The organism is Pseudomonas sp. B33.4, assembly GCF_034555375.1.
Taxonomy (GTDB): domain Bacteria; phylum Pseudomonadota; class Gammaproteobacteria; order Pseudomonadales; family Pseudomonadaceae; genus Aquipseudomonas.
Genome location: NZ_CP140706.1, coordinates 6242093 through 6297939, shown reverse-complemented (window position 1 = coordinate 6297939; position 55847 = coordinate 6242093). Strand labels below are relative to the sequence as shown.

The 55847-nt window shown below is 59.6% G+C and carries 54 protein-coding genes and 1 other RNA gene (2 of these 55 running past the window's edge); 39 read left to right on the top strand and 16 right to left on the bottom strand.

The genetic code is table 11. From position 1 onward, the window contains the following. A protein-coding gene (locus U6037_RS27985; protein ID WP_322845208.1) for an amino acid ABC transporter permease crosses the window boundary here: on the bottom strand, positions 1-630 show its 5' portion. Its footprint begins 39 nt before the window's first position; the window shows 630 of its 669 coding nt (coding positions 1-630); the start codon lies at positions 628-630; its stop codon lies beyond the left edge, outside the window. A 21-nt stretch (positions 631-651) separates the two neighbouring features. Next, positions 652-1437, bottom strand: a complete 786-nt coding sequence (locus tag U6037_RS27980; protein WP_322845207.1) for a transporter substrate-binding domain-containing protein — start codon at positions 1435-1437, stop codon at positions 652-654. A gap of 256 nt (positions 1438-1693) precedes the next feature. On the opposite strand from U6037_RS27980, the gene U6037_RS27975 reads away from it, so the two are divergent. From U6037_RS27975 to U6037_RS27945, 7 genes are all read left to right on the top strand, one after another. Further along, a complete protein-coding gene (locus tag U6037_RS27975) occupies positions 1694-2401 on the top strand; it encodes a FadR/GntR family transcriptional regulator (RefSeq protein WP_064116362.1) in 708 nt (235 codons plus the stop codon). Between the two features lie 120 nt (positions 2402-2521). Further along, the gene (gene trxA, locus U6037_RS27970; protein ID WP_003206727.1) at positions 2522-2851 is read left to right on the top strand and encodes a thioredoxin TrxA; all 330 of its coding nucleotides are present in this window, start codon (positions 2522-2524) and stop codon (positions 2849-2851) included. Between the two features lie 251 nt (positions 2852-3102). Then, a complete protein-coding gene (rho, locus tag U6037_RS27965) occupies positions 3103-4362 on the top strand; it encodes a transcription termination factor Rho (RefSeq protein ID WP_003229334.1) in 1260 nt (419 codons plus the stop codon). 126 nt (positions 4363-4488) lie between these two features. Further along, complete coding sequence (locus U6037_RS27960) at positions 4489-6450, top strand: acyltransferase family protein (protein WP_322845206.1); 1962 nt, start codon at positions 4489-4491, stop codon at positions 6448-6450. 80 nt (positions 6451-6530) lie between these two features. After that, entirely contained in the window at positions 6531-7997 is a 1467-nt protein-coding gene (gene ubiD, locus U6037_RS27955; protein ID WP_322845205.1) for a 4-hydroxy-3-polyprenylbenzoate decarboxylase, read from the top strand. Continuing rightward, on the top strand, positions 7997-8965 hold the full coding sequence (locus U6037_RS27950; protein ID WP_016985911.1) for a CDP-6-deoxy-delta-3,4-glucoseen reductase: 969 nt from the start codon (positions 7997-7999) through the stop codon (positions 8963-8965). The genes ubiD and U6037_RS27950 overlap by 1 nt, the downstream gene beginning before the upstream one ends. A gap of 197 nt (positions 8966-9162) precedes the next feature. Continuing rightward, positions 9163-9831, top strand: a complete 669-nt coding sequence (locus tag U6037_RS27945; protein ID WP_008081415.1) for a gamma-glutamylcyclotransferase — start codon at positions 9163-9165, stop codon at positions 9829-9831. Here U6037_RS27945 and glpT read toward each other — a convergent pair. After that, on the bottom strand, positions 9807-11156 hold the full coding sequence (glpT, locus tag U6037_RS27940; RefSeq protein WP_016985912.1) for a glycerol-3-phosphate transporter: 1350 nt from the start codon (positions 11154-11156) through the stop codon (positions 9807-9809). The two genes, U6037_RS27945 and glpT, sit on opposite strands and share 25 nt — an antisense overlap. 224 nt (positions 11157-11380) lie before the next feature. Here glpT and U6037_RS27935 point away from each other — a divergent pair, with 224 nt between their 5' ends. Further along, the gene (locus tag U6037_RS27935; RefSeq protein WP_322845204.1) at positions 11381-12010 is read left to right on the top strand and encodes a flagellar basal body-associated protein FliL; all 630 of its coding nucleotides are present in this window, start codon (positions 11381-11383) and stop codon (positions 12008-12010) included. A 6-nt stretch (positions 12011-12016) separates the two neighbouring features. Here U6037_RS27935 and U6037_RS27930 read toward each other — a convergent pair whose 3' ends face one another. Then, complete coding sequence (locus U6037_RS27930) at positions 12017-12994, bottom strand: NADPH:quinone oxidoreductase family protein (RefSeq protein ID WP_322845203.1); 978 nt, start codon at positions 12992-12994, stop codon at positions 12017-12019. Between the two features lie 150 nt (positions 12995-13144). On the opposite strand from U6037_RS27930, the gene U6037_RS27925 reads away from it, so the two are divergent. Further along, positions 13145-13552, top strand: coding sequence for a flagellar basal body-associated protein FliL (locus U6037_RS27925; RefSeq protein WP_034151993.1), 408 nt, complete (start codon positions 13145-13147; stop codon positions 13550-13552). A 140-nt stretch (positions 13553-13692) separates the two neighbouring features. Here the strand turns inward: U6037_RS27925 and U6037_RS27920 are convergent, their stop codons facing one another. Then, positions 13693-14145 (bottom strand): EVE domain-containing protein, encoded by a 453-nt coding sequence (locus U6037_RS27920; protein ID WP_322845202.1) that lies wholly within the window; start codon positions 14143-14145, stop codon positions 13693-13695. Between the two features lie 198 nt (positions 14146-14343). Between U6037_RS27920 and U6037_RS27915 the strand changes: the two genes are divergently transcribed. Continuing rightward, entirely contained in the window at positions 14344-14499 is a 156-nt protein-coding gene (locus U6037_RS27915) for a hypothetical protein (protein WP_095186895.1), read from the top strand. Between the two features lie 36 nt (positions 14500-14535). Here the strand turns inward: U6037_RS27915 and U6037_RS27910 are convergent, their stop codons facing one another. The 4 genes from U6037_RS27910 to U6037_RS27895 form a co-directional block, all read right to left on the bottom strand. After that, positions 14536-15141 carry a 5-formyltetrahydrofolate cyclo-ligase gene (locus U6037_RS27910; RefSeq protein WP_322845201.1) on the bottom strand — a complete coding sequence of 202 codons (606 nt, stop codon included), beginning with the start codon at positions 15139-15141 and terminating at the stop codon, positions 14536-14538. Positions 15142-15222: 81 nt separating this feature from the next. Continuing rightward, a non-coding RNA gene (ssrS, locus tag U6037_RS27905) (6S RNA) lies at positions 15223-15401 on the bottom strand. 30 nt (positions 15402-15431) lie between these two features. Beyond that, a complete protein-coding gene (locus U6037_RS27900; RefSeq protein WP_034151990.1) occupies positions 15432-15749 on the bottom strand; it encodes a cell division protein ZapA in 318 nt (105 codons plus the stop codon). Then, entirely contained in the window at positions 15746-15955 is a 210-nt protein-coding gene (locus U6037_RS27895; RefSeq protein WP_007911197.1) for a TIGR02449 family protein, read from the bottom strand. The genes U6037_RS27900 and U6037_RS27895 overlap by 4 nt, the downstream gene beginning before the upstream one ends. Positions 15956-16080: 125 nt before the next feature. On the opposite strand from U6037_RS27895, the gene U6037_RS27890 reads away from it, so the two are divergent. The 10 genes from U6037_RS27890 (at position 16081) to gcvP (ending at position 28711) form a co-directional block, all read left to right on the top strand. After that, complete coding sequence (locus tag U6037_RS27890) at positions 16081-16641, top strand: YecA family protein (protein ID WP_322845200.1); 561 nt, start codon at positions 16081-16083, stop codon at positions 16639-16641. 27 nt (positions 16642-16668) lie between these two features. Then, positions 16669-18003 (top strand): Xaa-Pro aminopeptidase, encoded by a 1335-nt coding sequence (gene pepP, locus U6037_RS27885; protein WP_053124882.1) that lies wholly within the window; start codon positions 16669-16671, stop codon positions 18001-18003. Beyond that, positions 18000-19187: a 2-octaprenyl-6-methoxyphenyl hydroxylase gene (gene ubiH / locus U6037_RS27880; protein WP_322845199.1), complete on the top strand. Its 1188-nt coding sequence runs from the start codon at positions 18000-18002 to the stop codon at positions 19185-19187. Before pepP ends, ubiH begins: the two co-directional genes overlap by 4 nt. After that, entirely contained in the window at positions 19180-19665 is a 486-nt protein-coding gene (locus tag U6037_RS27875; protein ID WP_322845198.1) for a DUF4442 domain-containing protein, read from the top strand. Before ubiH ends, U6037_RS27875 begins: the two co-directional genes overlap by 8 nt. Before the next feature lie 9 nt (positions 19666-19674). Beyond that, on the top strand, positions 19675-20892 hold the full coding sequence (locus U6037_RS27870) for a 2-octaprenyl-3-methyl-6-methoxy-1,4-benzoquinol hydroxylase (RefSeq protein WP_322847370.1): 1218 nt from the start codon (positions 19675-19677) through the stop codon (positions 20890-20892). A gap of 259 nt (positions 20893-21151) precedes the next feature. Next, entirely contained in the window at positions 21152-22156 is a 1005-nt protein-coding gene (locus U6037_RS27865; protein ID WP_322845197.1) for an extracellular solute-binding protein, read from the top strand. Positions 22157-22299: 143 nt separating this feature from the next. Then, positions 22300-23916, top strand: coding sequence for an iron ABC transporter permease (locus U6037_RS27860; RefSeq protein WP_322845196.1), 1617 nt, complete (start codon positions 22300-22302; stop codon positions 23914-23916). Positions 23917-24071: 155 nt separating this feature from the next. Then, positions 24072-25154, top strand: a complete 1083-nt coding sequence (gene gcvT / locus U6037_RS27855) for a glycine cleavage system aminomethyltransferase GcvT (protein ID WP_322845195.1) — start codon at positions 24072-24074, stop codon at positions 25152-25154. A 49-nt stretch (positions 25155-25203) separates the two neighbouring features. Next, complete coding sequence (gene gcvH / locus U6037_RS27850; protein ID WP_322845194.1) at positions 25204-25587, top strand: glycine cleavage system protein GcvH; 384 nt, start codon at positions 25204-25206, stop codon at positions 25585-25587. A 250-nt stretch (positions 25588-25837) separates the two neighbouring features. Next, positions 25838-28711, top strand: a complete 2874-nt coding sequence (gene gcvP, locus U6037_RS27845) for an aminomethyl-transferring glycine dehydrogenase (protein WP_322845193.1) — start codon at positions 25838-25840, stop codon at positions 28709-28711. Between the two features lie 189 nt (positions 28712-28900). On the opposite strand, the gene U6037_RS27840 is transcribed toward gcvP, so the two are convergent. The 3 genes from U6037_RS27840 to U6037_RS27830 form a co-directional block, all read right to left on the bottom strand. Then, complete coding sequence (locus U6037_RS27840) at positions 28901-29221, bottom strand: DUF2388 domain-containing protein (protein WP_174245147.1); 321 nt, start codon at positions 29219-29221, stop codon at positions 28901-28903. Between the two features lie 66 nt (positions 29222-29287). Beyond that, positions 29288-31072 carry a GspE/PulE family protein gene (locus U6037_RS27835; RefSeq protein ID WP_322845192.1) on the bottom strand — a complete coding sequence of 595 codons (1785 nt, stop codon included), beginning with the start codon at positions 31070-31072 and terminating at the stop codon, positions 29288-29290. Between the two features lie 92 nt (positions 31073-31164). Next, complete coding sequence (locus U6037_RS27830) at positions 31165-31503, bottom strand: hypothetical protein (protein ID WP_322845191.1); 339 nt, start codon at positions 31501-31503, stop codon at positions 31165-31167. A 126-nt stretch (positions 31504-31629) separates the two neighbouring features. Between U6037_RS27830 and U6037_RS27825 the strand changes: the two genes are divergently transcribed. Further along, positions 31630-32094 carry an Lrp/AsnC family transcriptional regulator gene (locus U6037_RS27825; protein ID WP_016983809.1) on the top strand — a complete coding sequence of 155 codons (465 nt, stop codon included), beginning with the start codon at positions 31630-31632 and terminating at the stop codon, positions 32092-32094. Between the two features lie 89 nt (positions 32095-32183). On the opposite strand, the gene U6037_RS27820 is transcribed toward U6037_RS27825, so the two are convergent. Beyond that, positions 32184-33554 carry an inorganic triphosphatase gene (locus tag U6037_RS27820; protein ID WP_322845190.1) on the bottom strand — a complete coding sequence of 457 codons (1371 nt, stop codon included), beginning with the start codon at positions 33552-33554 and terminating at the stop codon, positions 32184-32186. Between the two features lie 155 nt (positions 33555-33709). On the opposite strand from U6037_RS27820, the gene argE reads away from it, so the two are divergent. Then, positions 33710-34855 carry an acetylornithine deacetylase gene (argE, locus tag U6037_RS27815; RefSeq protein WP_160059822.1) on the top strand — a complete coding sequence of 382 codons (1146 nt, stop codon included), beginning with the start codon at positions 33710-33712 and terminating at the stop codon, positions 34853-34855. 243 nt (positions 34856-35098) lie between these two features. Then, positions 35099-36400, top strand: a complete 1302-nt coding sequence (gene argA / locus U6037_RS27810) for an amino-acid N-acetyltransferase (protein WP_169843002.1) — start codon at positions 35099-35101, stop codon at positions 36398-36400. A 131-nt stretch (positions 36401-36531) separates the two neighbouring features. Here the strand turns inward: argA and tauA are convergent, their stop codons facing one another. Beyond that, on the bottom strand, positions 36532-37518 hold the full coding sequence (gene tauA, locus U6037_RS27805; protein ID WP_416221694.1) for a taurine ABC transporter substrate-binding protein: 987 nt from the start codon (positions 37516-37518) through the stop codon (positions 36532-36534). 364 nt (positions 37519-37882) lie between these two features. Here tauA and U6037_RS27800 point away from each other — a divergent pair, with 364 nt between their 5' ends. The 8 genes from U6037_RS27800 to U6037_RS27765 all read left to right on the top strand — a co-directional run bounded on the left by U6037_RS27800 (position 37883) and on the right by U6037_RS27765 (position 45227). After that, positions 37883-39238, top strand: coding sequence for an OprD family porin (locus U6037_RS27800; RefSeq protein WP_150693692.1), 1356 nt, complete (start codon positions 37883-37885; stop codon positions 39236-39238). A 296-nt stretch (positions 39239-39534) separates the two neighbouring features. Then, positions 39535-40173, top strand: coding sequence for a peroxiredoxin (locus U6037_RS27795; RefSeq protein WP_007913831.1), 639 nt, complete (start codon positions 39535-39537; stop codon positions 40171-40173). A gap of 315 nt (positions 40174-40488) precedes the next feature. Further along, a complete protein-coding gene (ssuE, locus tag U6037_RS27790) occupies positions 40489-41082 on the top strand; it encodes an NADPH-dependent FMN reductase (protein ID WP_007913832.1) in 594 nt (197 codons plus the stop codon). Between the two features lie 89 nt (positions 41083-41171). Then, positions 41172-42137 (top strand): sulfonate ABC transporter substrate-binding protein, encoded by a 966-nt coding sequence (locus tag U6037_RS27785; protein ID WP_038358995.1) that lies wholly within the window; start codon positions 41172-41174, stop codon positions 42135-42137. Positions 42138-42162: 25 nt separating this feature from the next. Then, on the top strand, positions 42163-43311 hold the full coding sequence (ssuD, locus tag U6037_RS27780) for an FMNH2-dependent alkanesulfonate monooxygenase (protein WP_018928626.1): 1149 nt from the start codon (positions 42163-42165) through the stop codon (positions 43309-43311). 8 nt (positions 43312-43319) lie between these two features. Then, complete coding sequence (gene ssuC / locus U6037_RS27775; protein WP_003229260.1) at positions 43320-44102, top strand: aliphatic sulfonate ABC transporter permease SsuC; 783 nt, start codon at positions 43320-43322, stop codon at positions 44100-44102. After that, positions 44099-44905: an aliphatic sulfonates ABC transporter ATP-binding protein gene (gene ssuB, locus U6037_RS27770; protein WP_322845189.1), complete on the top strand. Its 807-nt coding sequence runs from the start codon at positions 44099-44101 to the stop codon at positions 44903-44905. Before ssuC ends, ssuB begins: the two co-directional genes overlap by 4 nt. A gap of 106 nt (positions 44906-45011) precedes the next feature. Continuing rightward, positions 45012-45227, top strand: a complete 216-nt coding sequence (locus U6037_RS27765) for a TOBE domain-containing protein (RefSeq protein WP_003229256.1) — start codon at positions 45012-45014, stop codon at positions 45225-45227. 162 nt (positions 45228-45389) lie between these two features. Here the strand turns inward: U6037_RS27765 and U6037_RS27760 are convergent, their stop codons facing one another. Further along, positions 45390-46028, bottom strand: a complete 639-nt coding sequence (locus U6037_RS27760) for a TetR/AcrR family transcriptional regulator (RefSeq protein ID WP_322845188.1) — start codon at positions 46026-46028, stop codon at positions 45390-45392. 228 nt (positions 46029-46256) lie between these two features. Further along, positions 46257-47633, bottom strand: coding sequence for a glutamine synthetase family protein (locus tag U6037_RS27755; protein ID WP_007913842.1), 1377 nt, complete (start codon positions 47631-47633; stop codon positions 46257-46259). 278 nt (positions 47634-47911) lie between these two features. Between U6037_RS27755 and U6037_RS27750 the strand changes: the two genes are divergently transcribed. From U6037_RS27750 to U6037_RS27715, 8 genes are all read left to right on the top strand, one after another. Further along, on the top strand, positions 47912-48268 hold the full coding sequence (locus U6037_RS27750; protein WP_316917292.1) for a glutamine amidotransferase: 357 nt from the start codon (positions 47912-47914) through the stop codon (positions 48266-48268). A 94-nt stretch (positions 48269-48362) separates the two neighbouring features. Then, on the top strand, positions 48363-49721 hold the full coding sequence (locus U6037_RS27745; protein ID WP_126367462.1) for a glutamine synthetase family protein: 1359 nt from the start codon (positions 48363-48365) through the stop codon (positions 49719-49721). 56 nt (positions 49722-49777) lie between these two features. Continuing rightward, positions 49778-51142 carry an aspartate aminotransferase family protein gene (locus tag U6037_RS27740; RefSeq protein ID WP_034151967.1) on the top strand — a complete coding sequence of 455 codons (1365 nt, stop codon included), beginning with the start codon at positions 49778-49780 and terminating at the stop codon, positions 51140-51142. A gap of 172 nt (positions 51143-51314) precedes the next feature. After that, positions 51315-52427, top strand: coding sequence for a polyamine ABC transporter substrate-binding protein (locus U6037_RS27735; RefSeq protein ID WP_007913851.1), 1113 nt, complete (start codon positions 51315-51317; stop codon positions 52425-52427). 188 nt (positions 52428-52615) lie between these two features. Further along, on the top strand, positions 52616-53713 hold the full coding sequence (locus U6037_RS27730) for a polyamine ABC transporter substrate-binding protein (RefSeq protein ID WP_322845187.1): 1098 nt from the start codon (positions 52616-52618) through the stop codon (positions 53711-53713). A 66-nt stretch (positions 53714-53779) separates the two neighbouring features. Continuing rightward, positions 53780-54922: an ABC transporter ATP-binding protein gene (locus U6037_RS27725; RefSeq protein ID WP_007913856.1), complete on the top strand. Its 1143-nt coding sequence runs from the start codon at positions 53780-53782 to the stop codon at positions 54920-54922. Between the two features lie 35 nt (positions 54923-54957). Further along, on the top strand, positions 54958-55839 hold the full coding sequence (locus U6037_RS27720) for an ABC transporter permease subunit (RefSeq protein ID WP_176091783.1): 882 nt from the start codon (positions 54958-54960) through the stop codon (positions 55837-55839). Then, positions 55836-55847, top strand: the beginning of a protein-coding gene (locus U6037_RS27715) for an ABC transporter permease subunit (protein WP_007913861.1). Its footprint extends 879 nt past the window's final position; 12 of the gene's 891 nt are visible here — the first part of the coding sequence; the start codon lies at positions 55836-55838; the stop codon falls past the right edge of the window. The genes U6037_RS27720 and U6037_RS27715 overlap by 4 nt, the downstream gene beginning before the upstream one ends.

Below are 55847 nucleotides of genomic sequence, written 5' to 3'. Positions count from 1 at the left end.
GTTCAGCAGTTGGCGAATCAGCAGCGCCATGCACAGGTAGATCAGCGTGGTCAGCGCGTAGGTTTCAAAAGCGCGGAAGTTGCGCGACTGAATGAAGTTGGCAGCGAAGCTCAATTCTTCGGTGGCGATTTGCGAACACACCGCCGATCCGAGCATGACGATGATGATCTGGCTGCTCAGCGCCGGCCAGACCTTGCCCAGCGCCGGCAGCAGCACCACATTGCGGAACGCCTCGAAGCGCGTCATCGCCAATGCCGCTGCGGCTTCCAGTTGCCCGCGCGGAATCGCCTGAATGCCGGCGCGGATGATCTCGGTCGAATAGGCACCGAGGTTGATTACCATCGCCAGCACCGCCGCCTGCCACTCGGAAATCTGCACGCCCAGCGACGGCAGGCCGAAGAAGATGAAGAACAACTGCACCAGAAACGGCGTATTGCGGATCAACTCGACGTAGACGCCGAAGATCGCCGAGAACGGGCGGATGTTCCACGCCCGCACCAACGCCCCGACAATCCCGACGCCGACCCCGAGCAACGCACCGATGGCTGTCAGCTCAAGGGTGAACAGCGCCCCGCGCAGCAGCAGGTCGGTGTTTTCCACCACCGGCATGAAATCGAACTGATAAGCCATGAAGGTCTCCCGCGCAGTCGATCAGAGATCGGCCGGCAGCGGCTCTTTCAGCCAGGTCTGCGAATTCTTTTCCAGTGCGCCGTCAGCCTTGGCGGTGGTCAGGATGTCGTTGACCTTGGCCAGCAGCGCCGCTTCGTTCTTGTTCACGCCGACGTAGACCGGTGAATCCTTGAGCTTCACTTTCAGCGCCGGTACGCGTTTCGGGTTCTTTTCGCTGATCGCGACCATCACCACGTTGCCGCTGGCGATGAGGTCGACCTGACCGGCGAGGTAGGCGGCGATGGTCGAGTTGTTGTCTTCGAAGCGCTTGATGGTCACGCCTTCAGGGGCGACTTTGGTCAGTTCGATGTCTTCGATGGCGCCACGGGTGACGCTGATGGTTTTGCCCTTGAGGTCGTCGAGGCTGACGATCGCAGCGTCTGGCGGGCCGAACACGGCGAGGTAGAACGGTGCGTAGGCGCGGGAGAAATCGATGACTTTCTCGCGCTCGGGGTTCTTGCCGAGGCTGGAGATCACCAGGTCGACTTTGCCGGTAGTGAGGAACGGGATGCGGTTGGTGCTGTTGACCGGGGTCAGTTCGAGTTTGACCTTGAGTTGATCGGCCAGCAGTTTCGCGGTGTCGATGTCCAGACCGCGAGGTTTCATGTCCGGGCCGACCGAGCCGAACGGTGGGAAGTCCTGCGGCACTGCGACTTTCAGCGTGCCGCGTTTGACCACGTCGTCGAGTCCATCGGCGTGAGCGGGGATCTGGCTGAGCAGCAGACTGGAAAACAGGGCGGCGAGGAGGGCGCTGTAACGCTTGGTCATGAACAATCTCCGGATCGGCGGGAAGTGATTTCTGCGTTCGGACAGAGCATGGGCCGTGCCAATACGTGGCTTTCGTCGTGGCAGGCCACGGTTTCAGCGGGTTTGTTCGGTCTTACTGGTCTGAACAGTCAGGTTGTTTTTCGCACCGCTATCGCGCATCGCTCCGCAGCACCGAACCCCGCTGGGGCATGACTTGCCGGACTCGACGAATAGCTTTACAACTAGCCGCACATTGGCCTGGCGCGTCTGAAAAACCATGAACTCGATTTCCCGTGCGGTACCCGAAGTGGCGCTGCAAGCAATCCGCAAACTGATCACCGAACAGGGTTTCGGTGCGGGCGACGCCTTGCCGTCGCAACGGGATCTGGCGCTGCAACTGGGCGTCAGCCGGGCGTCGTTGCGTGAGGCGTTGTCGTCGTTGAGCGCGCTGGGAGTGGTCAGTATTCAGCCGGGCAAAGGCGTGTTCGTGCAGTCGCCAGTGGAGCTGTCGCGCGGCGACAGCGCGCCGGGTTGGTCGTTTGCGGCGCAGGCGTCGCCGCTGGATATCTTTCAATTGCGCTATGCGCTCGAAGGGTTTGCCGCCGGGCTGGCGGCGGTGACGTTGAGCACGTTCGATCTGGATGCGCTGGAAGACAATGTCGCGGCCATGCGCGAGCAATTGAAGGTCGGCGACTTTGAAGCGGCGGCGAAACTCGACTTCGAATTCCACCGACGAATCCTGTTGGCCAGCGGCAATCAGGCGATGCTGAGCATCCTCACCGCCAGCGCCGAGATGTTCCTTGAGAGCCAGAAACTACCGTTCATCCGCGCCGAACGTGCGATGGAAACCTGGCAGGAACACCGCAAGATCCTCCGGGCCCTCGCGCGCCGAGCGTCGGGTGCGGCGCAAAAAGCCATGCAGGAACACGTGCGCAACGCCGCCCTGCGTACCGGAATTTCCTTCATTGCCCCCGCCACGGCGTGACTTGAGCTATACCCAAACTCATCGAGTGCCATAGCAAGACTCAATCAACTGCGGCTTCCTGAACAGGGGAAGGGCGGCTATGATGGGCCACGTTTTTTTGCTTACAACCTGGAGAATTCCATGAGCAGCGATCTTATCAAACACGTTAGCGACGCTAGCTTCGAAGCCGACGTACTCAAGGCCGAAGGCGCTGTCCTGGTCGATTACTGGGCTGAATGGTGCGGTCCTTGCAAAATGATCGCTCCGGTTCTGGACGAGATTGCCGAGACTTACAAAGGCAAGCTGACCGTTGCCAAACTGAACATCGACGAAAACCAGGAAACCCCGGCCAAGCACGGCGTGCGTGGTATCCCGACCCTGATGCTGTTCAAGAACGGCAACGTTGAAGCGACCAAGGTCGGCGCTCTGTCGAAGTCGCAATTGGCTGCTTTCCTCGACGCCAACATCTAAGCGTCGCTGTAAAGTGCCTGAAAAAAAGCCCCGCAAAATAGCGGGGCTTTTTGCGTATTCAGGGCTAGACGCTCCGAAACTCAGGTGGTACATTCGGCCCCGCACTGGTTTCTCCATTGCCCCCTGCTAGCCGTCGCCGACGCACTCCTTTTCGAATTAGTTCGCGATCCTGTCGCCTTCTCCGCGGCGCGGCCTCATTAAGCCAAAAGCTTAATTTCCCCCCCCTCCATAAATGATTACGTCATTCCTATATGAATCTGACTGAACTCAAGCAAAAGCCGATTACCGAACTGCTCGAATTGGCCGAACAGATGGGCATAGAAAATATGGCCCGTTCGCGCAAGCAGGACGTGATTTTCTCCCTGCTGAAAAAGCACGCGAAAAGCGGCGAGGAAATCTCCGGTGATGGCGTGCTGGAGATTCTCCAGGACGGCTTCGGCTTCCTGCGCTCCGCTGACGCTTCCTACCTGGCCGGCCCGGACGATATCTACGTCTCGCCAAGCCAGATCCGCCGCTTCAACTTGCGCACCGGTGACACCATCGTTGGCAAGATCCGCCCTCCGAAGGAAGGCGAGCGGTATTTCGCTCTGCTCAAGGTCGACACGATCAACTTCGATCGTCCCGAGAACGCGAAAAACAAGATTCTCTTCGAGAACCTGACCCCGCTGTTCCCGACCGTGCGCATGAAGATGGAAGCCGGTAATGGTTCCACCGAAGACTTGACCGGTCGTGTGATCGACCTGTGCGCTCCGATCGGCAAAGGCCAGCGTGGTCTGATCGTCGCACCGCCGAAAGCCGGTAAAACGATCATGCTGCAGAACATCGCAGCGAACATCGCCCGTAACAATCCTGAAGTTCACCTGATCGTGCTGCTGATCGATGAGCGTCCGGAAGAAGTGACCGAAATGCAGCGCACCGTGCGCGGCGAAGTGGTTGCCTCGACCTTCGACGAGCCGCCGACCCGTCACGTGCAGGTTGCCGAAATGGTGATCGAGAAGGCCAAGCGCCTGGTCGAGCACAAGAAAGACGTGGTGATCCTGCTCGACTCCATCACCCGTCTGGCCCGTGCCTACAACACCGTGATCCCGAGCTCCGGCAAGGTATTGACCGGTGGTGTCGATGCTCACGCCCTGGAGAAGCCAAAGCGTTTCTTCGGTGCTGCGCGTAACATCGAAGAAGGCGGCTCGCTGACCATTATCGCCACCGCGCTGGTTGAAACCGGCTCGAAGATGGACGAAGTGATCTACGAAGAGTTCAAGGGTACCGGCAACATGGAACTGCCTCTGGATCGCAAGATCGCCGAGAAGCGCGTGTTCCCTGCGATCAACATCAACCGCTCCGGCACTCGCCGCGAAGAGTTGCTGACCGCCGACGACGAACTGCAGCGCATGTGGATTCTGCGCAAGCTGCTGCACCCGATGGATGAAGTAGCTGCCATCGAGTTCCTGGTCGACAAACTGAAGACGACCAAGACCAACGACGAGTTCTTCTTGTCGATGAAGCGCAAGTAATACACACGCTGTAAAAAAGAACGCTCCCGAAAGGGGGCGTTTTTTTTGCGTACGCGCTGCATAACTTTCGTAACGCGCTACTGTCCTTGTCTGGAGCGGTTTGTACCTACAAGGATAAGAAAGGTTATGCACACGTTTGGCAATCGCCGTGATATCGACGGATTAAGGGCGCTGGCGGTCATTCCCGTCGTGCTGTTTCATTTCGGCTTCAATACATTCAGCGGCGGCTTTGTCGGCGTCGATGTTTTTTTTGTCATTTCCGGCTTCCTGATCACTTCGATCTTGTTTCGCGAAATCAGCGCACAGCGCTTCAGTTTCCTCGACTTCTGGGGGCGTCGCGCCCGGCGCATCCTGCCGGCGTTGACCGTGGTTGTGGTAGTGACGCTGGCATTGGGCTGGCTGTTGCTGACCGCCAAAGATCTGGCTGAGCTGGGACGGACGATTCGTTACCAGTCGCTGTTCATTTCCAACATCCTGTTCATGCGCGAAGACGGTTACTTCGAGCCCGCCTCGGAGCTCAAGCCGTTGCTGCATACCTGGTCGCTGGCGGTGGAGGAGCAGTACTACATCTTCTTCCCGCTGATGATGGTGCTGATGATGCGCTACGTCCGTCATTGGCGCTGGATGTTGTTTGCCGTGCTGCTGGTGTCGTTCGGCTTGAACATCATCTACATCGAGCGCAGACCTGAATTTGCCTTTTTCGCGCTACCGACCCGTGCCTGGGAGTTGCTCTGCGGGGCGATGCTGGCGGTAATCCCTGTACCCAAGCATGTCGCGCGGCCATGGCTGCGTCAGTCCGTTGGCCTGGCCGGGCTGGCGGCAGTGCTGGTGGCGGTGTTCACTTTCGACAGGACCACGGTGTTCCCGGGCTGGGCGGCGCTGTTGCCGGTATTGGGCACGACGGCGCTGGTCTGGTCGGGCGCACAGGGCCCAACGTGGGCGGGCCGGCTGTTGAGTGTCCGCGTTCTGGTGTGGGTCGGCTTGCTCTCCTATTCGCTGTACCTGTGGCATTGGCCGGTTTACGTGTATGCCAACGCTATCTCCATCGACGGCATCCAGCCGCTGGAGGCGGTCGCGTGGATGGCTCTGGCATTGGCGCTGGCCTGGCTGAGCCTTCGATACATCGAACTGCCGTTTCGTGAGAAGCGTGTGTTTGCCAGCCGTAATTCGGTATTGGTCGGCGGTCTGGTGTCGATCACGGTTCTGGCGATCACCGGCTCGGTGATTCGCTCGGCAGACGGCGTTCCACAGCGTCTGACCGGCAAAGCGCTGGAATATGCGCAATCGCGCGAGTGGAACGCCGGGCAGTCGAAGTGCATGCATTTGAGCACGGACAAGGCGCTGACCAAATCCTGCCTTGTGGGTGGCGATCAGAATATTGCGGCGACAAAAATGTTCTGGGGCGACAGTCACGCCGCTGCATTGTTGCCTGCCATCGAAGGCAATGCCGGGCGCAACGTGCAGCCGGTGTGGTTGTACAGCTTGACCGGGTGCCCGCCGATCATCGATGACCACTTGCGCCCTCAGTGCAAAGACTTCAACCAGCGCAACATGGACCGCGTCACGAGTCTGGGGATCAAGGACGTGGTGTTGGCGGCGAACTGGAGCCTTTACGTTTATGGTCGTGAAGACGGCGATGGCGATCTACAGTTCCTGCTTGATCGCAAGGACAACCCACGCCAGGCAGAGCAGCGCATGGCTGCCGCCCTCAAGGCGCAAGTGGCCGAACTGCGTGAAGCGGGTGTGCAAGTCTGGCTGTTCAAGGAAGTGCCGCTGCAACACAAGAGCTTCATCGACCGTCTGACCAGTCTGGCACGCATCGGTCGTTCGGCAGAAGGTCTCGGTCGCCCGCTCAACGAACACTTGGCTCGCCAGCAGTTTTTCACTTCGTTGTTTGGCTCGATGAGCGCCGCTGATTCCGGCATTCATGTCATCGATCCGACGCCGCTGATGTGCAAGGACGGCTTGTGCGCCATCGATGTCGACGGCCATTCGCAGTACAAGGATGCCGATCATCTTTCGGACGTTGGCAGCGCCAGACTGAGCCCGTTGTTTGCGCCATTGATGCTGGGCACCAGCGACAATTGATTGATGCCAGGCTCTGACGGGCTGCTGTTTGCCCGTCAGAGCAGGTAGGATGTACGCCTATTTTGAGGGTGCCATCGTCAATGAAATTCAAGGATCTTCGGGATTTCGTGCAGCAGCTTGAGCAGCGCGGAGAGTTGAAACGCATCCAGATTCCCGTCTCGCCGGTGCTGGAGATGACCGAGGTGTGCGACCGCACGCTGCGGGCCAAGGGCCCGGCGCTGCTGTTCGAGAAACCCACCGGCTACGACATCCCGGTGCTCGGCAACCTGTTCGGCACCCCTGAGCGGGTGGCGATGGGCATGGGCGCCGAGTCGGTCAGCGAGCTGCGCGAAATCGGTAAGCTGCTGGCGTTCCTCAAGGAACCCGAGCCGCCGAAGGGCTTGAAAGACGCGTGGTCGAAACTGCCGATCTTCCGCAAGATCATCTCGATGGCGCCGAAAGTCGTCAAAGACGCGGTGTGCCAGGAAGTGGTCATCGAAGGCGACGACGTCGACCTCGCGATGCTGCCGGTGCAGACCTGCTGGCCCGGCGACGTCGGCCCGCTGATCACCTGGGGCCTGACCGTCACCAAAGGCCCGAACAAGGAACGCCAGAACCTCGGCATCTACCGTCAGCAAGTGATCGGCCGCAACAAGGTGATCATGCGCTGGCTCAGCCACCGTGGTGGCGCCCTCGACTACCGCGAATGGTGCGAGAAGCATCCGGGGCAGCCGTTCCCGGTGTCAGTGGCCCTTGGCGCGGATCCGGCGACCATCCTTGGTGCGGTGACGCCGGTGCCGGACAGCCTCTCCGAATACGCCTTTGCCGGTCTGCTGCGCGGTAACCGCACCGAACTGGTCAAGTGCCGTGGCAACGACCTGCAAGTGCCGGCCACCGCCGAAATCATCCTCGAAGGCGTGATCCATCCCGGCGAAATGGCTGACGAAGGCCCGTACGGCGACCACACCGGTTATTACAACGAAGTCGACAGCTTCCCGGTGTTCACCGTCGAACGCATCACCCACCGCGTCAAACCGATCTATCACAGCACCTACACCGGCCGTCCGCCAGATGAACCGGCGATCCTCGGTGTGGCGCTGAACGAAGTGTTCGTGCCGATCCTGCAGAAGCAGTTCCCGGAAATCACCGATTTTTACCTGCCGCCGGAAGGCTGCTCGTATCGCATGGCCATCGTGACCATGAAGAAGTCGTATCCGGGGCATGCCAAGCGCGTGATGCTCGGTGTCTGGTCGTTTTTGCGACAGTTCATGTACACCAAGTTCGTTATCGTCACTGACGACGATATCAACGCCCGCGACTGGAACGACGTGATCTGGGCCATCACCACGCGCATGGACCCCAAGCGCGACACGGTGATGATCGATAACACGCCGATCGACTACCTCGACTTCGCCTCGCCGATCTCAGGGTTAGGTTCGAAAATGGGCCTCGATGCCACCCACAAGTGGCCAGGCGAAACCACTCGCGAGTGGGGCCGCGTGATCGTCAAGGACGACGCCGTCACCCAACGGATCGATGCCATCTGGAATCAGTTAGGAATAGATTGATGCGTGTAACCCTGCAGCCCTCCGGAGCAGTGCTTGAGATACAGCCCGGTGAGCGGATTCTCGACGGCGCGCGGCGTCTGGGCTACGAATGCCCGCAAAGCTGCCGCAACGGTAATTGTCATGTGTGTGCGGCGTTGCTGGTTGAAGGCCGCGTCGCGCAGGATGGCAAAGTGCACGACCATGGCGAGTTCTACACTTGCATAGCCGAGCCGCTGGAAGACTGCATCCTGCTGTGGGATGGCGTGCTCGCGCTGGGAGAACTGCCGGTGCGCAGCCTGTCGTGTCAGGTCATCGAATGCCGCGACGTGGGTGGTGATACCTGGCGTGTGCGCCTGCGTGCGCCGGCCGGCAAGCCACCGCGCTATCACGCCGGGCAGTATTTGATGATCGAGCGCGAGAACGGTGAGAAATCAGCGTTCTCCATGGCCTCGGCGCCGCACGGCGGGCGCGATCTGGAAATCCATGTGCTGGCGCGCGAAGCCAGTGCACTGAGCCTGATCGAACAGCTGCAACGCAATGCGATGGTGCGGGTCGAGCTGCCATTCGGTGATACGCATCTGGCCGAGCTGCCGGATGGGCCGTTGGTATTGGTCGCTGCGGGTACTGGCATGGGCCAGATTCACGCCCTGATCGAGCATTGCCGTGCCAACGGCTTCAAACATCCCGTGCATCTGTACTGGGGCGTGCGCCGTCCGGAAGATTTCTATGAGATCGAGCACTGGGACGAATGGCTGAAATTGCCCAACCTGTTCCTGCACAAAGTCGTCAGCGATCAATGCGGTTGGGAAGGGCGCTGCGGCATGCTGCACGAAGCAGTCTGTGAGGACTTCCCTGACCTGAAACCGCTGCACGTTTACGCCAGCGGTTCGCCGGCCATGGTCTACGGCACGCTCGACGCATTGGTCGAAGCCGGGATGGACGCCCATCAAATGCGTGCGGACGTGTTCGCTTACGCTCCCCGCTCCTGATTCCGTTATAACTCTCTATATAGCCGATCGGTATTTATGTAATTGCATAAATACCGCTAGGTTATATATCAATCAGGCAATCAATTAAGAACTGTGCCATGGCACTCAAATTGCCTTAAAACATATGTGCCTTATTGTTACAGCGGTGCGTTCTATTAAGTAATTCTTCACCCGCGGGGAGCTGAACGCTATTCGCCATGAGCGCCATTGAAAACGCTTTTCTGAATTTGAATTACCCTCCGCGGCTCGATCTTGGGCCGCAGCTGACGCACGAACAACTTCTCGCTTCCATGCAATCGACCATGGCGCGCCACAAGGGCGGGCCGGTGTGGCTGTTCGCCTACGGTTCGCTGATCTGGCGGCCGGAGTGTTCAGCGGTGGAACGAGTACGCGGACGCGTGCATGGCTACCATCGCGGTTTGTACCTGTGGTCGCACGAGCACCGTGGTACGCCGGAAATGCCGGGGCTGGTGTTTGGTCTGGATCGTGGCGGTTCTTGCAGCGGCTTTGCTTATCGCTTGCCGGAGGACAATCTTGACGCAGCGCTCTATGCGCTGTGGAAACGCGAGATGCCGGTGCCGTCTTATCGGCCACACTGGCTCAATTGCCGTCTCGCCGACGGTAGCCAGGTGCAGGCCTTGGGATTCGTGTTGGAGCGACACCTGCCCAGCTACGCCGGCAACTTGCCGGATCATGTGCTGAGCCAGGTGTTCGAGAGCGCCAGCGGGCGTTACGGCACCACTCGCGATTATGTCGAGCAGACCGCACACGCCCTGCGCAGCCACGCCATGCCAGACCGAAATCTGGAGGCGCGGCTCAAGCGCTGTCAATCACAGGCCGATCAAGCGACCGCTTCACGGCTCTGACTGGCGACTTGCTTGTGCCACAGCGTTGGGGCCAGGAAGGCCATCGCCAGCAGGCAAGCGCCCACCAGCAGGACAAAACCACCGTCCCAGCCGAAATGGTCAACGGTGTAGCCCATCGCCGCACTGGCCGCGACCGAACCACCGAGATAACCGAACAGGCCAGTGAAACCTGCGGCAGTGCCAGCGGCTTTCTTGGGAGCCAGTTCCAGCGCCTGCAAGCCGATCAGCATTACCGGGCCGTAGATCAGGAAGCCGATCGAGAACAGCGCGATCATGTCGACGGTCGGGTTGCCGGCCGGGTTCAGCCAGTAAACCAGGGTCGCGACGGTCACCAAGGCCATGAACACCATGCCGGTCAGGCCACGGTTGCCTCGGAAGATCTTGTCCGACATCCAGCCGCACAGCAGCGTGCCCGGGATACCCGCCCATTCGTAGAAGAAATAGGCCCACGAGGTTTTATCCACAGTGAAACCCTTGGCTTCTTTCAGGTAGGTCGGTGCCCAGTCCAGCACGCCGTAGCGCAGCAGGTAGACGAAGACGTTGGCCATGGCGATGTACCAGAGCATTTTGTTGCGCAGCACGTATTTGACGAAAATCTCTTTCGCGCTGAATTCGTCTTCGTGGCTGGCGTCGTAGCCTTCCGGGTAATCGTTCTTGTACTTCTCGATCGGCGGCAGGCCAACCGATTGTGGGGTGTCGCGCATGGTGATGAACGCGAACACCGCCACGCCCAGCGCCACGGCTGCCGGTACATAGAAGGCTGCGTGCCAGTCGTTGAACAGGCCCATGCCGAGCAGGAACAGCGGGCCGATCAGACCACCGCCGACGTTATGCGCCACGTTCCACACGGACACCACGCCGCCGCGTTCCTTCTGCGACCACCAGTGCACCATGGTCCGGCCACTTGGCGGCCAACCCATGCCCTGGGCCCAGCCATTGATGAACAGCAGAATGAACATCATGGTCACGCTGGACGTTGCCCAAGGTGCGAAACCGAAAATGAACATCACCCCGGCCGAGACCAGCAGGCCGAACGGCAGGAAGTAGCGCGGGTTGGAACGGTCCGACACCAGGCCCATGAGGAATTTCGACAAGCCGTAGGCAATGGCGATCGCTGACATCGCCAGGCCCAGATCGCCGCGGCTATAGCCTTCGTCGATCAGGTACGGCATGGCCAGGGAGAAATTTTTGCGCAGCAGGTAGTAACCCGCATAGCCAAAGAAAATACCGGCGAAGATCTGCCAGCGCAGACGTCGGTACGTGCTGTCTATTTTTTCTTCAGGCAATGGAGCCTGATGTGCGGCAGGACGAAAGAAAGCAAACATTCAAGAGCTCCAGATTTCTTGTTTTGACTGCGGATGCGAATGTTACAGTTTCGTTACCGAAAATAGCACCGGTTCGCATCGACCAAACAGCGGAAAATGTTGGAAGTCGCGCGTTCCTTTACGAACCTGTCGCTCAGCTGTAAGAACAGGGCGTTTTTGTCGCGCTTGGAATGTTGTGTCTTAGACTCGCGATCTATGGATCGACTGATTTCGCGAGATAAACGATGACCCACAAAGTTCGCAGGTTATTGCCCAGACTGTTGATGGTCGCAGTGGTGACTGTTTCAGTGTTGGCACTGAGCTTCGCCCAAGGTTCTGCGGCGCCAGGCCTGCGCAATGTCACCGTGTTGATCGTTCGTCATGCGGAAAAGCCCGATGTAGGCCGTGAACTCAATGCCCGGGGCGAACAACGCGCCGCAGCCTACGCGAACTATTTCACCTCGTTGCAGCTGGACGACCAGACACTCACACCCCAACGTCTGATCGCTACCGCCGACAGCCCGGAAAGCATCCGACCGCGTCAGACGCTGATCCCACTGTCCCAACGCCTGCAACTGCCCATCGAACAGCCATACGCCAATAACGACGTCGACAAACTGGTCAGCCTGCTGCGCAAGAACAATCAGGCGAAAACCGTGCTGATCGCTTGGCATCACGGCCACATCAATAAACTGATTGCCGCTTTCGGCGGCGATGGACCGGCACTGATCGGTCAGCCGAAATGGCCGGTGGATGTCTACGACTGGCTGATCGTTCTGCGCTTCGATGTCAAGGGAAAGCTTGTTGGGTCACAGAGCGAAAAGGTTCAGGAACATCTGATGCCGGGCGACATTGCGGCGTCGCCCGGTCGTTGAAGAGTCTCAGCGAACCTGCACCACAACCTTGCCGACAGCCTTGCGCTGGCCAAGATCATTGATCGCCTGCGCCGCATTGCTCAGCGGATACACCTGCGATACCAGCGGTTTCAACTTGCCCTCGGCAAACCAGCCAAACAACTGCTGGAAGTTCGCTGCGTTGTCCTGCGGTTGCCGCTGGGCGAAGGAGCCCCAGAACACGCCGAGTACCGCCGCGCCTTTGAGCAGGGCGAGATTGACTGGCAACTCCGGAATGCGCCCGCTGGCGAAGCCGACCACCAGCAGGCGGCCGTTCCACGCGATGGCGCGGATGGCTTGATCGAACAGATCGCCGCCGACCGGATCGTAAATTACGTCGGCGCCCTGGCCATCGGTGAGGCGTTTGATTTCGTCCTTGAGGCTGGTTTCGCTGTAGTTGATCAGCTCATCGGCGCCGGCAGCTTTGGCCACCGCGAGTTTCTCGGCACTGCTGGCGGCAGCAATCACCCGGGCGCCCATGGCTTTGCCGATCTCCACGGCGGCCAGGCCGACACCACCGGATGCGCCAAGCACCAACAGGGTTTCGCCCGGTTGCAGGTTGGCGCGTTGCTTGAGGGCGTGCATTGAGGTGCCGTAGGTCATGCTGAAGGCGGCGGCGGTGTTGAAATCCATCGACGGCGGGATCGGCAGCACGTTGTAGCCCGGCACCGCGACTTGTTCGGCGAAGCTGCCCCAGCCGGTCAGGGCCATGACCCGGTCACCGACCTTGAGATGGCTGACCTTTTCCCCGACTTCGCGAACCACTCCGGCCGCTTCGCCGCCTGGCGAAAACGGGAAGGGCGGTTTGAATTGATACTTGCCCTCGATGATCAGCGTGTCCGGAAAATTGACCCCGGCGGCGTGCACGTCCAGGAGGATTTCGTTCTTCTTCGCGACAGGACTGGCGACGTCTTCCAGCACCAGCGATTCGGCAGGGCCGAAGGCTTTGCACAGCACGGCTTTCATCAGGGCTATTCCTTTGGGAGTGATGGCCGATAAGTGTAGGTGTGTCAGTCAACGGGTCAACGAGCATGCCCGGCCCTGATAGTCAGCCATAAGCTTGTGCTTGCGCGGCGGGTCGTTATGCTAGGCCGCAAACCGGATAAGGAGCGAATTGTGAAAGCGTGGATCATGTTGTTGCTGGCCCTGTCTCTGCCTGTGGCAGCGCTGGCCGAAGAAGCCAAAGAAGGCGAGGCGCCGAAGGTTAGCTACATCACCCTGAGTCCGCCGTTCGTGGGTAACTATGGCCTGGATGGCACGCCGAAGCTCAAAGTCTACAAGGCCGACGTGGCGCTGCGTGTGACCGGCGAGGAGTCGGCCAAACTGGTCAAGGCCAACGAACCATTGATCCGCAATCAACTGGTGGCGCTGTTCACGCAGCAGACCACCGAGGCGATGGGCAGCATCGAAGGTAAAGAGAAGCTGCGTCAGGAAGCATTGAAGCAGACTCAGCAAGTGATGAATGACGAGACCGGCAAGCCGGTGGTTGAAGATCTGTTGTTCAACAACCTGATCATTCAGTAAGCCATTCGTTGTCCGGGCTGGCGCCATCGCTGGCAAGCCAGCTCCCACAGTACTTGCGGTGAAACACAATAATGTGATCGCCGCACAACCCTGTGGGAGCTGGCTTGCCAGCGATTGCATTTTGGCAGGCGCCAAATGAATCAGGGTTTTAGCGCAATCACCGCCGCCCACTGCTCTGTCGTCACCGGCATCACCGACAACCTTGATCCCTTCTGCACCAACGGCATCTCGGCCAACTCGGTCTGCTGCTTCAGATAATCCAGCTTCAGCACCCGGGCAAACGTCTCGACGTATTCGACATCGATCGCACTCCAGGCATTTTTCTCCTGGGTAGCCTTGGGATCGAAGTAATGACTCTCCGGCTCCAGTGCGGTGGGATCCGGGTACGCCGCTTCGATAATCTTGCCAATCCCGGCAATTCCCGGCTCCGGGCAGCTGGAATGGTAGAAAAAGAACTCATCGCCCACCGCCATCGCCCGCAGGAAATTGCGCGCCTGATAGTTGCGCACCCCGTCCCAGCGCGCTTTGCCGAGTTTTTCCAGACCTTTGATCGAGAGTTCGTCGGGCTCGGACTTCATCAGCCAATAGGCCATGGTTTTTTGCTCCTGAAACGGTCATTGGGCAGGTTGTCGGGCAATTTTATGACAAACCGACAGTCGGTTGACGTCAGCGTTTGCGCGCAGGTTCACGTTGTCGCAAAATGCCGGCCTTTAAAGCTTGACGCTGCTGCACGGCCTACGAACGGAAACCGCTGCTGTCATCGTGATGATGTGCCTTGAGGGGGGCAATCGATGAAACGCAAACCGGATCTACTATGGACTTTGGTAATTTTGTTTGGCCTGGGCGTCGTGACCACCGGTTACGCACAGAGTCTGTGGTCCAACAAGACCGATGCGCCGATTGAAGTCGCGCAGCAAGTACAACAGTCGACAGCCTTCAAACGCTGAAGCTGCTTCTTCGACGCCGCTGTTCTGCGCGGCGTCCTATCCCGCGAAATACCACGCCTTGTCGCTGACCGTGCCTTGTAACGGTACATCCCAGCTTGCCTGCGCCAATCGCTCGACCCTCTGACATTCATGGGCCAGCCCCAACAGCGTCGGCTTGCGCCAGCTTTTACGGCGGGCCAGATACGCCAGGCTACGATCGTAAAAACCACCGCCCATGCCCAGTCGCCCACCGACATCGTCAAACCCCACCAGTGGCAACAACACCAGGTCCAGCGCCCAGACCTTGCGTTGCTGTGCCAGATTGGCCCGTGGCTCGAGAATGCGGAAGCGATTGGGCTTGAGTTTCTCACCGGGGCGGATGCGCTGAAACACCATCTTGGTGCGTGGCCAGGCGCTGAGCACCGGCAAATAAGTGGCCTTGCCTCGACGCTGTGCTTCACGCAGCAGCAGGCGCGGATCGATTTCACCGTCGGTGGGCAAATACAAAGAGATATGTTTCGCCCGGCGAAAGTGCGGGTCTTGTGCCAGTTGCCGGTACAGGCCTTTGGCGGCCTGGCGTTGTTCGCTTTTGCTCAGCGAGCGGCGCGCCTTGCGCAGCAGGCGGCGGAGTTGCGGGCGGGGCAGCAGCGCGGGTTCGGTCATGGTTCGGCTTCGGCAGGATGGATGCAAAAACGTACGCATAAAAAATCCGATGGCGGTTTTCACCGACATCGGATTCGAATCAGGCTCCCCGGATGAACCGCTGTCAACTTAGCCCTTGAACCCGAAAGTTCAAGGTGGAAGATGCAGTAGACTTTAAGGCTTTCCGTCTAGCGGACATGCACACCAGCCCAACGTGCAACTTCCAGGGTAGTGCGAATCGGCTCAGGGACATCGTCAACTGGCAAGCACCCCAGGGAGTGCCGCGAGTATACCGCAAGCGGCCAGTCGAATCAGCCCTTGGTGGTGTTCTGATCGTCGGCGAGCACCAGATCGACACGATCGAGCAAGTCACGTACCTGTTCACGGGTCGAACCGCTGGCCTGGATGTCCGGACGCTCTTCTTTGTGCAAGAGGTCGTGGGTGATGTTCAGCGCGGCCATCACGGCAATGCGGTCGGCGCCGATGACTTTGCCGCTGCTGCGGATTTCGCGCATCTTGCCATCGAGGTAGCGGGCGGCACTGACCAGATTGCTGCGTTCTTCCTGCGGGCAGATGATCGAATATTCTTTGTCGAGGATCTGCACGGTAACGCTATTGCTTGAACTCATGAGTCTTGCTCCAGGGCCTTGAGGCGCGAAATCATCGATTCGACCTTACGCCGGGCGATTTCGTTTTTTTCAATGAGGTGAGCGCGTTCCTCGCGCCAGGTCTTTTCCTGAGCTAGTAAGAGTGCATTTTGACTCTTTAGTTGCTCGACTCGGCCAATCAGCAGTTCGAGTCTGGCCATCAGCGCTTGCAGGTCGGTGTCTTCCATTGTGTCCACGTGTTCGTCTGATGGGTGGTAGCTGGCGGACAGCCTTTAATAGTCTTGGCGAGTCTGTCGATGTAGGATACAAGGCCTTCATTCTAGACATAGCGCCGTCTGGCGCCTAGCTGCCCATGACCATTGCGAATTCCCCGTACCAAGCCTTTGCCACCCTGCTGACTTCCAGCGGCCATAACGTCTCGCCTGCCGAACTGCACGGCGTGCTGCTCGGGCGCAGTTGCGCCGGCGCCGGCTTCGATAACGAAGGCTGGCTGATCGACGCCGCCGAACTGCTCGAAGGCGACATCCAGGACAACGTCCGCAACGCCTTGATCGGCCTGCAAGAGATGGTCAAAGGCGAGCTGACCGGCGACGACGTCACCGTCGTTCTGCTGCTGCCAACCGACGACGCGCCGCTGGCCGACCGCGCCGCTGCACTGGGCGAGTGGTGCCAGGGCTTCCTCAGCGGTTTCGGCCTGAACTGCCGCGACAGCAGCATGCTCAGCACTGAAGCCACCGAAGTGCTGCAGGATCTGGCCGCCATTTCCCAGGTGCAAGATGCGCTGGAAGAATCCGAAGACGGCGAGACTGACTACATGGAAGTCATGGAGTACCTGCGCGTCGCGCCGCTGCTGCTGTTCTCGGAAACCAAGAAAACCGACGTGCCGACAGCCGCCAAGCCGTCGCTGCATTAATCGCGTGCCAGGGAAAGCCATCTGCCCATGACCCATATCCCGAAAGCGGAATACAGCCGTCGCCGCAAGGCCCTGATGGCGCAGATGGAACCTAACAGCATCGCAATTCTGCCGGCCGCCGCGGTGGCGATTCGCAACCGCGACGTCGAGCACGTCTACCGCCAAGACAGCGACTTTCAGTACCTCAGCGGGTTTCCCGAGCCGCAAGCCGTCATCGTCTTGATGCCCGGCCGCGAGCATGGCGAGTACGTGCTGTTCTGTCGTGAACGCAACGCCGAGCGCGAATTGTGGGACGGCCTGCGTGCAGGCCAGGAAGGCGCGATCCGCGACTTCGGCGCTGACGACGCCTTCCCGATTACCGACATCGACGACATCCTCCCGGGCCTGATCGAGGGCCGCGACCGAGTGTATTCGGCGATGGGCAGCAACCCCGAATTCGACCGCCACCTGATGGACTGGATCAACGTCATCCGCTCCAAGGCGCACCTCGGCGCCCAGCCGCCGAACGAATTCGTTGCCCTGGATCATCTGCTGCACGACATGCGCCTGTATAAATCAGCGGCAGAAGTGAAGGTGATGCGCGAAGCCGCACGGATCTCGGCGCAAGCCCACATCCGCGCGATGCAGGCCAGTCGGGCCGGGCTCCACGAGTACAGCCTCGAAGCCGAACTCGACTACGAATTCCGCAAGGGCGGGGCGAAGATGCCGGCTTACGGGTCGATCGTCGCCGCCGGGCGCAACAGCTGCATCCTGCATTACCAGCAGAATGACGCGCTGCTCAAGGACGGCGATCTGGTGTTGATCGACGCCGGTTGCGAGATCGATTGCTACGCCAGCGACATCACTCGCACCTGGCCGGTCAACGGCAAGTTTTCGCCCGAGCAGAAAGCGATCTACGAATTGGTATTGGCCTCGCAGGAAGCCGCGTTCGCCGAAATCGCCCCGAACAAACACTGGAATCAGGCGCACGAAGCCACAGTTAGGGTGATCACCACAGGCTTGGTGAAGCTCGGTTTGCTGCAAGGCGAGGTCGACGAATTGATCGCCAGCGAAGCCTATAAAGCCTTTTACATGCACCGCGCCGGCCACTGGCTGGGCATGGATGTGCACGACGTCGGCGAGTACAAGGTCGGCGGCGAATGGCGCGTGCTGGAAGTCGGCATGGCGCTGACCGTGGAGCCGGGCATCTACATCGCCCCGGACAATCAAAACGTCGCGAAGAAATGGCGCGGCATTGGCGTGCGCATCGAGGACGACGTGGTCGTGACCAAAACAGGCTGTGAAATCCTCACCACCGGCGTACCGAAAACCGTCGCTGACATCGAAGCGCTGATGGCGCAAGCAAGGACACACGCGGCATGAGTCGAGTCAATCTGGCAATCATTGGTGGCGGTCTGGTCGGCGCCAGTCTGGCGTTGGCCTTGCAGGCCGGAGCCAAGGCGCGTGGCTGGAAGATCGTCCTGATCGAACCGTTCGCCCCCGGCGACAGTTGGCAGCCGAGCTACGACGCACGTTCGTCGGCGCTGTCCTTCGGCTCGCGACAGATTTATCAACGGCTGGGCGTGTGGCAGGAAATCTCCCGTCGCGCCGAGCCGATCAAACAGATTCACGTCTCTGACCGTGGCCGCTTCTCCACCGCGCGTTTGTCAGCGATGGAAGAGGGCGTACCGGCACTTGGTTATGTGGTGGAAAACGCCTGGCTTGGTCATTGCCTGTGGCAGCACGTCGATAAAGACGTGATCAGCTGGCGCTGCCCGGCGGAAGTCACGCGCATGGAACCGTTGCCCGACGGCTATCGGCTGACCCTCAACGATGAAACCACCCTTGAATGCGATCTCGCGGTACTTGCCGATGGCGGGCGCTCCGGGCTGCGCGAACAACTGGGCATCAACGTGCGCAAGCGTCCGTACAACCAGAGCGCGCTGATCGCCAATATCACCCCGAGCGAAGCGCACAACGGCATGGCCTTCGAGCGCTTCACCGACGAAGGGCCGATGGCGCTGCTGCCATTGCCGGAAAACCGCTGCGCCTTGGTCTGGACCCGTTTAGGTATGGACGCGCAACGTCTGGCCGATTTGAGCGAGCGTGATTTCCTCAGCGAATTGCAGGGCGTGTTCGGTTACCGCCTCGGCACACTGAAACAGGTCGGCGCGCGACATTTGTATCCGCTGACGCTGGTCGAGGCCGAAGAACAGGTGCGCTCGCATCTGGCCGTGCTCGGCAACGCGGCGCACAGCCTGCATCCGATTGCCGGGCAGGGTTTCAACCTGTCGCTGCGCGATGCCGATGCCCTGTCTGCTGCATTGCTGGCCAGCGATAAACCGCTGGGCGATTTCGCCACGTTGCAGGCCTATCGCGAGCGTCAGCGTCTCGATCAGGACCTCACCGTCGGTTTCTCCGATCAGGTCACGCGTCTGTTCGGCAGCACGCAGCCGCTGGTGTCGCTGGGCCGTAATATCGGCTTGCTCGGTCTCGATCTGTTGCCGCCGGCCAAGCGCTGGTTTGCCCGTCAGGCCATGGGTTTGGGAACGCGTCCGGATGCTTAAGTGGTTGACTAAAAAATTCGGCAAGGCGCGGTTGATGCGCTGGGTAATGACCTTCTACCCGCCCTACCTCGGCGCCGGTGTGCGCGTTCGGCACATCAGCGATGACTTCCGCGACGTGCAAGTGTCGATGGGCCTCGGCTGGTACAACCGCAATTACGTCGGCACGCAGTTTGGCGGCAGTTTGTATTCGATGGTTGACCCGTTCTTCATGCTGATGCTTATGGAAAACCTCGGTTCGAAGTACATCGTCTGGGACAAGGCCGCGGACATCGCTTTCATCGCGCCGGGCAAAGGCCCGGTGTTCGCCCGGTTCAGCATCGACGAGACCTTGCTCGCCGAGATCCGCCGGCAGACCGCCAGTGGCGAGAAATACCTGCCGCAGTTGCAGGTCGACATTCATGACGGCGCCGGCAACCTTGTCGCGCGGGTCGGTAAAACCCTTTACGTGCGGCTCAAGCCGCAAGCGAGACAGGCTTAAAGCATGGAAATGCGCGCAGATCTGCTGATTGTCGGAGCCGGAATGGTCGGCAGCGCCCTGGCGTTGGCGTTGCAGGACAGCGGGCTGGAAGTCCTGCTGCTCGACGGCAGCCCACTGAGTGTCAAACCCTTCGACGCCGAAGCCGCGTTTGAACCGCGCGTGAGTGCCTTGTCGGCAGCCAGCCAGCGAATCCTTGAACGCCTCGGCGTGTGGGACGGCATCGCCGCACGGCGCAGCAGCCCCTACACCGACATGCATGTCTGGGACGGCAGCGGCACCGGGCAGATTCATTTCTCGGCGAGCAGTGTGCACGCCGAGGTGCTGGGTCATATCGTCGAAAACCGCGTGGTGCAGGACGCCTTGCTTGACCGTTTGCACGATTGCGATCTGGGCATGCTCGCCAATGCGCGGCTGGAGCAGATGCGTCGTTCGGGCGATGACTGGCTGCTGACGCTGGCTGATGGTCGTCAGTTGCGTGCGCCGCTGGTGATTGCCGCTGACGGTGCGAACTCGGCAGTGCGGCGCCTGACCGGCGTGGCAACGCGCGAGTGGGATTATCTGCACCACGCGATCGTCACCAGTGTGCGCAGCAGCAAGCCGCACCAGATGACCGCGTGGCAGCGTTTTACCGATCACGGGCCGTTGGCATTTCTGCCGTTGGAGCGTGATGGTCAGCAGGATTGGTGCTCGATTGTCTGGTCGACCACCCCGAGTGAGGCCGAACGCTTGATGGCGCTGGACGAAGCGGATTTCTGCCGTGAGCTGGAACGTGCCTTTGAAGGGCGTCTCGGCGAGGTCATCAGTGCCGATCCGCGACTGTGCGTGCCACTGCGTCAGCGTCACGCCAAACATTATGTGGCAGAAGGCCTGGCGTTGATCGGCGATGCGGCGCACACCATTCACCCGTTGGCGGGGCAGGGTGTGAACCTCGGTTTTCTCGATGCGGCGGTGCTGGCGGAAGTGCTGTTGCAAGCAGCCGAACGCGGTGAGCGCTTGGCGGATGTGAAGGTGCTGAGCCGTTACGAGCGTCGGCGCATGCCGCATAACCTTGCGCTGATGGCGGCGATGGAAGGGTTTGAGCGGTTGTTTCAGGCCAATCCGTTGCCGGTGCGTTGGTTGCGTAATGCCGGGTTGAAGCTGGTGGAGCAGATGCCGGAGGCGAAGGCGTTATTTGTGCGGGAGGCCCTCGGGTTGACGGGGGATCTTCCGGCGCTCGCCAAACCCTGAAATCTTTGTTGGGGCTGATGGCCTCATCGCGAGCAGGCTCACTCCTACATTTGAAATGCGTTCCCCTGTAGGAGCTGCCGCAGGCTGCGATCTTTTGATCTTAAGAACAACATCAAAAGATCGCAGCCTTCGGCAGCTCCTACAGGGATGGCGGTCAATCATGCAACATCTGGTAACTCCTTCAAAAAGAGTTCGATTGAGGTGGTAAATGTGAGTCCTTATCATTTGGCCCACATTTTCCGACCGAGAGACCACTCCCATGTTGGCACCCAAGCGTCTTCTGACCGCACTGGCCTTGACCCTGATCGGCAGCACAACCGCCCAGGCCGCTGATGAGGTGGTGGTTTACTCGTCGCGCATCGATGAACTGATCAAACCGGTCTTCGATGCCTACACTGCCAAGACCGGGGTGAAGATCAAGTTCATCACCGACAAGGAAGCGCCGCTGATGCAGCGCATCAAAGCCGAAGGTGAAAACGCTACCGCCGACTTGCTGCTTACCGTTGATGCCGGCAACCTCTGGCAAGCCGAGCAGATGGGCATTCTGCAACCGTTCACCTCTAAAACCATCGACGCCAATATTCCTCTGCAATATCGCTCGTCTACTCACGCCTGGACTGGCCTGAGCCTGCGCGCGCGGACCATCGCCTATTCGACTCAACGAGTGAAGCCGGGTGAACTGACGACTTACGAAGCGCTGGCCGACAAGAACTGGGAAGGGCGCTTGTGCCTGCGCACGGCGAAGAAGGTCTACAACCAGTCGCTGACCGCGACCATGATCGAAGTCCACGGCGCGGCGAAGACCGAGGAAATCCTCAAGGGCTGGGTGAATAACCTCTCGACCGACGTGTTCTCCGATGACGTTGCAGTGCTGGAGGCGATCAACGCCGGGCAGTGCGACGTCGGCATCGTCAACACTTATTACTACGGTCGCCTGCACAAGCAGAAGCCGGAGCTGCCGGTAAAACTGTTCTGGCCGAATCAGGCGGATCGCGGTGTGCACGTGAACCTGTCGGGCATCGGTCTGACCAAGCATGCGCCGCACCCGGAAGCGGCCAAGGCTTTGGTCGAGTGGATGACCACGCCCGAAGCGCAGAAGATTTTTGCTGACGTGAACCAGGAATTCCCGGCCAACCAGGCGGTGGCGCCTTCCGAAGAAGTGGCGGCGTGGGGCAAGTTCATTGCTGATACCTTGCCGGTGGAAGTGGCGGGCAAGCGTCAGGCCGAAGCGATCCGGATGATGGATCGGGCGGGTTGGAACTGAGTCTGCTGCTGTAAAGATTAAAAGATCGCAGCCTTCGGCAGCTCCTACAGGGTGATCACATTTCCCAATGTAGGAGCTGCCGGAGGCTGCGATCTTTTCGCTTTCTTCCTTACACTCCACGATTTCCCCGCGAGACCTTTGAAGTGGCCCACCCCGCTCAACGCCGCTGGTACCCCATCGTCTTCACCATCGCCGCGTTGGTGCTGTTGCCGCTGAGCGTTCTGTTGCTCTCCTGGCAGACCATCGACCAACAAATCTGGTCACACCTGTGGCAAACCCAGATGCCGCGTCTGCTCGGCAACACCCTGACGCTGGTCGTTGGCGTCGGTGTCGGTGTGACGCTGCTCGGCGTCAGCCTCGCTTGGCTCACCAGCCTCTGCGAGTTCCCCGGCCGGCGCTGGCTCGACTGGGCGCTGATGCTGCCGTTCGCCATCCCCGCGTACGTGCTGGCCTTCGTTTTCGTAGGTCTGCTCGACTTCGCTGGTCCCGTACAGACCCTGCTGCGCGAATGGTTCGGCAGCGGCCTGCGGCTGCCGCGCGTGCGCTCCACCGGCGGGGTGATCATCGTGCTGGTGCTGGTCTTCTATCCCTACGTTTACCTGCTGGCGCGCACCGCGTTTCTCGCGCAGGGCAAAGGCCTGATGGAAGCCGCGCGAGTACTCGGCCAGTCGCCGTGGCAAGCCTTCTGGCGGGTGGCGTTGCCAATGGCGCGTCCTGCGATTGGCGCCGGCGTAGCGCTGGCGCTGATGGAAACCCTGGCAGATTTCGGTGCGGTCTCGGTGTTCAACTTCGACACCTTCACCACGGCCATCTACAAGACCTGGTACGGCTTTTTCAGCCTGCCGAGTGCGGCGCAACTGGCGAGTCTGTTGCTGCTGGTGGTGATGCTGGTGCTGTATGGCGAGCGTCGTGCGCGTGGCGCCAATCGGGCGAGCAACGAGCGGCCACGAGTCAAAGCCCTGTATCACTTGCGCGGGTTCAAGGCGCTCGCGGCAATGAGCTGGTGCGGAATGGTGTTTGCCTGCGCTTTCGTGATTCCGGTGTTGCAACTGGTTGTCTGGTTCTGGCAGCGCGGGCGTTTCGATCTCGATGAACGCTACGCCGGGCTGATCCTGCACACCCTTTATCTGGGCGGCATGGCGGCGTTGATTACCGTCTGCGTTGCTTTGCTGCTGGCGTTTGCCCGGCGCCTGGCACCCACGCAGGCGATCAACTCCGGCGTTGGTCTGGCCAATCTTGGCTACGCGCTGCCGGGCTCGGTGCTGGCGGTGTCGATCATGCTGGCGTTCAGTTATCTGGATCGCGAGCTGGTGATTCCGCTTTCGGGCTGGCTCGGTGGTGCGGGCAAACCGTTGCTGCTCGGCAGTCTGGCGGCGTTGCTGATGGCGTATCTGGTGCGTTTTATCGCGGTGGCTTACGGGCCGCTGGAAAGCAGTCTGGCGCGTATACGGCCATCTTTGCCCGAAGCAGCACGTAGCCTGGGAGTCAGTGGGCCGCGACTGTTTTTCAAAGTGTATCTGCCTCTTTTGCTGCCCGGCACGCTGAGCGCTGCGTTGCTGGTGTTCGTCGATGTGCTCAAGGAAATGCCCGCGACCCTGCTGATGCGCCCGTTTGGCTGGGACACGCTGGCCGTGCGCATCTTTGAAATGACCAGCGAAGGTGAATGGGCACGGGCGTCATTGCCGGCGCTGACCCTGGTTCTGGTCGGGTTGTTGCCGGTCATTGGCTTGATCCGGCGCTCGGCGCACCGAAACACTTAGTAGTGAGTCCTGAATCATGCGGCTACAATGCGCGGCATTCGGTGCGGTTCGTCTGACAGACCGGTTCGCTGGGATCGGCTGAGAGCCTTCTATTTCAAGGCTTTCACCCGTATAGCGGCTGTCCGCACCTTCGCCACGCCCGGAAGGAGAAACCCATGGGACAGCGTACGCCTCTGTATGACCTGCATCTCGCCCTCGGCGCGAAGATGGTCGATTTTGGCGGTTGGGACATGCCACTGCATTACGGCTCGCAGGTCGAGGAACACCACGAGGTGCGCCGCGATTGCGGGGTATTCGATGTATCCCACATGACCGTGATCGATGTCACCGGCACCCAGGCCAAAGCCTGGCTGCAGCATTTGCTGGCCAATGATGTCGACCGCCTGCACCGCCCTGGCCGGGCGTTGTACAGCACCATGCTCAACGAGCGTGGCGGCATCGTCGACGACATGATCGTCTATCGTCTTGATGACTGTTATCGCCTGGTGTTCAACGCCTCCACTCGCGATCAGGATCTGGCCTGGATGAACGCGCAGCTCGGCAAGTACGACGTGCAACTGCACGAGCGCTCCGAGTTGGCGATGCTCGCCATTCAAGGTCCGCAGGCCCGGCACAAGATTGCCGAACTGGTCACCCAGTCCCGCGCCACGCTGATCCAGCACCTCAAACCCTTCGAAGGCTATACCGACGGCGACTGGTTCATCGCCCGTACCGGTTACACCGGTGAAGATGGTCTGGAAATCTGTCTGCCGGCCAATCAGGCGCCGGGTTTCTTCAACGATCTGGTCGGTGCCGGTATTTCCCCGATCGGCCTCGGTGCCCGCGACACCCTGCGGGTGGAAGCCGGGATGAACCTCTACGGTCAGGACATTCATCAGGACGTTTCGCCGCTGGCCTCGAATATGGCCTGGAGCATCGCCTGGGAACCGGCCACGCGCCAGTTCATCGGCCGCGCTGCGCTGGAAGCAGAAAAAGCCGCCGGCGTTGCGCACAAACTGGTCGGCCTGGTGCTGGAAGAACGCGGCGTTTTGCGCGCTCATCAAGTGGTTCGTATCGCCGATGTTGGCGAAGGGGAGATCACCAGTGGTAGTTTCTCTCCTACGCTAAGCAAATCGATTGCCCTGGCGCGTGTTCCGATGGCAACCGCCGACCGCGCCGAAGTGGAAATCCGTGGCAAGTGGTATCCGGTACGGGTGGTCAAACCGACCTTCGTGCGCCATGGCAAAACTTTGATCTAACCTTTTTCCGGCGGGCATGACCGCTGACAATTTCTCGAGGACACCGAAGATGAGCGATATCCCTGCCGACCTGCGTTTTGCCGAAAGTCATGAATGGGCCCGTCTGGAAGCCGATGGCACCGTCACCGTGGGCATCAGCGATCACGCGCAGGAAGCGCTGGGCGATGTGGTGTTCGTCGAGTTGACTGAAGTGGGTAACAAATTCGCCGCTGAAGATCAGGCGGGTGTGGTTGAGTCGGTGAAAGCCGCTTCCGACATCTATTCGCCGATCAGCGGTGAAGTCATCGCCGTCAACGAAGAACTGAGCGGTTCGCCGGAACTGCTGAACTCCGACCCGTACGGCGCGTGGATCTTCAAGATCAAGCCAAGCGACAAGGCTGAGCTGGACAAGCTGCTGGACGCTGCCGCTTACAAGGCTGCCATCGGCGAGTAAGCGTGAAGCAACACCCCAAAGCCCCGACCTGTCGGGGCTTTTTTATGCACGATGCAATCCCCTGTAAGAGTGAGCCTGCTCGCGATAGCGGTGGGTCAGTCAGCCTTAAGGTGTCTGAAGGAACGCTATCGCGAGCAGGCTCACTCCTACAGGGGTATGCGGTGCACTGAAAATGGGTTGCCACATCGGCTGCTATGCTGGTTTGACCGTGTTGCATTGACGCCGAGCGCCAGCCAAGAGAGAGCCCGTCATGTCCCAGTTGCCGTCCCTGAGCCAGTTACGCGATCCCGACGCTTTTCTGCGCCGCCACCTCGGCCCCGATGCCGTCGAACAGCAGACGATGCTCGACAGACTCGGCCTCGGTAGTCGAATCGAACTGATCGAGCAAACGGTGCCGCCAGGCATTCGCTTCAATCGCGCGCTCGACCTGCCACCCGCGCTGGATGAACAAGCCGCACTGGCCAAACTGCGTGGATACGCCGAGCAGAACCAGGTCTGGACCAGCCTGATCGGCATGGGCTACCACGGCACCCTGACGCCGACCGTCATCCTGCGCAACGTCCTGGAAAATCCCGGTTGGTACACCGCGTACACGCCGTACCAACCGGAGATCGCGCAGGGCCGACTCGAAGCGCTGCTGAATTTCCAGCAACTGACCATCGACCTCACCGGCCTCGAACTGGCCAACGCTTCGCTGCTTGATGAAGCGACGGCGGCTGCCGAAGCCATGGCGCTGGCCAAGCGTGTCGCGAAGTCGAAGAGCAATCTGTTTTTTGTCGATGAGAACTGTCATCCGCAAACCATTTCCGTGGTGCAGACCCGCGCCGAAGGTTTTGGCTTCGAATTGATCATCGACGCTGTGGATAACTTGAAGCAGCACCAGGTATTCGGCGCGCTGCTGCAGTATCCCGACACTCATGGCGAGATCCGTGATCTGCGGCCGTTGATCGATCACTTGCATGCGCAGCAGGCGCTGGCCTGTGTCGCTACCGATTTGTTGAGTTTGCTGTTGCTGACGCCACCGGGTGAACTGGGTGCCGATGTGGTGTTCGGCTCGTCCCAGCGCTTCGGCGTGCCGATGGGTTACGGCGGCCCGCATGCCGCATTTTTTGCCAGTCGCGAGGAATACAAACGGGCGATTCCCGGGCGGATCATCGGTGTGTCGAAAGATGCCCGGGGCAACGTCGCGCTGCGCATGGCACTGCAAACCCGCGAGCAACATATTCGCCGCGAGAAGGCTAACTCGAACATCTGCACGGCGCAGGTGCTGCTGGCCAATATCGCCAGTTTCTACGCGGTGTATCACGGGCCGGAAGGCTTGAAACGTATTGCCCAGCGCGTGCATCGGCTGACCTGCATTCTGGCGGCAGGGCTTGAGCGCAAAGGCATCACTCGGGTCAATGCGCAGTTCTTTGACACGCTGACGCTGGACGTTGGCGGTGCGCAAACCGCGATTATCGAAAGCGCTCAGGCTGCGCAGATCAACCTGCGAATTCTTGGCCGCGGCCGTGTGGGGCTGAGTCTTGATGAAACAACCAATGAAAGCACGGTGGCCAAGCTGTTCGATGTATTACTGGGTGCCGATCATGGGTTGAACGTCGACGAACTTGACGCTGAAGCCCTGAGCTCGGGCATCCCCGACAATCTTCAGCGCAAAACGCCGTACCTGCGCCATCCGGTGTTCAACGCCCACCACAGCGAAACCGAGATGCTGCGCTACCTCAAACAACTGGAGAACAAGGATCTGGCGCTCAACCAGTCAATGATCCCGCTGGGCTCCTGCACCATGAAACTCAACGCCACCAGCGAGATGATCCCGATCACCTGGCCGCAATTCGCCAACCTGCACCCGTTTGTGCCCAGAGAGCAGGCGGTCGGTTACACGCTGATGATCGAAGAGCTGGAGCGCTGGCTGTGCGCAATCACCGGGTTCGATGCGATCTGCATGCAGCCCAACTCCGGCGCGCAGGGCGAATACGCAGGGCTGCTGGCGATTCGCAAATACCATGAGAGCCGGCAGCAGGGCGGACGTGATGTGTGCCTGATTCCGTCCTCGGCCCACGGCACCAACCCGGCCTCGGCGCAGATGGTCGGGTTACGGGTGGTGATCGTTGAGTGCGACGAGGCCGGCAACGTTGATCTCGATGACTTGAAAGCCAAGGCTGCCGAGGCCGGGGCGAAATTGTCCTGCCTGATGGCGACCTACCCGTCGACCCACGGCGTGTACGAGGAGGGTATCAGCGAAATCTGCGAAGTTATCCACACGCACGGCGGCCAGGTTTACATGGATGGTGCCAATCTTAATGCGCAGGTCGGACTGGCCCGGCCGGCGGACATCGGCGCTGATGTCTCGCACATGAACCTGCACAAGACCTTTTGCATTCCCCATGGCGGCGGCGGGCCGGGCATGGGGCCGATCGGGATTCGCGCGCACCTGGCGCCGTTCGTCGCCAATCATCCGGTGGTGCCGATTGACGGGCCGCTGCCGCAGAATGGAGCAGTCAGTGCGGCGCCATGGGGCAGTGCGAGCATTTTGCCGATCAGCTGGATGTACATCGCCATGATGGGGCCGCAACTGGCGGATGCCAGTGAGGTGGCGATTCTGGCGGCGAATTACCTGGCGCAGCATTTGTCTGGCGCATTTCCCGTGTTGTACACCGGGCGTAACGGGCGGGTGGCCCATGAATGCATTCTCGATTTACGGCCATTGAAGGCGCAGACCGGGATCAGTGAAGAGGACGTTGCCAAGCGTCTGATGGATTACGGTTTCCATGCGCCGACCATGTCCTTCCCGGTGCCGGGCACGTTGATGGTCGAGCCGACCGAAAGCGAGTCGAAAGCGGAGCTGGACCGGTTTATCGGCGCCATGCTGAGTATTCGCGCGGAAATCACTGAAGTGCAGAACGGCAACTGGCCGGCCGAGGACAACCCGCTGAAACGAGCGCCGCATACTTTGGCGGATATCACCGGGGTTTGGGAGCGGCCGTACAGCATCGAGCAAGGAGTTACCCCGGATGCGCACACCAAGGCGCACAAATATTGGCCGGCGGTGAATCGGGTCGACAATGTCTACGGCGATCGCAACCTGTTCTGCGCCTGTGTCCCGGTGGATGATTACCGCTGAACTCTCTGGTGGCACACTGTCCCCTGTAGGAGTGAGCCTGCTCGCGATAGCGGTGAATCAGTCACCGGAGAATTTGCTGATACACCGCTATCGCGAGCAGGCTCACTCCTACAAGGGATTGTGGTGATCCTGAAATCCGGGCAAAAAAATGCCGCTCGATTGAGCGGCATTTTTGCTTCGGCGAACGGCTTACTCGGAAGCCACGGCATTCTTCGCCAGAATCGCATTCGCCAGTTCCATGTCCGACGCCTGCAGGCCCGGATTGTCGGCGCGGACCTTCTGCATCGCCGCTTCCAGATACGGCCCACGAATGCCGCCGTCACTGGCAACGAAACTGCCGGCATCGTCCTGTGCGGCGATGATCAGCTTGTGATCCTTGAAGGTCAGATAGGTCGAGCCGGTGGTCGCACCGGACGAGATGACGTTACGCCAAAAGCTGTCCGCCATGGCCGAACCAACGGGAAGGGACAGCAAGGCCAGAGTGGCGACAGCAAGTTTGAGACGCATGATGAGATGACTCCTGGGGGTTAACTACGGCGTTGGATCGCCATTTCCCCGATCCGGTTCCGTGGCGGCTTATTTCTGCTCGCTCTGCGGCGTCACCCGTAGCACTTCCTCAACCGTCGTCAGTCCCGCCGCGACTTTCTGCGCGCCGGACAAACGCAAGCTGCGCATGCCTTCCTTGAACGCCTGGCGGCGGATGGCCGTGAGGTCGGTGTCCGGGGTGATGAACGCCTTGAGGCTGTCGCTCAGTTGCATGATCTCGTAGACCCCGGCGCGGCCGCGATAGCCGGTGTCGCGGCATTCCACGCAACCGATGGCGCGTTGCGCGTTGCTCGGCAACGGCGCTTGCCACGGGCGGGTCAGGGTTTGCCAGTCTTCTTCTTCGAGCGTCAGCGGCGCCTTGCAATGCGGGCACAAGGTGCGCACCAAACGCTGGGCCATGACCCCGAGCACGGTGGCTTTGATCAGGTAGTGCGGCACGCCGAGTTCGAGCAAACGGCTGATCGCGCTGGGGGCGTCGTTGGTGTGCAGTGTCGACAACACCAAGTGCCCGGTGAGCGCCGCCTGAATGGCCATTTCAGCGGTTTCCAGATCACGGATCTCGCCGATCATGATGATGTCCGGGTCCTGCCGCATCAGTGCGCGCACCCCGGCGGCGAAGCTCAGGTCGATGTTGTGCTGCACCTGCATTTGGTTGAATGCGGGTTCGACCATTTCGATCGGGTCTTCGATGGTGCAGAGGTTGACCTCCGGCGTCGCCAGTTTTTTCAACGTGGTGTAGAGCGTGGTGGTCTTGCCCGAACCAGTCGGCCCGGTGACCAGAATGATGCCATTGGGCTGGCGGGTCATGTCCTGCCAGCGGCGCAGGTCATCGGCACTGAAACCCAACTGGTCGAAATCCTTGAGCAGCACCTCCGGGTCGAAAATCCGCATGACCATTTTTTCGCCGAACGCTGTGGGCAGGGTCGAAAGCCGCAACTCGACTTCGCCGCCATCCGGGGTCTTGGTCTTCACCCGGCCGTCCTGAGGTTTGCGCTTTTCGGCGACGTTCATGCGGCCGAGGCTTTTCAGGCGACTGACAATCGCCATGGTCACCTGCGGCGGAAATTGGTAGACGTTGTGCAGCACGCCGTCGATGCGAAAACGCACGGTGCCTTGCTCGCGGCGCGGTTCGATGTGGATATCACTGGCGCGCTGCTGGAAGGCGTACTGGAACAGCCAGTCGACGATGTTGACGATGTGCGCGTCGTTGGCGTCCGGCTCCTGATCGCTGGCGCCGAGGTTGAGCAGTTGTTCGAAGTTGCCGAGATTGCCGCTCTGGGCGTCGGCATTGCTGGCGCCGCTGACCGATTTGGCCAAGCGGAAGAACTCGACGCTGAAGCGCTGGATGTCCGCCGGGTTGGCCACCACCCGTTTGATCGGCAGCTTCAACACGTGAGTCAGGTCGGCTTCCCAGCCGGTGACGTAAGGTTGAGCGCTGGCCACGGTCACCGCATCGCGGTCGACCGCCACCGCAAGAATCTTGTGCCGTTGTGCGAAGGCGTAGGACATCAGTGGGGTGATGGCGGCGACGTTGATCTTCAGCGGATCGATGCGCAAATACGGCTGGCCGGCCTGCTGTGCCAGCCACAGGGTCAGACTTTCCAGATCAAGATGCTTGCCCGGACGGCTGAGGTCGTCCAGTTGCTGACTGGCGATAAATTCCAGTGGGTGCATCTGGCCATGGGCTGCATGACGGCGACGGGCATTCAGTGCCTGCTCCGCCGAGTCCTGGCAAATAAAGCCTTGGGCGACCAGTTCACGCAACACCTCGTTGAGTTCCAGCCAGCGGTCCTGAGTGGCAAGTTGAACGGACATGCGGGCTTCCTTTTGAGCGACAGTGCGCAAAAGGATAGTCGCGGCCCGGTAGGCCGTTGGGCCACTACCCGACGAAGCCGTTGCCGGATTTGTCAGCCAGCCGCTTGCTCTGGCGCATCCCAAGCGCTGTCGGCGGTTTGCAGATTGACCGAGCAGACGCTGATCAGGTTACGAAGTTTTTCTGCGATCACTTGCGCGCGATGCCAGCTGAAACCGCCCATGACGATGTCGATCGACATCAAGTCGTCCATCCGCTGCACGTTGACCTGCTCGGGCGTGAGGAATTGCAGGGCGAACAGGTTGAGCACGCGCACCAGCAAATCCGGCTCGGCCTCAGCGAGGATCTGATACTGCGCCAGGCAGTGGGCGTTACTGACGTTCCAGACGTCGGCGCGGGTTGGTGCGCTGTTTACGGCTTCGAGGTGCGGCATGGCGGGTCTCCAAAATCACTGGAGGAAGTTTTACATTCGGTGGCGGGTATTTCTTGGCTATGATCGGCGTTAATGACGGCTGATCGAAAAGATCAATTCGTATAATCCGGTTATTGAGGTTTTTCTATGCACAGCGAGCTGGACAGCTACGACCGCAAGATTCTCGCCCTGCTGCAAGAGGACGCTTCACTGTCGAGCGCGCAGATCGCCGAACAGGTCGGCCTGTCGCAATCGCCGTGCTGGCGGCGGATTCAGCGGATGAAGGAGGAGGGGATCATTCGTGGCCAGGTGACCTTGCTCGATCGCAAGAAGATCGGCCTGAACACGCAAATCTTTGCCGAGATCAAACTCAACGCGCATGGGCGTTCGAATTTCACGGAATTCACCGAAGCGATTCGCGGCTTTCCGGAGGTGCTGGAGTGTTATGTGCTGATGGGCGCGGTGGATTTTCTGTTGCGCATTGTCGCGGCGGACATCGAGGCGTATGAGCGGTTCTTCTTCGAGAAGCTGTCGCTGGTGCCGGGGATTCAGGAAGTGAATTCGATCGTGGCGTTGTCGGAGATCAAGTCCACCACCAGCCTCCCGGTTTGAGGTAAGGCGGCTGGCCTCTTCGCGAGCAGGCTCGCTCCCACATTGGAATGCAATCCCCTGTGGGAGCGAGCCTGCTCGCGAAAGCGGTGTTACATGCGCAGGAGCATTTTCCACGCGCGATTCTGGTAAACCGCAATCGCCTGCTGCTTGCGTGCGTCGAGCAGTTCGTCAGTGATCGTCGGCTCGTTGGCCAGTTGCGCCAGCTTGTTCAGTTCGCCGTACAGACGATCCATTTCCGGGATCTCCAGCACGTTACGAGCATGGTGCAGCCAGACCTGAATGCGTTCGATACGCGGCAGTTGCTCAGCCAGATCTTCCGGCTGCTGCTGATAACGCTGCAATTGCAGGGCCGTGGCTTCTTCGCCCAAGGTCCGCGGCAACCAGCTGTGCAGCTGCGCGCCACCCTGACGATTACCACGTACGTTGCGATCGGCGGTCCAGGTGCGGGCCAGCAACCAACGCGAAGTGTTCAGCGAGAACGAGCCCCAGCGTGGATCTTCCAGCTCTTCGAGGAACTGCTCCGGCGCAGCTTTGCGCACGTCTTCGTCTTCGATACCGGCCTGCACCAGCGGGCGCCAGTCTTCCAGCAACGCATCCAGGGCAATGCGCAAGTCGTGGGTCGACTGACGTGGTGCGGCCTGGCCGAGACTGCTCAGCAGGGCGCGCATTTCGGCGAGGTTCTCGACCCAGTCGAGCAACAGGCGCCAGTGGCCATTGAAACGATATTGTTCAGCCAGACGCTGGCTGCTGCCGAGCAAGTGCCAGCTCAGCGCAGCGAAGGCGTCGTCGAGTTGGGTTTCCGGGGTCAGCTCCGGCGCCGGCAGGCTCAGCGAGTAGCTGTTGGCGTCGTACAGACGATAACCGCGCTCGGCCTTGCTGATATCGCACGGCATCAGCGCCAGGGTTTCGGCCAGTTCAGCGGCCAGTTCCAGCAGCGCGGCAGGCTCGCCTTCGCGCAGTTCCAGTTCCAGCTCGCAGATTTCTTCTTTCTGCTTGCCAACTACCACGTGACCGAGATCCAGCGCGGCTTCGATGACCACTTTGCTCTTGCCACGGCCCCAGGCAATTTCGGCGCGCTCGCGGACGAAATCGGTGGTGAAGATCGGCTTGAGGGTTTTCTTGTCCAGTTCGGCCAGCGACTCGGGCCAGCATTCGCCGTCGAGTTTCTTCACGTCGAGCTTGGCTTTCGGCAATTTCCAGTCGTATTCATTGCGCTCGGACAGACCGGCGACGCTCTGGCCACGGGTCTTGAGGGTCTGAATCACTTCGTCACCGTCCTTGCGCAGGCGCAGGGCAACTTTGGCCTGGGCCAGGTCGCGCTCGGGGGTGTCGAAGTACTGGTTCATCAACTCACGGCGTTCCCAGCCACTTTTGTTGCGTTTCTTCAATAACGGGTGCTCGCGCAGGGCGGCGAGGGTTTCGCGGCTGACGCGGAGTTTGATTTCGGTTTCTTTCTGCATGGCCGGAAAATCCAGGATCGGGAGCGCAGCCGGGGAATATGTGGCTGCCAAGGCCGTGCAGTGTACAGGACTGATTCGTCCTACGCCCTGCGGCGGTTTATTCCTGACGCCGGATGGTTCTATGATGGACTTCAAATCGGGAGTTGGAGTCAGCGATGCCTTTGCCGTCCATGCAAGACCAGTTCGCTGCGCTGATTGCCGCGCCGTCGGTCAGCTGTACCCAACCGAACCTTGATCAGTCCAACCGCGCGGTAATCGATTTGCTCGCCGGCTGGCTGGGTGATCTGGGTTTCAGCTGCGATATCCAGCAAGTCAGCCCCGGCAAATTCAACCTGCTCGCCAGTTTCGGCAGCGGCCCCGGCGGGCTGGTGCTGGCCGGGCACAGCGACACGGTGCCGTACGACGATGCGTTGTGGCAGACCGATCCGCTGAAGCTCACCGAAGTCGATGGCCGCTGGGTCGGCCTCGGCAGTTGCGACATGAAGGGCTTTTTCGCCCTGATCATCGAAGCCGTGCTGCCTCTGCTCGATCAGCCTTTCAAGCAACCGCTGCTGATCCTCGCTACCTGCGATGAAGAAAGCTCGATGTCTGGCGCCCGCGCACTGGCCGAGGCCGGGCGTCCGCTGGGTCGTGCGGCGGTAATCGGCGAGCCGACCGGGCTCAAGCCGATCCGCATGCACAAAGGCATCATGATGGAGCGCATCGACATTCTCGGGCAGAGCGGCCATTCGTCGGATCCGCGTCTGGGCCACAGTGCTCTTGAAGCCATGCACGATGCGATTGGCGAACTGCGTGGCTTGCGCCTGTTGTGGCAGCGTGAATTCAATAATCCGCAGTTCAGCGTGCCGCAGCCAACGATGAACTTTGGCTGCATTCATGGCGGCGACAATCCCAACCGTATCTGCGGCCAGTGTTCGCTGGAGTTTGATCTTCGGCCGTTGCCGGGCATGGACCCGAAAGTCCTGCGTGCGGAGATTCTGCGCAAGCTCAACCCGGTGGCCGAGCGACATCAGGTGAAGATCGATTACAAACCGTTGTTCCCGGAAGTGCCACCGTTTGAGCAGTCGGAAGATGCCGAACTGGTGCGCATCGCCGAAAAGCTCACCGGTCACAGCGCCGAAGCAGTAGCGTTCGGCACCGAAGCGCCTTATCTTCAGCGCCTTGGCTGCGAAACCATCGTGCTCGGCCCCGGCGACATTGCGTGCGCGCATCAGCCCGGCGAGTACCTTGAAATGTCACGTTTGCAGCCTACCGTGCATCTATTACGGCAACTGATTGAACATTACTGCCTGAAGAATTGAACGGCTCCCTTGTAGGAGCTGCCGAAGGCTGCGATCTTTTGATTTTGTTTTGAAGATCAAGATCAAAAGATCGCAGCCTTCGGCAGCTCCTACAGCGGCAGCCGTTAAATTAGTGGGAATCCAACCCGTATTCATGAGGAGAGCGCGCGTGTCGCCAAGCCTGTTCCGACGATAACCATCAGCCCGCTGTGCGTTTTCCGTTTCGCCCTTTTTCCGGCTGCTATTTATTACAGGCCCAGGTACATGCCCGAATACGTCAATTGGCTTCGCCACGCATCCCCTTACATCAATGCCCATCGCGACTGCACCTTCGTCGTCATGCTGCCCGGCGACGGTGTTGAGCATCCGAATTTTGGCAACATCGTCCACGACCTCGTCTTGTTGCACAGCCTTGGCGTGCGCTTGGTATTGGTGCACGGTTCGCGCCCGCAAATTGAAACCCGCCTCGCCGCCCGTGGCCTGACCCCGCATTACCACCACGGCATGCGCATCACCGATGCGGCAACCCTGGAATGCGTGATCGATGCCGTCGGCCAGTTGCGTATTGCGATCGAAGCGCGGCTGTCGATGGACATGGCTTCCTCGCCGATGCAGGGCTCACGCCTGCGCGTGGCCAGCGGCAACCTCGTTACCGCGCGGCCGATCGGTGTGCTTGAAGGCGTCGACTATCACCACACCGGCGAAGTGCGCCGGGTCGACCGCAAGGGCATCAATCGCTTGCTCGACGAGCGTTCGATCGTGCTGCTGTCGCCGCTGGGCTACTCGCCGACCGGTGAAATCTTCAACCTCGCCTGCGAAGACGTCGCCACCCGCGCCGCCATCGACCTGGGCGCAGACAAGCTGCTGCTGTTCGGCGCTGACCTCGGCCTGATCGACGAAAACGGCAAACTGGTGCGCGAACTGCGTCCACAGCAAGTGCCGGCGCATTTGCAGCGTCTGGGCAGCAGTAACTACCAGGCTGAACTGCTCGATGCCGCCGCCGAAGCCTGCCGTGGCGGCGTGGCGCGCAGCCATATCGTCAGTTACGCCGAGGATGGCGCGCTGCTGACCGAGCTGTTCACCCGTGACGGTGGCGGTACGCTGGTCGCGCAGGAGCAATTCGAACTGGTGCGTGAGGCGGCAATTGAAGATGTCGGCGGCTTGCTGGATTTGATCAGCCCGCTGGAAGAGCAGGGGATTCTGGTGCGTCGTTCGCGCGAAGTGCTGGAGCGCGAGATCGAGCAGTTCAGCGTGGTTGAGCGTGAAGGGATGATCATCGCCTGCGCGGCGCTGTATCAGATTGCCGATTCCGATGCCGGTGAGCTGGCGTGCCTGGCGGTGAATCCTGAGTATCGCCATGGCGGTCGCGGTGATGAACTGCTGGAGCGCATCGAGACTCGTGCGCGGGCACAGGGTTTGAAAACCTTATTCGTCCTCACCACACGCACCGCACACTGGTTCCGCGAGCGCGGGTTCGAACCGAGCAGCGTCGAACGCCTGCCGGCGGCGCGGGCTTCGCTGTACAACTTTCAACGTAATTCGAAGATCTTCGAAAAGACCCTTTAAGAAAAAGCCCCGGTGCGGGGGCTGAATGGGACCTGTGTAGGAGCTGCCGAAGGCTGCGATCTTTTGATCTTGTTTTTGAGACCAAAATCAAAAGATCGCAGCCTTCGGCAGCTCCTACATTGGGTTATGCGTTACTGCACAAACTTCGCGCTGACGTACGGTGAGTAGTCCGGCAGCACCGTTTCAACCTTGCCCTGTTCCTTCAAAAATTTCGCCGTCTCGCCAATCGCCTTCGCTGTGCCGCCGTCGAGCAGCGCCGTGGTTTGCTGCGCCTTGGCATCCGGGAACGCTGAACCTGCGAGCAATTCCGGTACATCGGCGGCATTGGCACCGGTCAGTTTGGCGATTTTCTGTACCGGCACCGAGTCAGCCGTCCAGCTGTCTTTATGTGCGGCGTAATCGGCGAATGAGTCGAGCGTGACCTTGGCGAACTTCGCGACAACCTCAGGATGCTTCTCGGCAAAATCCTTGCGCGCGACCCAAACCTCGAAGGTTGGCGCGCCCCACTGACCAACCTGCGCAGCATCGGTCAGGGTCTTGCCGGTCTTGCGGATTTCCCCCAGCGCCGGCGACCAGACAAACGCGCCATCGATATCGCCACGCTTCCACGCCGCTGCGATCTCCGCCGGTTGCAGGTTCACCACTTTGACTTTCGAGCTATCCAGCCCCCAGTGCTTGAGTGCGCCGAGCAGGCTGTAGTGAGAGGTGGACACAAAAGGAGTGGCGATGGTTTTGCCGACCAGATCCTGCGGAGTATTGATTCCGCTGCCATTACGCACCACCAGTGCTTCGGCGGCATTGATCTGCGCTGAAACGATGAACGCCACGATCGGCAGATTGCGCGAAGCGGCGGCCGCCAACGGGCTGGAACCGAGGTTGCCGATCTGCACGTCGCCCGAAGCAATGGCTGTCACAACTTCCGGGCCGCTGTTGAAACGGCGCCAGTCGATTTTCTCGCCGATGGTTTTCTCGTAGACGCCGTCAGCCTGGGGGACTTTGCTCGGGTCGATACCGGTTTGATAACCCACGGTGAGGTTGGCGGCATGGGCCGAAAAAGAAATCAGTGCTGACACACAAACTGTAACAAATTGACTAGATAGTGCGCGTTTGGCCATCATGGCGTCGCCTTTTCGATAGGGTTTGACGATTTGGGGTTACGCCAAAGCTAATCGATATAAAAAAAGGCTAACAAATACCATTTAGGAATGAGCTTAGTCGCCGATACGCTGTTTCCCGGCGGAGGTGGCAAGATACTGGCCATATTCCGAAATGATATGAAAAAGAATGAATAAATTCTTTTTGGGTTTATCAGGAAATCTTTACTCTGCACGGACCAAATCACTGCGATTAGACCTTGGTCGTAGACATACAAGGTTACGATTGACTTGTCAGTCACGGTCTGGCGCTAATCGCGCATCTTAGGACCCGGGGCATCAGACCCAGGGCCAGGAACACAAGAATTAGAAACGAGAGGAGCTTTACATGAACAAGTCCACCTTGGCCCTGGCTGTGGCCGTAGGGGTTATGGCGCAGCAGGCAGGCGCCGCCGGTTTCATCGAAGACAGCAAAGCTACTTTGGGGCTGCGTAACTTCTACATCAACACTGACAACCGTAGCGGAACAAACGAACCAAGCCGCAACGAAGAGTGGGGCCAAGGCTTCGATCTGCGTTTCATTTCCGGCTATACCCAAGGCACCGTTGGTTTTGGTATCGACGCGATCGGCCTGCTGGGTGTACGTCTGGATTCGGGCGGCGGCACCAACGGCAACGTTACCGCTGATGGCAAACCTGGCCCCGCTTACGGCGGCACTGTTTTCCCAAGCGAATCCAACGGTCAGGCAGTTGATAACTTCTCCAGCCTGGGCCTGACGGCCAAAGCCAAGATCTCCCAGACCGAACTGAAGCTGGGTACCCTACAGCCGAAGAACCCGGTCATCGTGACCAACGACGGTCGTCTGCTGCCACAAACCTGGCAGGGTGGTCAGATCACTTCCGGCGATATCAAGGACCTGACCCTGGTCGGTGGTCAGATCGAGCACGCCAAAGGCCGTAACTCCAGCAACAATGAACAGCTGTCTATCAACGGCGCGGCACCGCGTACTGTTAACAGCAACAAGTTCATCTACGCCGGTGGTGACTACAAAATCACCAAAGACCTGACTGCGCAGTACTACTACGGCAACCTGGAAGATTTCTACAAGCAACACTTCCTGGGTCTGGTTCACAACTGGGCAATCGGCCCGGGCGTGCTGAAGTCTGACTTCCGTTACTTCAACAGCTCCGACGACGGCGCCAACGGCAACACCCCTGCTTACTTCAGCAGCGGTAACTATTCCGGTGTTGCCAGCGGTCGCGGTAAAGTCGACAACAACTTGTACAGCGGCCTGTTCCTGTACACCGTTGCAGGTCACACCTTCGGTGGTGGCTACCAGGTTTCCAACGGCAGCAGCGACTTCCCTTGGCTGAACCAGGGTGACGGCTCGTCGAACTACACCATCACCGACATGCAGATTCAGAAGTTCGGCCGTGCCGGCGAACGTACCTGGCAAGCTCGCTACTCGTATGACTTCGCCAAAGTCGGCGTACCAGGCCTGACCGCTGGTATGGTTTACCTGCGTGGCGACAACATCGACACCGTTACTTCCCGCGGTCTTGAAAACGGTAATGGCGACTCCGAGTGGGAACGTGACCTGACTGTCGGTTACGTCGTACCGGAAGGCCCGCTGAAAAACGTTGGCTTCATGTGGAAAAACGCTACCTGGCGTACCAACATCGCTGGCGTTCGAGACCAGGACGAAAACCGCCTGATCCTCAGCTACTCGATCCCGCTGCTGTAATAGCGCGTCTCGATTCGTTGATGTAAAAAAAGCCCCGTCCGGCATCGCGCCGGACGGGGCTTTTGCGTTTTCGAGTCAGGCCCACCCCCGTAAGCCCTCCCCGAATTTCCCTCTTTACAGCAACTCAAGGCCTTCTCGAACCTTGCGACCGATGTTCGTCGGGATGCCGTTCAGCGTCCAGTGAACAGATGTTTAATATTCAATTATGATCTAGATATCTCATTATTTATTCTTTTTCACGATGGCAAATCCCGAGCTACAGTTGACGTCTCGAACAACTCATCAGGAGCAGCACCATGAGCCTCAGACTCGGCGACATCGCCCCCGATTTCGAACAGGATTCCAGCGCCGGCAAGATTCGTTTCCACGAATGGCTGGGCGATAGCTGGGGCGTGCTGTTCTCCCATCCGGCGGACTTCACCCCGGTGTGCACCACTGAGCTGGGCTTCACCGCCAAGCTCAAGGATGAGTTCAGCAAACGCGGCGTCAAAGCCATTGCGCTGTCGGTCGACCCGGTGGATTCGCACCACAAGTGGATCGAAGATATCAACGAAACCCAGAACACTGTCGTCAACTTTCCGATCCTGGCCGATGCCGATCGCAAGGTGTCCGATCTGTATGACCTGATCCACCCGAATGCCAACGACACGCTGACCGTGCGTTCGCTGTTCGTGATCGATCCGAACAAGAAGATTCGTCTGACCATCACGTATCCGGCGAGCACCGGGCGTAATTTTCACGAGATTCTGCGGGTGATTGATTCGCTGCAACTCACCGACAACTACAAGGTGGCCACCCCGGCCAACTGGCAGGACGGTGAAGAGGTGGTGATCGTGCCTTCGTTGAAAGATGAAGAAGAGATCAAGCAGCGCTTTCCGAAGGGTTATCGCGCGGTGAAGCCGTACCTGCGCCTGACGCCACAGCCGAATAAGTGAAATTTGCGGTGTAGCCACCACCCTTTCGCGAGCAGGCTCGCTCCCACATTTGAAACACGATTCCCTGTGGGAGCGAGCCTGCTCGCGAAGGCGTCAGTCCGGGCAGTACAGAATTCAGAACCACTAAGCAGGGGATTTCAGGCCGTTTCGACGGCCTTTTTTTTCGCCCGAAACAAAGCAACCCGCATATCTCCAAAACGTATAACCAAATGAATAAATATGATTTATGGATATATATATCAGCTGGTAAGGTCACTCCCATCGAAGCGAGATCGCAACCCGCGAATCGCCTGTAACGCTTAAGGAATTGTCTCAATGCTGGTCGTCTCACTCGGTGGCAGTCCCAGCCTGCGCTCCCGTTCCGGGGTGCTGCTGGAACGCTCGCAACGCTGGTTGCAGGCGCAAGGGGTGGAAGTGGTGAGTTATCAGGTGCGGGACTTCCCGGCCGAGGATTTGCTCCACGCCCGCTTCGACAGCCCGAAGGTGCTCGACCTGCTGCAACAGATTGAAAACGCCGACGGCCTGTTGATCGCCACACCGGTTTACAAAGCGTCGTTCTCCGGCGCGTTGAAAACGCTGCTGGATCTGCTGCCCGAGCGCGCCCTGAACCACAAGATTGTTTTGCCTATGGCCACTGGCGGCAGCATCGCCCACATGCTGGTGGTCGATTACGCCCTCAAACCGGTGTTGTCGGCATTGAAAGCCCAGGAAATGCTTCAAGGGATTTTCGCCGAGGACAGCCAGATCGCTTATGGCGAAGGCAGTGCCGCAGCACAACTGGCACCGGCGCTGGAGCAGCGACTGCATGAAGCGCTGGATCAGTTTGTCGGCGCCATGGCCCGCCGGCCGAAACCGCTGGAACCGGGCCTGTTGAACGAACGTTTGTTGAGTGCTCGCTGGAGCATTTAAGTCTCACCGGAATTTGAAGTACTCGCCTTACTCGCCCGCCAACGGGCAAGCAGGTGCAGCCAAAACCCAACAGCAAAAAGGAGAGCGCTATGCGCACTGTATTTTTGCGTCGTGGTCTGGTCGCTCTGTTTGCTGCGGCTGTCACCTTCGGCGCCATCACTCAAGCTCAAGCCGAGACTCTTCGGATCGGTTATCAGAAGTACGGCACGCTGGTGCTTCTCAAAGCCAAAGGCACTCTGGAAAAGCGTCTGGCCGCCCAAGGCGTCGACGTGCAATGGACTGAATTCCCCGGCGGCCCGCAACTGCTCGAAGGCCTGAACGTCGGCTCGATCGACTTTGGCGTCACCGGCGAAACCCCGCCGGTGTTCGCTCAGGCTGCCGGTGCCGATCTGCTTTACGTCGCCTACGAACCGCCGGCGCCGAACAGCGAAGCGATCCTTGTGCCGAAAGACTCGCCGATCAAATCGGTGGCCGATCTCAAAGGCAAGAAAGTCGCGCTGAACAAAGGCTCCAACGTTCACTACCTGCTGGTGCGTGCACTGGAAGACGCCGGCCTCAAATACACCGACATTCAAACCGTATTCCTGCCGCCCGCCGATGCTCGCGCTGCGTTCGAACGTGGCAGCGTCGACGCCTGGGTCATCTGGGATCCGTACCAGGCCGCCGCCGAGAAACAACTGCAAGCGCACACCCTGCGCGACGGCAAAGGCATCGTCGACAACCACCAGTTCTATCTCGCGACCAAGCCTTACGCACAGAAAAATCCCGAGGTGATCAAGACCCTCGTCGAGGAAGTGCGTGCAGTCGGCGAGTGGTCGAAAGCCAATCCTGAAGACGTGACTCAACAAGTCGCGCCACTGCTCGGCCTGCCGGCGGACATCACCCTGACCTCGGTGAAACGCCAGGGCTACGGCGCGCTGTTCCTGACCCCGGAAGTGGTCGCCGCGCAGCAGAAAATCGCGGACACGTTCTTCCAGCTCAAGCTGATTCCCAAGCCGCTGAGCATCAAGGATGTGATCTGGACACCACCGGCCGCTGTGGCTAAAGCGCAGTAATTCGAATTCCTAAGGAGACCACTCCATGAGCCTCAATATCTTCTGGTTCCTGCCTACCCACGGCGACGGCCATTACCTTGGCACCGCCGAAGGCGCTCGCGCCGTCGACCACGGTTATCTGCAACAGGTCGCGCAAGCGGCGGATCGTCTGGGTTTCGGCGGTGTGCTGATTCCTACCGGCCGCTCTTGCGAAGACTCGTGGCTGGTGGCAGCGTCGCTGATCCCGGTGACCCAGCGTTTGAAATTCCTCGTGGCTCTGCGCCCCGGGATCATTTCTCCGACGGTCGCGGCGCGACAGGCTGCGACCCTTGATCGCTTGTCCGGCGGCCGTGCGCTGTTCAATCTGGTGACTGGCGGTGATCCGGAAGAATTGGCTGGCGACGGTCTGTTCCTCAGCCACGAAGAGCGCTATCAAGCCTCGGTGGAATTCACCCGCATCTGGCGTCGTGTACTCGAAGGCGAAACCGTTGATTACGACGGTCAGCACATCAGCGTGAAGGGCGCGAAGTTGCTCTATCCGCCGATCCAGCAACCGCGTCCGCCGCTGTACTTCGGTGGCTCGTCGGAAGCGGCGCAGGATCTGGCTGCTGAACAAGTGGAAATGGTCCTGACCTGGGGCGAGCCGCCAGCAGCCGTCGCCGAGAAGATCGCTCAAGTCCGCGCCAAAGCCGCCAAGCTCGGCCGCACCGTGCGCTTCGGTATTCGTCTGCACGTGATCGTCCGCGAAACCAACGCTGAAGCGTGGCAAGCGGCGGATCGGCTGATCTCACACCTGGACGACGACACCATCGCTCGCGCTCAGGCTTCGCTGGCGCGTTTCGATTCGGTCGGCCAGCAACGCATGGCCGCGCTGCACGGTGGCAGCCGCGATAACCTCGAAGTCAGCCCGAATCTGTGGGCAGGCGTCGGTCTGGTGCGTGGCGGTGCCGGCACGGCGCTGGTCGGCGACGGCCCGACCGTGGCTGCGCGCGTGAAGGAATACGCCGATCTGGGCATCGACACCTTCATCTTCTCCGGTTATCCACACCTCGAAGAGTCGTATCGCGTCGCTGAACTGTTGTTTCCGCACCTCGACATCGAGCGCCCGGAACTGCCGAAAAGCGCCGGTTACGTCAGCCCGTTCGGCGAGATGGTCGCCAACGACATTCTTCCCAAAGCCGCGTCGCAGAGCTGAGGCGCGCCATGAAGAAAATTATCCACAGCCTCGCGCCCTGGGCGTTGCCGGTGTTGTTGCTGGCGGTGTGGCAGTTGTCGGTGTCGGCGGGTTGGTTGTCGACACGGATTCTGCCGGCACCGGTGGCGGTGATCGAAGCCGGCGTGAGCCTGGTGCGCAGCGGTGAAATCTGGACGCACCTGGCGATCAGCGGTTGGCGTGCGGCACTGGGTTTCACCATCGGCGGCAGCATCGGTCTGGTCTTGGGCTTTATCACTGGCCTGTCGAAGTGGGGCGAACGCCTGCTCGACAGCTCGGTGCAGATGATCCGCAACGTGCCGCATCTGGCGCTGATTCCGCTGGTGATCCTGTGGTTCGGCATCGATGAGTCGGCGAAGATTTTCCTGGTGGCGTTGGGCACCTTGTTCCCGATCTACCTCAACACTTATCACGGCATCCGCAATGTCGATCCGGCGTTGGTGGAGATGGCGCGCAGTTATGGTCTGAGCGGTTTCAGCCTGTTTTGGCAGGTGATTCTGCCGGGTGCGCTGCCTTCGATTCTGGTCGGTGTGCGCTTCGCTCTGGGCTTTATGTGGCTGACGCTGATCGTCGCTGAAACCATCTCGGCCAGCTCCGGCATCGGCTATCTGGCGATGAACGCTCGGGAGTTCTTGCAGACCGACGTGGTGGTGCTGGCGATCCTGCTTTATGCGGTGCTGGGCAAACTTGCTGACCTCGCCGCCCGTGGACTTGAACGTGTTTGGTTGCGCTGGCACCCGGCGTATCAGGTTGCCAAAGGAGGTGCGGCATGACCGCTCAACAACCTCCACGCCTGCTGCGCGGGATTCCGTTGGCGGTGCGCAACCTGCAGAAAACCTTCGGCGCGCGGCAGGTGCTGCGGGACATCGATCTACACATTCCGGCGGGGCAGTTTGTCGCCGTGGTCGGGCGCAGTGGCTGTGGCAAAAGTACCTTGCTGCGTTTGCTCGCCGGCCTCGATCAACCGAGTGGCGGTGAACTGTTCGCAGGCTCCGCGCCACTCAGTGACGCACGGGAAGACACTCGATTGATGTTCCAGGAAGCACGGCTGCTGCCATGGAAAAAGATCATCGACAACGTCGGGCTCGGCCTCAAGGGCAACTGGCGTCAGCAAGCACTGGATGCGCTGGAAGCGGTCGGTCTGGCGGATCGCGCCAATGAGTGGCCGGCAGCGTTGTCCGGTGGGCAGAAGCAGCGCGTTGCACTGGCGCGGGCGCTGATCCATCAACCGCGCCTGCTGTTGCTCGACGAACCGCTCGGCGCACTGGACGCGCTGACCCGCATCGAAATGCAGCAACTGATCGAACGTCTCTGGCAGCAACACGGCTTTACCGTGCTGCTGGTGACCCACGACGTCAGCGAAGCCGTGGCGATTGCCGACCGGGTGATTCTGATCGAGGACGGCGAAGTCGGCCTCGACCTGCATGTCGAACTGCCGCGCCCACGGGTACGTGGTTCGCATCGGCTGGCGGCGCTGGAAACCGAAGTGCTCAACCGTGTTCTCTCCCTGCCCGGCGAACCGCCGGCGCCGGAACCTGTTTCACCACTGCCTACGCAACTGCGTTGGGCGCAATGAAGCAGCTGCGAGCTTCAAGCTACAAGCTACAAGTAGACGCGTTGTGCTTTTGCTTGCCGCTTGAAGCTTGCCACTTGCCGCTTATTTCGACCTCAGGAGAAATATCATGACTATCAAAGCCATCAACGTCCGTAACCAGTTCAAAGGCTCGATCAAGGAAATCGTCCTCGGTGACGTGCTGTCGGAAATCGACGTGCAAACCGCTTCCGGCATCGTTACTTCGGTGATCACCACCCGCTCGGTCAAGGAGCTGGAACTGGTCGTGGGCAGCGAAGTGATCGCCTTTGTGAAATCCACCGAGGTGTCGATCGCCAAGTTGTAAGCCAGTGAGTAAAAAACAACCCCGGAGGGCGTGAGCCCTTCGGGGTTTTTTGTGCCTGGATTGAAATCGGCGGCGCGGCCATCGCTGGCAAGCCAGCTCCCACAGGGTTATTTGTCGGTCACAAAACCCTTGTGGGAGCTGGCTTGCCAGCGATGAGGCCAGTCAGATCACCAATGATCTCTTGGGTAGATACGGCGGCAAATACAGCCCAATGTAAGCATCAAACACCCGCATCCCTTCCTCGGCCATGCGCGGCGTGATCTGCCCGTGCTGCTGTACCGAGCGCGCATACACCCGGTCACCCAGCTCCATCGCCAGAGCAAATACATCGACATCCTCCGGCAGCCTCGGCAACTCGAAATGATGATCGAACAGCTTGTGCATCAGGTCGCCCAACTCAATATCGTGCTGGCGGTCAGCCTGGGTCACTTCGGTCAGACCATGCTGCGCGAGGATCAGCTGCCGTGCGGCGGCGTCTTCGTCGTAGATCTCCAGCATCCGTTGTTCGACTAACCGCGACAGGTCGTGCCAGTCACGCAGCGCTTCATGGTCGATCGGCGCTTGCAGGCAGGCACGGAACGCGGCGTGTACATCCGCCGTCAGTGCTTCGAGCAATGCCGGGACGCTGGCGAAGAAGTGGTACACGGAAGAGGGCGGAATCTGCGCACGCTCGGCAACGCTGTAGATCGACAGACTGGCCACACCCTCGGCGGCCAGTAGCGTACGCGCGGCGTCGAGTATCGAATCGATGCGCGCCTGGCTGCGGGCACGGGGTTTGCGGACGGGGGCGGGTCGCGTCATGGAAGTCTCCTGCGGGGCAGCGGGCATTGTACGAGCCGGGTTCGACGTTGTCTTGTCGACTGCCATCGCTGGCAAGCCAGCTCCCACAGTGATCTTCAGTGAACCGGGATTTGTGTGCGCAGAAAATCCCTGTGGGAGCTGGCTCGCCAGCGATCCGCCGCAGGCGGCCGTAAAAAAACGCCGCTGACTGAATTAGCCAACGGCGTTTTTTCTGAAGCTGCGATCCGCTTAAACGGTATGCAGATACCAGTTGTACTCAAGGTCGGAGATGGAGTGTTCGAACTCCTCCAGCTCGCTTTCCTTGCAGGCGACGAAGATATCGATGTATTTCGGATCGATGTACTTGGCCATCACCTCGCTGTCGTCCAGCTCGCGCAGGGCATCGCGCAAGTTGTTCGGCAGGCTTTGTTCGTTTTGCTCGTAGCTGTTGCCTTCGACTGGCGCGCCCGGCTCGATCTTGTTGGTCAGACCGTGATGCACGCCGGCCAGAACCGAAGCCATCAACAGATACGGGTTGGCGTCGGCACCGGCTACACGATGCTCGATACGCACGGCATCGGACGAGCCGGTCGGTACGCGGATGGCCACGGTACGGTTGTCGAGGCCCCAGCACGGCGAGTTCGGCACGTAGAACTGTGCACCGAAACGACGGTAGGAGTTGACGTTCGGGCAGAGGAAAGCCATCTGCGCGGGCAGGGTCTCGAGCACACCGCCGATCGCGTGACGCAGCGCGGCGTTCTGCTCGGGATCCTCGCTGGCAAAAATGTTTTTGCCTTCTTTATCCAGAATCGAGATGTGTACGTGCAGACCATTACCTGCCTGGCCCGGGTACGGCTTGGCCATGAAGGTGGTGTCCATTTCATGGTCGTAGGCAATGTTCTTGATCAGACGCTTGAGCAGTACCGCGTAGTCGCACGCCTTGATCGGGTCAGCGACGTGGTGCAGGTTCACTTCGAACTGCGCCGGGGCACTTTCCTTGACGATGGCGTCGGCCGGGATGCCTTGCTCTTTGGCACCTTCCAGAATGTCCTGGAGGCAGTCGACGTATTCGTCGAGGTCGTCGATCAGGTAGACCTGCGTCGAGTGCGGGCGTTTGCCGGAGATCGGCGAGCGTGGCGGCTGTGGACGGCCGTTCACGTTTTCCTGATCGATCAGGTAGAACTCGAGTTCGAATGCGGCGCAGATGGTTAGGCCCAGCTCGTCAAACTTTGCAACAACTTGACGAAGCACTTCGCGCGGATCGGCGAAGAATGGGTCACCCTCGAGTTCGTGCATGGTCATCAACAGTTGCGCGGTCGGGCGCTTCTGCCATGGCTCGTTACACAGCGTATCGGGGATTGGATAGCAGATACGATCGGCGTCGCCGATGTCCAGGCCCAGGCCGGTGCTTTCCACCGTCGAACCATTGATATCCAGAGCAAATAGAGAGGCCGGCAGGTTGATGCCTTTCTCGTAAACCTTGTGGAGGCTGGTGCGTTCAATGCGCTTGCCGCGCACCACACCATTCATATCCGCAATCAGAAGGTCAACGTACAGAACCTCAGGATGTTCCTTAAGGAACGCGTTCGCTTCGTTAAGCTGAACGGCACGCGGGGGTACCGACATGATGCAACACCTTTGTTGTTAAAAATATCAATCATTGATCTTTTCTGGTTTCAGTCAACCCGAACGGCCTGCCGAAGTCAAGCGAGGCCTTTTTTGCCCTAAAAAAGCGCTGCAAGGGCATTTATGGGGCACTTTGGGGTGGTTTTTAGTCCTTGTGACGCTGGGCACCCGCGGGCTTGAGCAGGCCGTGTTGTATTTTTTACGGGGGTGTTGTGTAAAAAAATGAACAAGGCTAAGCTCCGATCAAACCCATAACAGCAATAATACCGGGGTGCTTCATGTCTCGCCTGCCGTTAATCGGCATCACCGACTGCTCGCAACAGTACGGTCTGCATGCTCATCACATCAGTGGCGACCAATCCGTCCGTAGCGCAGCCAGCATGGCTGACAAGTTGCCGACGATGTTCCCGTCCATGGCCGTTCAAGCGCCAGCGTCCGATATTCTGGACGTACGGGAAAGCATCCTGTTTATGGCGTCTCCTTCCACTATAGATCGCTTTCATTTCCAAAGCCTGTGCCGCTTCCCCAGCCGTGCTCATGATTCTGCACGCCTTGAGTGTGCACAGGAAATGCAACGCCAGCGTAAAGGGCAGGTAAGCTCCTCTTTCATTGTCTATGCGCGGTGCCAGGCGTAAGCCGGTACTGCGCGAGCAAGCCCCCTTTAACGCGACGCTCAAAGCGTCAAACTTTGCCTGACATCATGTCAGGAGACTCAGCCCAGAGGCATTTATGAGTACCAACCTCGACCAGCTCACCGATTGGTTGAAAGACCACAAGATCACAGAAGTCGAATGCATGATCGCCGACTTGACCGGGATCACCCGGGGCAAGATCTCGCCGACCAACAAGTTCATCGCCGAAAAAGGCATGCGTCTGCCCGAGAGCGTGCTGCTGCAGACCGTGACCGGCGACTACGTCGAAGACGACATCTATTACGAACTGCTCGACCCGGCCGACATCGACATGATCTGCCGCCCCGACCAGAACGCCGTGTACATGGTGCCATGGGCTATCGAGCCGACTGCACAGGTGATCCACGACACCTACGACAAGCAAGGCAACCCGATCGAGCTGTCGCCGCGCAACGTCCTCAAGAAAGTCCTCAAGCTCTACGCCGACAAAGGCTGGCAGCCGATCGTGGCGCCGGAGATGGAGTTCTACCTGACCAAGCGCAGCGACGACCCTGACTACCCGTTGCAGCCGCCAATCGGTCGCTCGGGCCGTCCGGAAATCGGTCGTCAGTCGTTCTCCATTGAAGCGGCGAACGAATTCGATCCGTTGTTCGAAGACGTCTACGACTGGTGCGAACTGCAGGAGCTGGACCTCGACACACTGATCCACGAAGACGGCACGGCGCAGATGGAAATCAATTTCCGTCACGGCGACGCACTGTCGCTGGCCGACCAGATTCTGGTGTTCAAACGGACCATGCGCGAAGCCGCGCTCAAGCACGACGTGGCCGCGACCTTTATGGCCAAACCGATGACCGGCGAGCCTGGCAGTGCGATGCACTTGCACCAGAGCATCATCGACATCGAAACCGGCAAGAACGTCTTCTCTAATGAAGACGGGACCATGAGCCAGTTGTTCCTGCACCACATCGGTGGTTTGCAGAAACTGATTCCTGAGTTGTTGCCGCTGTTCGCGCCGAACGTCAACTCGTTCCGCCGCTTCCTGCCGGACACTTCGGCACCGGTCAACGTCGAGTGGGGTGAAGAAAACCGCACCGTCGGCTTGCGTGTACCGGATGCCGGCCCGCAGAACCGTCGTGTCGAAAACCGTCTGCCGGGCGCCGACGCCAACCCGTATCTGGCGATTGCCGCGAGCCTGCTCTGCGGTTACATCGGCATGGTCGAAGGCCTCAACCCGAGCGCACCAGTGGTCGGTCGTGGTTATGAACGCCGCAACCTGCGCCTGCCGCTGACCATCGAAGATGCGCTGGAGCGCATGGAAAACAGCGCCACCATCGAGAAGTACCTGGGCAAAACTTTCATCACTGGCTACGTCGCGGTCAAGCGGGCCGAGCATGAAAACTTCAAGCGCGTGATCAGTTCCTGGGAGCGTGAGTACCTGCTCTTCGCCGTCTGATACGCCGGGCGCGACCCTCAGCGGTCGCGCCTTCACCGATAACAAGGAGAATTGGCATGACCAGCAACAACCCGCAAACCCGCGAGTGGCAAGCACTCAGCAATGATCACCACCTGGCCCCGTTCAGCGACTTCAAGCAACTGAAAGAGAAGGGCCCGCGGATCATCACCAACGCCAAGGGCGTTTACCTGTGGGACAGCGAAGGCAACAAGATCCTCGATGGCATGGCCGGTCTGTGGTGCGTGGCCATCGGGTACGGTCGCGATGAGCTGGCCGACGCGGCCGCCAAGCAGATGCGCGAACTGCCGTACTACAACCTGTTCTTCCAGACCGCGCACCCGCCGGCACTGGAACTGGCCAAGGCGATTGCCGACGTGGCGCCGGAAGGCATGAACCACGTGTTCTTCACCGGTTCCGGCTCCGAAGGCAACGACACCATGCTGCGCATGGTTCGCCATTACTGGGCGATCAAGGGCCAGCCGAACAAGAAAGTCATCATCAGCCGCAAGAACGGTTATCACGGTTCGACCGTGGCTGGCGCGAGCCTCGGTGGCATGACGTATATGCACGAACAAGGCGATTTGCCGATCCCGGGCATCGTTCACATCGCGCAGCCGTACTGGTTCGCTGAAGGTGGCGACATGTCCCCGGAAGAATTCGGTATCTGGGCAGCCAATCAGCTGGAAGAGAAGATTCTCGAAGTCGGCGTCGACAACGTCGGTGCCTTTATTGCCGAGCCGATCCAGGGCGCCGGCGGCGTGATCATTCCGCCCGACAGCTACTGGCCGCGCATCAAGGAAATCCTCGCCAAGTACGACATCCTCTTCGTCGCCGACGAAGTGATTTGCGGTTTCGGCCGTACCGGTGAGTGGTTCGGTAGCGATTTCTACGACCTCAAACCCGACATGATGACCATCGCCAAAGGCCTGACCTCCGGTTACATCCCGATGGGTGGCCTGATCGTTCGCGACAGCGTGGTGGCGGTGCTCAACGAAGGTGGCGATTTCAACCACGGCTTCACCTACTCCGGTCACCCGGTGGCAGCCGCAGTGGGTCTGGAAAACATCCGCATCCTGCGCGACGAAAAAATTATCGAGAACGCGCACAACGAAACGGCACCGTATTTGCAGAAACGTCTGCGGGAACTGAACGATCACCCGTTGGTGGGTGAAGTTCGCGGCGTCGGTCTGTTGGGCGCGATCGAGCTGGTGCAGGACAAGGCCACGCGCAAGCGTTACGAAGGCAAGGGCGTCGGCATGATCTGTCGCCAGTTCTGCTTCGACAACGGCCTGATCATGCGCGCTGTGGGCGACACCATGATCATCGCGCCGCCGCTGGTGATCAGCAAAGCCGAGATCGATGAGCTGGTGACCAAGGCACGCAAGTGTCTGGACCTGACCCTCAGTGCGTTGCAGGGCTAAGTGCTAGGCTTTGAGCGGGGGAGCCGTGGCGCTCTCGCGCAAAGCTGTCAGAAAGGCTGGTCTTTTCTTGAAAGACCGCCTCGGATCTTGCCAGACTAGCCGCGGTTCCAGTTGTCCGGGTTCGGCCGCTGAACAAAGTGGTTCAAAAAAGAAAAATTTGGAGCATTAACGCATGAAGGCATTAGGCAAAAAGCTCGCTGGCAAGACTCTGCTCGCCATGTCCCTGATGGGAGTCATGGCGGCTGCGGCTCAGGCGGACGACAAGGTGTTGCACGTCTACAACTGGTCCGACTACATCGCCCCGGACACTGTGGCCAACTTCGAAAAAGCCACCGGGATCAAAGTCGTCTATGACGTCTTCGACAGCAACGAAACCCTGGAAGCTAAGCTGCTGGCCGGCAAGTCCGGTTACGACATCGTGGTGCCTTCCAATAACTTCCTCGCCAAGCAGATCAAGGCCGGTGTTTACCAGGAGCTGGACAAGTCCAAGCTGCCGAACTGGAAGAACCTCGACGAAGACCTGCTCAAGGCTGTTGGCGATGCCAGCGACCAAGGCAACAAGCACGCGTTCCCGTACATGTGGGGCTCGATCGGCATCGGCTACAACCCGGCCAAGGTCAAGGCTGCGCTGGGCATCGACAAGATCGATTCCTGGGATGTGGTGTTCAAGCCTGAAAACATCGAGAAACTCAAAAGCTGCGGCGTAAGCTTCCTCGACGCACCGACCGAAATGATTCCGGCGGCGTTGCACTATCTGGGCAAACCGACCAACAGCAAGGACAAGGCTGACCTGAAGGCCGCCGAAGACCTGTTCCTGAAAATCCGTCCATCGGTTGCCTACTTCCATTCCTCCAAGTACATCTCCGACCTGGCCAACGGCAACATCTGCGTCGCCGTCGGTTACTCGGGTGACCTGGAACAATCCAAGACCCGCGCCCAGGAAGCCGGTGACAAGGTCAAGCTGGCCTACACCATTCCAAAAGAAGGTGCCGGTACTTTCTACGACATGGTCGCCATTCCCAAGGATGCCGAAAACGTCGAAGCCGCCTACAAGTTCATGAATTACCTGCTTGAGCCGCAAGTGATGGCTGGCATCACCAACGCCGTGCGTTTCCCGAACGGCAACAAGGCTGCCACGCCACTGGTGGACAAGGACATCACCAGCGATCCGAGCATCTACCCGTCGGCTGAAGTGAAGAAGCAGCTCTACGCGATCAGCGATCTGGACGCAGCGACCCTGCGCCTGATCACTCGCAGCTGGACCAAGATCAAATCCGGTAAATAAGCCGGTTTGACGCAACAACCGCTGGCCGTCATGCCCCGCGCGGGCGGCCAGCGGATCAATTAAATGACAGGAAGTTTTGCAGGAACGGTTTTTCGAGGGTAAGTTGCGCGCCGGTTTTGTTGCCGGGCAGCCACGGCTGTCATGCAGCGCGGGGCAACTTGGGCCCAACTAATTTAGAGGACCTCCACTTGCCTATTTTTTCTTCTTTGCGCAAAGCCCTGCTGGCCACTGCCGGCCTGACGATTGCTGTCGGAGCCCAGGCCGCCGGTACGGTGCATATTTATAACTGGTCCGATTACATCGGCGAGACCACCCTGGCCGATTTCCAGAAAACCACCGGGATCAAACCGGTCTACGACGTGTTCGACTCCAACGAAACCCTGGAAGGCAAGTTGCTGGCCGGGCGTACCGGTTACGACGTGGTCGTGCCGTCGAACCACTTCCTTGGCAAGCAGATCAAGGCGGGCGCGTTCCAGAAGCTCGACCGCTCGCAGCTGCCCAATTATTCCAATCTCGACCCGGCGCTGCTCAAGCGTCTGGAGCAGAACGATCCGGGCAACCTGTACGCCGTGCCGTACCTGTGGGGCACCAACGGCATCGGTTACAACGTCGATAAAGTGAAGGCCGTGCTGGGTGTCGACAAGATCGATTCGTGGGGCGTTTTGTTCGAGCCTGAGAACATCAAGAAGCTGCAAAGCTGCGGCGTTGCATTCCTCGATTCGGCGGATGAAATGATGCCGACCGTGCTCAACTATCTGGGCCTGAATGCCAACAGCACCAATCCGAAGGACTACGAAAAAGCCACCGACAAATTGCTCGCGGTGCGTCCTTACGTGACCTACTTCCACTCCTCGAAATACATCGGTGATCTGGCCAACGGTGACATCTGCGTGGCCATCGGTTTCTCCGGCGATATCTTCCAGGCGAAGAACCGCGCAGCCGAAGCCAAGAAGGGCGTGAACATCGCCTACACGGTGCCGAAAGAGGGTGGCGCATTGTGGTTCGACATGCTGGCAATCCCCAAGGATTCGTCGAACGTGAAGGAGGCCCATGCCTTCATCAACTATCTGCTGAAACCTGAGGTGATCGCTCAGGTCAGTGATTACGTCGGTTACGCCAACCCCAACCCGGGTTCGGACAAGTTGATGGAACAATCCATCCGTACCGATGCGTCGGTGTATCCGCCGCAGGCCGTTATCGACAAGGCTTATGTGTCGATCGAGTTGCCACCGAACATTCAGCGTCTGATGACCCGCAGCTGGACCAAGGTCAAGTCGGGGATGTAAGGCACACACCATCCTGGGTTCGCCTTGCGGGGCGAACTGCATTGTTTTTTTCTGGGAGTTTCGTAAATGGCAGTTGCCTCCGGCGCCTATAAGAAAGCCCTCGAGGGCGACCAGACACCGAAACAGGTGCTGGTCAAAATCGACCGGGTCACGAAGAAGTTCGACGAGACGATTGCCGTGGACGATGTGTCCCTGGAAATCAAGAAAGGCGAAATCTTCGCCTTGCTCGGCGGTTCGGGATCGGGCAAATCCACTCTGCTGCGGATGCTGGCAGGGTTCGAACGGCCCACGGAGGGGCGCATTTTTCTCGACGGCGTCGACATCACCGACATGCCGCCGTACGAACGTCCGATCAACATGATGTTCCAGTCGTACGCCTTGTTCCCGCACATGACCGTGGCGCAGAACATCGCCTTCGGCCTTAAACAGGACAAGATCCCGGCGGCTGAAGTCGATGCCCGCGTGGCCGAGATGCTCAAGCTGGTGCAGATGAGTCAGTACGCCAAACGTAAGCCGCATCAACTGTCTGGCGGTCAGCGTCAGCGTGTGGCGCTGGCGCGTTCGCTGGCCAAGCGACCGAAGCTGCTGTTACTTGATGAGCCGATGGGCGCACTCGACAAGAAACTGCGTTCGCAGATGCAGCTGGAGCTGGTCGAGATCATTGAGCGCGTCGGTGTGACCTGTGTGATGGTGACCCACGACCAGGAAGAGGCCATGACCATGGCCGAGCGCATCGCGATCATGCACCTGGGCTGGATCGCCCAGATCGGCAGCCCGATCGACATCTACGAAACCCCGACCAGCCGTCTGGTCTGCGAATTCATCGGCAACGTCAACATCTTCGAAGGCGAAGTGATCGACGACGCCGAAGGCCACGCGACCATCACCTGCAAGGATCTCGACCGGCAGATCTACGTCGGCCACGGCATCAGCACCTCGGTACAGGACAAATCGGTGACTTACGCGATTCGTCCGGAGAAGCTGCTGGTCACCGCCGACCAACCGACCTGCGAATACAACTGGTCGAGCGGCAAAGTCCACGACATCGCCTACCTCGGCGGTCACTCGGTGTTCTACGTTGAATTGCCGAGCGGCAAGCTGGTGCAGTCGTTCGTCGCCAACGCCGAACGCCGCGGCGCGCGTCCGACCTGGGGCGACCAGGTTTACGTGTGGTGGGAAGACGACAGCGGCGTGGTACTTCGCTCATGAACATGCGCAAATTCAAACGCCGCATCAACCGAATAATCCCCAATGGCCGCCAACTGGTCATCGGGGTTCCGTTCATCTGGCTGTTCCTGTTCTTCATGTTGCCGTTCTTCATCGTCCTGAAGATCAGCTTCGCCGAAGCCGACGTGGCCATCCCGCCGTACACCGAGATCTACACCTACGCCGAGCAGAAGCTGCAACTGCTGCTGAACCTGGGCAACTACGCGATGCTCGCGGGCGACGAGTTGTACATCGCCGCTTACCTCGGCTCGCTGAAGATGGCGCTGATCAGCACCATCCTCTGTCTGGTGATCGGCTACCCGATGGCCTACGCCATCGCCACCGCGCGTAAAGAGCTGCAAACGGTGCTGGTGCTGCTGATCATGATGCCGACCTGGACCGCGATCCTGATCCGCGTGTATGCGTGGATGGGCATCCTCAGCAACAACGGGCTGCTGAACGGCTTCCTGATGAGCATGGGTTTCATCGACGAGCCGCTGCAGATCCTCAACACCAACCTTGCGGTGTACATCGGTGTCGTTTACTCGTACCTGCCATTCATGATCCTGCCGCTGTACGCCAACCTGGTGAAGCACGACAACAGCTTGCTGGAAGCCGCTTCCGACCTGGGTTCGAGCACCTTCAACAGCTTCTGGAAAATCACTATTCCACTGTCCAAGAACGGGATCATCGCTGGCTGCATGCTGGTGTTCATTCCGGTGGTCGGCGAGTTCGTGATCCCGGAACTGCTTGGTGGTCCGGAAACCCTGATGATCGGTAAAGTGCTCTGGCAAGAGTTCTTCAACAACCGTGACTGGCCGGTAGCGTCTGCGCTGGCGGTGGTGATGCTGGCGATCCTGATTGTGCCGATCATTCTGTTCAACCGCAGTCAGGCCAAAGAAATGGAGGGCAAAGAATGAAGCGCATC

What these genes read in the sequence shown, in the direction of transcription:
- U6037_RS27980 (WP_322845207.1), bottom strand. Translation starts at nt 1,437, where the DNA reads ATGACCAAGCGTTACAGCGCCCTCCTCGCCGCCCTGTTTTCCAGTCTG.
- U6037_RS27975 (WP_064116362.1), top strand. Translation starts at nt 1,694, where the DNA reads ATGAACTCGATTTCCCGTGCGGTACCCGAAGTGGCGCTGCAAGCAATC.
- trxA (WP_003206727.1), top strand. Translation starts at nt 2,522, where the DNA reads ATGAGCAGCGATCTTATCAAACACGTTAGCGACGCTAGCTTCGAAGCC.
- rho (WP_003229334.1), top strand. Translation starts at nt 3,103, where the DNA reads ATGAATCTGACTGAACTCAAGCAAAAGCCGATTACCGAACTGCTCGAA.
- U6037_RS27960 (WP_322845206.1), top strand. Translation starts at nt 4,489, where the DNA reads ATGCACACGTTTGGCAATCGCCGTGATATCGACGGATTAAGGGCGCTG.
- ubiD (WP_322845205.1), top strand. Translation starts at nt 6,531, where the DNA reads ATGAAATTCAAGGATCTTCGGGATTTCGTGCAGCAGCTTGAGCAGCGC.
- U6037_RS27950 (WP_016985911.1), top strand. Translation starts at nt 7,997, where the DNA reads ATGCGTGTAACCCTGCAGCCCTCCGGAGCAGTGCTTGAGATACAGCCC.
- U6037_RS27945 (WP_008081415.1), top strand. Translation starts at nt 9,163, where the DNA reads ATGAGCGCCATTGAAAACGCTTTTCTGAATTTGAATTACCCTCCGCGG.
- glpT (WP_016985912.1), bottom strand. Translation starts at nt 11,156, where the DNA reads ATGTTTGCTTTCTTTCGTCCTGCCGCACATCAGGCTCCATTGCCTGAA.
- U6037_RS27935 (WP_322845204.1), top strand. Translation starts at nt 11,381, where the DNA reads ATGACCCACAAAGTTCGCAGGTTATTGCCCAGACTGTTGATGGTCGCA.
- U6037_RS27930 (WP_322845203.1), bottom strand. Translation starts at nt 12,994, where the DNA reads ATGAAAGCCGTGCTGTGCAAAGCCTTCGGCCCTGCCGAATCGCTGGTG.
- U6037_RS27920 (WP_322845202.1), bottom strand. Translation starts at nt 14,145, where the DNA reads ATGGCCTATTGGCTGATGAAGTCCGAGCCCGACGAACTCTCGATCAAA.
- U6037_RS27915 (WP_095186895.1), top strand. Translation starts at nt 14,344, where the DNA reads ATGAAACGCAAACCGGATCTACTATGGACTTTGGTAATTTTGTTTGGC.
- U6037_RS27910 (WP_322845201.1), bottom strand. Translation starts at nt 15,141, where the DNA reads ATGACCGAACCCGCGCTGCTGCCCCGCCCGCAACTCCGCCGCCTGCTG.
- U6037_RS27900 (WP_034151990.1), bottom strand. Translation starts at nt 15,749, where the DNA reads ATGAGTTCAAGCAATAGCGTTACCGTGCAGATCCTCGACAAAGAATAT.
- U6037_RS27895 (WP_007911197.1), bottom strand. Translation starts at nt 15,955, where the DNA reads ATGGAAGACACCGACCTGCAAGCGCTGATGGCCAGACTCGAACTGCTG.
- U6037_RS27890 (WP_322845200.1), top strand. Translation starts at nt 16,081, where the DNA reads ATGACCATTGCGAATTCCCCGTACCAAGCCTTTGCCACCCTGCTGACT.
- pepP (WP_053124882.1), top strand. Translation starts at nt 16,669, where the DNA reads ATGACCCATATCCCGAAAGCGGAATACAGCCGTCGCCGCAAGGCCCTG.
- ubiH (WP_322845199.1), top strand. Translation starts at nt 18,000, where the DNA reads ATGAGTCGAGTCAATCTGGCAATCATTGGTGGCGGTCTGGTCGGCGCC.
- U6037_RS27875 (WP_322845198.1), top strand. Translation starts at nt 19,180, where the DNA reads ATGCTTAAGTGGTTGACTAAAAAATTCGGCAAGGCGCGGTTGATGCGC.
- U6037_RS27870 (WP_322847370.1), top strand. Translation starts at nt 19,675, where the DNA reads ATGCGCGCAGATCTGCTGATTGTCGGAGCCGGAATGGTCGGCAGCGCC.
- U6037_RS27865 (WP_322845197.1), top strand. Translation starts at nt 21,152, where the DNA reads ATGTTGGCACCCAAGCGTCTTCTGACCGCACTGGCCTTGACCCTGATC.
- gcvT (WP_322845195.1), top strand. Translation starts at nt 24,072, where the DNA reads ATGGGACAGCGTACGCCTCTGTATGACCTGCATCTCGCCCTCGGCGCG.
- gcvH (WP_322845194.1), top strand. Translation starts at nt 25,204, where the DNA reads ATGAGCGATATCCCTGCCGACCTGCGTTTTGCCGAAAGTCATGAATGG.
- gcvP (WP_322845193.1), top strand. Translation starts at nt 25,838, where the DNA reads ATGTCCCAGTTGCCGTCCCTGAGCCAGTTACGCGATCCCGACGCTTTT.
- U6037_RS27835 (WP_322845192.1), bottom strand. Translation starts at nt 31,072, where the DNA reads ATGTCCGTTCAACTTGCCACTCAGGACCGCTGGCTGGAACTCAACGAG.
- U6037_RS27830 (WP_322845191.1), bottom strand. Translation starts at nt 31,503, where the DNA reads ATGCCGCACCTCGAAGCCGTAAACAGCGCACCAACCCGCGCCGACGTC.
- U6037_RS27825 (WP_016983809.1), top strand. Translation starts at nt 31,630, where the DNA reads ATGCACAGCGAGCTGGACAGCTACGACCGCAAGATTCTCGCCCTGCTG.
- U6037_RS27820 (WP_322845190.1), bottom strand. Translation starts at nt 33,554, where the DNA reads ATGCAGAAAGAAACCGAAATCAAACTCCGCGTCAGCCGCGAAACCCTC.
- argE (WP_160059822.1), top strand. Translation starts at nt 33,710, where the DNA reads ATGCCTTTGCCGTCCATGCAAGACCAGTTCGCTGCGCTGATTGCCGCG.
- argA (WP_169843002.1), top strand. Translation starts at nt 35,099, where the DNA reads ATGCCCGAATACGTCAATTGGCTTCGCCACGCATCCCCTTACATCAAT.
- tauA (WP_416221694.1), bottom strand. Translation starts at nt 37,518, where the DNA reads ATGATGGCCAAACGCGCACTATCTAGTCAATTTGTTACAGTTTGTGTG.
- U6037_RS27800 (WP_150693692.1), top strand. Translation starts at nt 37,883, where the DNA reads ATGAACAAGTCCACCTTGGCCCTGGCTGTGGCCGTAGGGGTTATGGCG.
- U6037_RS27795 (WP_007913831.1), top strand. Translation starts at nt 39,535, where the DNA reads ATGAGCCTCAGACTCGGCGACATCGCCCCCGATTTCGAACAGGATTCC.
- ssuE (WP_007913832.1), top strand. Translation starts at nt 40,489, where the DNA reads ATGCTGGTCGTCTCACTCGGTGGCAGTCCCAGCCTGCGCTCCCGTTCC.
- U6037_RS27785 (WP_038358995.1), top strand. Translation starts at nt 41,172, where the DNA reads ATGCGCACTGTATTTTTGCGTCGTGGTCTGGTCGCTCTGTTTGCTGCG.
- ssuD (WP_018928626.1), top strand. Translation starts at nt 42,163, where the DNA reads ATGAGCCTCAATATCTTCTGGTTCCTGCCTACCCACGGCGACGGCCAT.
- ssuC (WP_003229260.1), top strand. Translation starts at nt 43,320, where the DNA reads ATGAAGAAAATTATCCACAGCCTCGCGCCCTGGGCGTTGCCGGTGTTG.
- ssuB (WP_322845189.1), top strand. Translation starts at nt 44,099, where the DNA reads ATGACCGCTCAACAACCTCCACGCCTGCTGCGCGGGATTCCGTTGGCG.
- U6037_RS27765 (WP_003229256.1), top strand. Translation starts at nt 45,012, where the DNA reads ATGACTATCAAAGCCATCAACGTCCGTAACCAGTTCAAAGGCTCGATC.
- U6037_RS27760 (WP_322845188.1), bottom strand. Translation starts at nt 46,028, where the DNA reads ATGACGCGACCCGCCCCCGTCCGCAAACCCCGTGCCCGCAGCCAGGCG.
- U6037_RS27755 (WP_007913842.1), bottom strand. Translation starts at nt 47,633, where the DNA reads ATGTCGGTACCCCCGCGTGCCGTTCAGCTTAACGAAGCGAACGCGTTC.
- U6037_RS27750 (WP_316917292.1), top strand. Translation starts at nt 47,912, where the DNA reads ATGTCTCGCCTGCCGTTAATCGGCATCACCGACTGCTCGCAACAGTAC.
- U6037_RS27745 (WP_126367462.1), top strand. Translation starts at nt 48,363, where the DNA reads ATGAGTACCAACCTCGACCAGCTCACCGATTGGTTGAAAGACCACAAG.
- U6037_RS27740 (WP_034151967.1), top strand. Translation starts at nt 49,778, where the DNA reads ATGACCAGCAACAACCCGCAAACCCGCGAGTGGCAAGCACTCAGCAAT.
- U6037_RS27735 (WP_007913851.1), top strand. Translation starts at nt 51,315, where the DNA reads ATGAAGGCATTAGGCAAAAAGCTCGCTGGCAAGACTCTGCTCGCCATG.
- U6037_RS27725 (WP_007913856.1), top strand. Translation starts at nt 53,780, where the DNA reads ATGGCAGTTGCCTCCGGCGCCTATAAGAAAGCCCTCGAGGGCGACCAG.